Consider the following 57,671-nt stretch of genomic DNA (forward strand, 5'->3'; position numbering starts at 1 on the left):
TGCATTGCCATTTTCAAGTTTGCTGATGTCTGCTTGGTTAATGCCGGTTTTTTGTGCAAGCTCCTTTTGTGTAAGGTGACTATTTTTTCTAGCATCTATCATTGCTTGAATGATATTAAACTCTGGCTCAAGAACATTCCATTCTTTTTGAAATTCAGGATTTTTCAATTCTTGTTCTAAAAGTCTATCAAAATCATCACGCATAATTACAACTCCTTTCCACTTTTTTCTAATAATAGGTCTTCTATGATTTTTTGTCATAGAAGACCTTTAATTGTTCTATTTTCAATATTCACCCGCAAATGTCTATATCAACGCTTATTCGAACGTCTCCAAATCTTTTGTTCCTCTGCACTCTGAATCAGAGATTCACGAAAATCCGGATGTGCAATGGAAATAATCGCTTCTGCTCTTTGCCATGTTGGGCGACCAAGCAATTCGGCCACACCATATTCCGTAACCATATAAGGCGTCTGTGTACGAGGTGTTGTGATGATATCACCTTTCGTAAACTTCGAATTGATTCTGGAATGAACAATTCCTTGCTTGTCAGTAAATGTTGACGCCATCGCCAAAAAGGCCTTACCGTTCTTTGATACATGAGCACCTGTTACAAAGTCCAACTGACCGCCAGTACCACTGATATGACGAGTGCCCGAAGACTCCGAACAAACCTGTCCATACAAGTCCATGGAAACACAACCGTTAATGGAAACAAAATTATTAAACTGACGAATCGTCATAAGATTATTTACATAATACATAGGCGCCGAAAGAATGTCTTGATTTTCATCTAAGAAGTCATATAATTCTTGCGAACCAGAACAGATGGAAAACACGCCCTTGCCTCGATTAAGTTCTTTTTTACTGTTCGTAATTTTTCCAGCCTGATAGAGTTTCAAATAACCATCGCTCATCAATTCCGTATGCATGCCCAAATCCTTCAAGTCAGAATCTGCAATTAATCCGCCTAAAGCATTCGGCATACCACCGATACCAATCTGCAATGTAATTCCGTCCCTTAAATAAGGAAAAATATTTCCTGCAATTTGTTTATCAATCCCAGTTGCTGTTCCTGCCGGCGAGAAACTCATGCCTTTGCCACCCTCAACCACAAAATCAACTTGAGAAATGTGAATATGGTCATTTTCCATCCCATATACCTTTGGCATATGTTCATTTACCTCAAGGACAATATGTTCAGCAGCATCAAGCATTTCCTGCATACAGCAGTTTGTAAGGCCAAAGTTGAAATATCCATGTTTATCCATAGGTGTTACAGAAATCATTGCAACATTAACTGGAGCAAAACCCTTTGAATAATAACTGCCACAATCTCTAAATAACATAGGATTATAGTAAGCTCTGCCTTGATCTACATATTTTCTATCAATCCCTGAACAATGCCAAGCATTGTATGTAAATGCAGTTTGTTCTGGATCCTGCTCTACTACTTGAACAGGCTTCATAGCAATGGCATTACGTACTTTTACATCCTTCAGTTCACCCCTGCGACCAGCCAAAGCTGCATCAAGTGCTTCTGGGAAAGAACAGGTTTGACTGTAATCTACCCAATCTCCACTTTTTACAATCTTTACCGCTTCTTCTGGGGTACGCAGCTTGCTTTTATATAATGCGTAATTATCCATATCTCTGACCTCCATTCATGAAATTACACTGTATATTTTTGATACTAGCTAGAACGAAGTTTCCAACAGCATCTCTAATTTTAATTGAAAATAAATAAAATGGCACACCTGATTCACAAGCAAGTGTGCCATTTTAAAGCATTTTTACTTTTGACTATGACCTAAGACCAAGCCCTTTTCAAATGCTTCTTTATTTAATGGCAATAACTTTGGTTTGCTTGACAATTTATGTTTAATCGTCTCCCAAACAACCTCAGGTTCGAGAACTTCCGTATATCCCACATAAACACCAAGCATAATGACGTTCAAAACCTTTGCATTGCCCATCTCTAACGCTATTTCTGTAACAGGCGCTTTAACCAACTTCACGTCCGAACGAGAGATATCGTCACTCACGATAGAGCTATTAATGAAAAGTGTTCCGCCACTTTTTAAAATTGGCAAAAACTTTGCAAGCGATGGAGCGTTCATAACAACAAGATCATCCATCACATCTCCCAACGGTGCACCAATTTCTTCATCAGAAATAACTACATAGCAGTTTGCTGTACCACCACGTTGCTCCGCACCATAGGAAGGGAAAAACGTTACTTTTTTTTCTGTAGCATTACAAGTTGCATCTGCAAGGAATTTACCCATTGTCATTACACCTTGTCCGCCAAAGCCGGCTATGCATAAATTTGTTTCCATACTCTTTCCTCCTTAGCGGTCTCGAATAACACCCAACGGAAATTCCGGGAGCATCTTTTCCTCAATATACTCTAAACTAGCCAGTGCATCTAAGCCCCAGTTTGTTGGACAGCTTGTTACGATTTCCACCATAGAGAAACCCTTGCCGTCAAGCTGGTTTCGGAACGCTTTTTTAATGGCATTCTTTGTTTTCATTGTGTTTGCAGGATTATTACAGCTTGTACGTTCAAGATAAACTGGTGCTGTAAGTTGATTCAAAATTTCACACATATGCATTGGATAACCATGCTCATCTGCGATACGACCCTTTGGAGCTGTTGATGCCTTCATGCCAATCAAGGTTGTTGGTGCCATCTGGCCACCTGTCATACCATAAATACCATTATTTACAAAAATAACAGAAATATTTTCACCACGGTTTGCAGCAGACATAGTCTCTGCCAGACCGATAGATGCTAAATCGCCATCCCCCTGATATGTAAAAACAAGAGATTCCGGGTTAGATCTTTTAACACCTGTTGCAGTAGCGCACGCTCTACCATGTGGTGCCGTTGAATTATCATAAGCCATATAGTCCATCTGTAAACCGCAACAACCAATGCCAAGAACACAAGCTGTCCTATCGACAACATCTAGCTCCTCTAATACTTCACCAATAAGCTTTATGATTGTAGAATGCATACATCCCGGACAGAAGCCAGAAACTTTATCTTGCTGAATTGTTTTTGTTCTTGTATATATCTTTTGCATACACTCATCCCTTCATGATTTTCTTTGCCGCATCTAAAACTGCATTACGGCTAATAATGTTGCCGCCGGAGCATAGACAGTGTTCAATCGGACAACGATCCTTCACACCAACCTTTACGTCCACGCCAAACTGTGCAGGAATAGACATCTCTACATTTAACACAGCTTTACATTTGTCATAGTTAATGTGATCATATGCACCATATGGGAATGGATTTACAGTGATTGGTCTAATATAACCAGCCTTAATGCCTTCTGCTCTTAAAATACTAACTGCGGATTTCACAACACGAGCAGAAATACCATAGGATGTTAAAACAATTTCTGCATCCTCTAAGCCATATTCCTCAACACGAATATCTTTTTCCCATTCAAGATACATTGCCGCTGCATCTTCGTTTGCTTTTTGCATATCTTTCGTCTGCCAATGTCCCGGTTCAATCCAAGCACGTTTTTCTTTTTCGAAATCGTGTCCAACAAGAGCCCATTCTCTTTTCGATTCCTTGATTGCATCGATTTCTACATTTGATTTCATCGGTGGGAATTCTACAGACTCCATCATCGTTGCAATAACACCGTCAGCTAAGATACAAACTGGGTTACGATCACGGTCTGCCAAATCAAACGCTTCATAAGTTAAATCAACAGCTTCCTGCACACTCGAAGGTGCAAAAACCATCATCTGGAATCCCCCATTGCCGCTTGCCTTTGTAGCCTGGAAATAATCCTGTTGTGCAGGTTGAATCGAACCAACACCAGGGCCTCCTCGTGCAAAGTTTGAATACACCATAGGAATAAGTGCAGAAGCACAGTAGCTAATGCCTTCACTCTTTAATGCGATACCCGGGCTAGACGACGATGTCATCGAACGAGTACCTGCGGATGCTGCACCATAAACCATACTTATAGATGCAACCTCGCTTTCACCTTGAATAAACACACCGCCAACCTCAGGCATACGACGTGAAAGATATTCAGGCACCTCATTTTGTGGTGTTATAGGGTAGCCGGCAAAGAACCGGCAACCAGCACGAACAGCAGCCTCAGCTACAGCTTCCGTGCCTTTCATAAATAATCTTGCCATTTTCTTTCCCTCCCTATTTATATACATCTATTGCCCCATCAGGACACATGCGAGCACAAATTGCACAGCCAATACAGTTTTCAGCATTTACAGGTTCCACATATTCATACCCTTTCGAGTTTACATTCGTACCAATCGCTAGCACTTGCTTTGGACAGAACTTTATGCAATAGCCACAACTTTTGCATCGTTCCGCAATGATTTCCACTTTTGCCATTGTCTTACCTCCTTTCGTTTACGCCAACGTATTCTCTTCATCTGCCCATGGATAAGACATATACAAATGCATCGGCCAAATTTCCATTCCTCGTGCTTGTTCCGCATCAAGAGAAATATTCTCGTGCACACATAGTCCTACAAGCGGTTTATACGGGGTAATCATATCAACAAGTATAGATATACCACGCAAAACTTCTTCTTTACCTGTCCCCAGTCCAATATTTGGATTTCCAAGAATCTGCACCTTATCAAGTTGTATATGGGAAACAGTAAGGATCTCTCCGAATACCTTATTTACATGCTCAATATCCAAAGACCATGGTCGATATGGATTTACAATATAAAAAACTGCTGTTTTTTCCTTATTAATTGCTGGCGCATAACCACCGATTGAACGTGCTCCTATGTAATCACCGCCGACATCCATAACAACATAACAGTTATCGTCCCTCAACATACGATTCACACCACCCGAAGTTGTTGGTGCATCCATAAATTGCTCAACAAAATGTACAATAACTCCTGCATCTTTCAGCACTTGATTTAAGTCCCTACTGCGAAAAAGTGGTTTTGTCATGTCTAAATCAAAGAAATGTACTTCTTTGTCTCCCTTCGATGCCAAACGCAATGCGGTATTAATCGCAACCTCACTCTTACCACAACCTGCTTCTCCTAAGAATATGAAGTTATAACAATCAGATTTTTGCATCATAACACACCTCCTTCTTAGATATTTTTATATGAAATATCAATTTCAGTGATTTTTTCACTTCACTTTGGATCGCGGATACTAATATTTAAAACCATAGCTATACTTGCAAGCACCAATAATAAAACAAACGGTGCCACGTACCCACCACTGGAGGCTAACAATACACTGCCTAAGGCAGCAATAAAGGAAGCACACATTAAATTGAAGTTCATAACTGAGAAGTTGACAGCATAATACTTTGTACCAAAGAACTCAGAGGTAAACACTGAGGATATTGTTGGGCAAGAACCATAAGAAAATCCCGTTGCGCACAACCCCATAATACAAAGCGGAAGAGACGTAAATATAACAGCTAGTAGCGTTACGCCTGCTGCCAATATCGTCACTGCATTTGCAATCAACATCGTTTTGCGACGTCCAAACTTATCGAAGAAAGCACCCGTGGTAATACGTCCAAGACCGTTACAAACCGAAAGCAAGCCAACCAAGGTCGTAGCCAGCGATATTTCTGCGCCAACAGAGAGAACCAAATCTCTCGCGAAAGAAATTACTGTACTGCCTGCAGCCGAAAGGAAAATCAGACAAACAAACGCTCGCCAGAACGAGGATGTCCGCACCATCTCAGAAGTAGTATAATCGCGATTTGTAGACGCCGCAGCATTGTTTCCTTTTGGTGCTGCACTAGTGTTCGGTACACGTAAAATAAATGCTGAAACCAACAGAACTACACACAACGCAATACCTATTATTAGGAACGCATTTCTCCAGCCTACACTAGGAGAACTTATCATTTTTTCGGCCAAACTGCCTAAGATCAATGCTGATGCACCAAATCCCATCATGAGTACTCCGGAGCACAGACCTTTTTTGTCTGGGAACCATGCACCAATCGTGGATAAATTTACGTTATAGGCAATACCAATACCACCGCCGGCCAAAAATCCGTAACTTACATACAACTTCCCAACGCTCTCACCACCCAAGCGAGAAGTCAAAACAAAACCAGCACCAGCCAGTATAGCCGCCAAAATTAATGACAATCGTACACCAAACCGCCGATTTACCAAACCACCTGCCATGCCACCTAAACAGAAAAAGCACATAGTCAGTGTAAAACTCAAAGCAAGCTGAGGGCGCTCCCATGAAAACGCTTCTGCCAGAGGAGATTTTAAAATCGACCATGCATAAATAATACCTGCAAAAAGCATTAAAACCGTTCCTATCGCTAGATACAACCAACGAATATTGTTTTGTTGCAAAGGCTGATTCTCACCTCTTACAGGAAAACGCTCCTGTATATTTTTTTGGTTATTTTCCATTGTAATACCTCCACTGGTCTATGAAATATCACGCATCATATATCTTGCAAATTTATGTTATAAAATTAACATAGCTATTAAATTTCAAGATCCTGTCGGACTTTCTGCCTCTATTGGCAATGAGAATAACGATGAATAAAAAAAGTCCGATTCTAAAATCAAACAACTATATCAATTAAAATAACAATGAGAGAGTGCAAAACCCTACGGAAAACAAGCAACAATTTGCAAGTAACCGGCAGTATATACTCGTTTGCTAACCTCGCCTATGACCCCAACTTTATGAAAGTTGCTATTCACTTGCTCATAGACTACAAACTCTTCTTTATCAAATCTTTTATTTCATTACTTATTACAAAAAACAGCTTGATCGCATTACAACATTATTTACACTTTCTATTTGTGATAATATGTAAAATTGAACTGCGCTTCAAAAAATTCAGAAGAAGCCCTGTTCGTTATATATACATAAAACCTTAGGAACGTATTAGAATAAATCTATAAGTTCCTTCATTTGTCTAACCACTCATATGTTAATTTACCAAGAATGTCCACACCACGAACGATTTGTTCATCGCTAGGAGTGGAATAATTCAGACGGAAACCACTGCTTGGCTTGCTTTGATCTACAACAAATGCAACACCAGGAACACACGCTACGCCACGTCTAATGCCTTCTTGTACAAATTCAAAAGAGTCCATACCTTCTGGAAGGAATGCCATTACAAAAAGTCCACCTTCCGGTCTATTGAATGTAACGTCAGGATGGAATTTTTTCTCCATTTCTCCCAACATAAGGTCTGCTTTTTTACGGTATACCTCACAAGCACTAGCAATGTGAGCGGCATAATCGCATTTAGTCATATACTCATTACAAATATACTGGAAGAGTACATTGGAATGTGTATCTGCACACTGTTTAGCAACCGTCAATCTCTCTGATAAACCTTTATTGAAGACCATAAATCCTAAACGAAAAGCAGGCGCCATAACCTTCGAAAAACTACCAGTGTAAATAACTCTGCCATCAGCATCCAAAGTTTTAATTGGCGGTACATGCTCACCGGAAAAACGAATTTCACCATATGGATTGTCCTCAAAAATCATTACATCATATTTTTGTGCCAATTCATAAATTTGTTTACGTTTTTCCGCACTGGTGGTGAAGCCTGTAGGGTTCTGGAAGCAAGAAATAATATACATCAATTTTGCCTGTGGATATGACTTTAACGTTTCTTCTAGTTTTTCGATATCCATACCGTCCGGCTTAACAGGAACGCCTACAAGTTTTGCGCCGTAAGAACGGAAAGTATTTAAACATCCAACAAATGCAGGTTCTTCTGTAATAATGATATCTCCCTCGTTGATTAAAGTTTTGCTAACGAGATCGGCAGACTGCTGTCCACCTGAAACGATATACAATTCATTATCTTCAAAAGAAATTCCTTCTGTTTTTAAAAGATGCTTTTTCATTGTTTCACGCAAAGCGGGATACCCCTCAGATAAACCATACTGTAGCACAGATACCGGATTGCAAGCAAAAACTTCCGCTGCAATACGAGCGATATCATCTACGGGGAAAGTTTCAGGTGAAGGATTGCCACCACCAAAGCCGATGATGTCTGGATCGTTAGCAAGTTTAAATAACTCACGAATAATAGAACCTTGGACATGCCTAAGACGATTTGCGATTTGATATTCCATTATAAAACCTCCAATCATAGTAAATTGAGATTGTGCACGATGCACGATGCACTTTCTATACTTTAGGTTATTTTCAGAAAAATGTCAATAGAAAATCCGTACAAACAATTTCTATTCATTCTGTGCAATCTTGACAAAGTCAGTATTCTTAAGGTAATATAGATAACATAATATTGGATGCCTATGAAGTAAGATGTTTACTGAATCTAGAAAGAGAAGTGTTTCTATGCCATTAGTTCAAACAATTAAAGACCAAATCTACGAAATAATCAAGAAAAAAATTCTCATGCAGGAATACCCCCCAGGCTCAAAGATAAACATTGGTCAGGTTTCCAAGGAACTGGGCGTCAGTAATTCTCCAATTCGAGAAGCACTAAATATTTTGGAACACCAAGGTCTTGTTATCTCAACCCCTAATACAGGAGTTAGTGTTGTTTCCTTAACACAACGAGATCACTTTGAATTATCACAGATGCTGCTATTTTGGATAGTAGGTTCCTATGAGTATTTACTTGAGGTTCATCAAACCGATAAATTATACAATGATATGAAAGCTATACTTGATACGCAAAAGAAATGTTTTAAAGACAAGAATATATACGACTTCACTTATTACGCCAATATGTTTGACCGCTGCATACTTGAAAAAACGGGTAATAAACGACTTCTTGCGAAATTTGATCAAATTTTCCCTTTATACTTTCTTGGTTCAGTTTATGACCAAGCGGAAGATTATAAAAGTTGTGTACTTGGACTGGAGCAACATGAAAAGATATTGAGCGCCATTCAGGAAGAACGTCATGATGATGTCATTATAGCTTTACGAGAACATCATTATAAACCAATTTGGGATTTGCGCAACAAAGCAAACTCCTAAACTGTTCATTTTAATATTGAATGCGCTGCATATTACAAAAATGAGTCTGCGAAAATTTTTCTGTAATCAGTAAATAGAGCGAACGAAAGGCTTCTATGTTAAAATAAAATCATAGGAGTCTTTTATTATGGCGAAAAAAAACCCCTACACAAGGTACCCATAACAGAAGGTAAACGAAATATCATCCATCAGCCTCTTCAGCGGAACTGCCGGTCGACTGTGGGTAGGATACGGATGCCATTGTTTCTTATGCAAGGTCTGTGGGGATGCAGTTTCTTGTACTTTTATGATAATTTTCTGACACGGCTTTTTTATGTTGCTTTGCGATTTCTAATATTTCATTTAATGCAGAATTCGAGACAACTCTTTTTCTTGGCATATGAAAACCTCCTATTGTAGTTTTTATTCTACAACAGGAGGTTTCTTTTTATCATGTCCTTTTTACTGGTTCTGTTCCTTTCGACAATGTGCTTTTTTATAACGATATCGATGGGTTGTCCTTAGTTAGCAGTCCTGTAACAACATCACACCCAAATAGCGACTTAAGTAATTCCGCTAATTCGCTTTGTGCAGCTTTGACTGCTTCTCCGTTGCAATCTAAAAATCCATCTATAGGGAATAGAATATCCTTGCTATCTTCGTCAATTTTTCCGTTCTCACTCTGTCTCCAAATCCAACGACGTGTTTTAACCGTATTACCACTTACATATATCAGTTCATCTGCATCAGGTGTTTCTGGTTCTCCGCCACCAAACGGAACAAAAACATCCTCTGGCTTTGCAAATCGAACTTCTAATGAGTCATCCATCTTCCCAATATCATGTGCACCCATTGGCAACATATATTTGAGGGACAATGCATTTCCAAGATCAACTATCGTGTTAATCTGAGGTAAGTCATTCCCTTTCATTATTCTCTTAGATAATGCTTCTACTGAACTCATATATTTATTAGGATTTACCCCCAATGATAAAAAAGCTTCGCGATAAGGAACAACACCTGTATACTCTTTTAAATTAATACCTTCTAAACGCTGACGGATAGCCACCGTCTCCGCCTCTAAAAACTGTGCAACCTCCACAATTTTCTTCTTGTTATCTACGCCCTTTGCAATAACAACGCCGAAACAAACATTGGGCAACTTTTCAAACACTCGATTATTTATACAAAAATTCACACTTTTTCCTCTCCTTCATGTTAATTTTTAAAAATATGTTGACAAGATATTTAAGATTGTTATATTATAACACCGAGATGCACGATGCACAATGCACAATTTGCACAATTTATATTGTATAAACTTATTTTCAAGCCGAAAGGGTTGAGCAAACAGAACACAGTATAGTTAGTATCTGCCTCCAAAATCCTAGAAATCCTTTAGTTGCAAAAGTAACACTACAATCCACTTGTTTTCAAAGAAAGCTACATACAAATTTACAACGGAGAACGATACTCTTCATGGCTACAAATGTTATAAAGTCAAAGCGTCCAGTCTTAAATATCTATGTAAAAAGAGATAACATTCAATCACAATTTATATCAACAAATTAAAACCACTAGCAAAAGCAACGAGCCATAAGAAAAATTTGATTCTGAAAAACCTGTTTTGTATAGTACTTTGTCAAAATCCCTCGATAGCCCCTCCAAAAAGGATGCCCTCGACACTTTTTTGTGCACTGCACTAAAATCCAGCAATTCACCTTTCTAATGTTCTCTTATGGTACCGCGCCTAATGCAAATGGCTTTTATTTCTATTGCAAAAATTTAAATTCTCTACCGATTTTTATTGCTAAGCACTTGACAAACCTATTAATAGCTATCCTATAGGAGGTATGCTCTCATGAGTGATTTTAAAGGAAACTCGTCGACAGTAAAAGAGGTCGGCAAAAAAATGGGTATTTTTTCAGTTTTTTGTATGGCAACAGGAACAATCGTAGGCGCAGGCGTTTTCGGCACTATCCCAGTTGCAACCGGATTAGTGGGTACTGGCTTGGCGTGGGCATATGTTTTTGCATTCCTCACGGTACTTTTTCGTGATATGCCTAACGTTCTTACCACATCTGTAATCCCTGCACCATACGCTCCATATAAGCACGTTTCCAGATTAGTAAACCCATCTTCAGGCTTCTTAATGGTAGTTTACGCATTTAACTATATTTTGATTTTGTCTTCTCTTGCAACAGTTTTTGCAGAGTATATTGGCGTTTATATTCCATTAGATCCACGCATCTTAGGTATTGCTGCATTAGTTATCTTCGCTTTTATCACATGTAAAGGTGCAGCTGCCAACGCTGCTGTACAAAATGTCATGGTGGTGTTATTGATTTGCGCATTGTTAATGTTTATATATAAAGGCACTCCTAAAATGTCTTCAGAATTAGTATCCATAAGCAAAGTTGTTGCACCTGAGAATCTTTCGATTGCTGCTTTTGGCGCGGCAGTAGCTATACTTTCTCAATCGCTGCAAGGTGCTGTAGACTGTACTGCTTACACAGATGAAATTAAAAATCCTGGCAAAACAATACCTATCTGCTTTGTGTTATCAACTGGCGCAACATTGATTTTATTTATAGCGGTTGGTATTGTTTGTCTCGGAATTCTTCCAGCAGAAAAATTCTCCTCCGTAAAGGATGCAGCCGCTTTGGTTTTGAGCTCCAGCCAAATACTATACTTCATCATTGCTGGTGCTGTATTTGCTATTCTTACATCGCTTAATGGTATTTATATCGCATCTGCTCACAAGATTGCCGCAGCCGCTGAAGATAAAGTGCTTCCGGCATGGTTTGCAAATAAAAACAAAGCGAATGTATCTTCTCATTCTGTTATTGTTTTTGCAGCAGGCGCTTCCGCTATCGTTGCATTCGGATTACCAATTGGTACATTGTTCAGTGCTTTCTCATTTTTGGTTATCTTGTGTGGTATGTTCATCTTAATCCCTACTACACGTGTACATAAGGCTTATCCTCATTCCTATAAGCACTCCTACTTTAAATTAACACCCAGTATTATTAAAGTAGTATGTACTCTTGGTTTCTTTATTTCAATCTGGACACTCATTTCTTTGATTCAGACATTAGATGCTATGATTACGATTGTAATTGCAGTTTGGATAGCGTTATTCTACCTCTACTTCTTCTTGCGGAAAGCATATTTGAAGAAACAGGGCATTGACTTATATGAACTTATGAGTACTCCTTATCCAGCATGGGTAGAACAAGAAGCTAAATACGCAGCAATGGACGCAGCTGAAAAACAGCAGAAATAAGTTGAACCCAAATTGATTTGAAAATGAATCAAACAAAGCAATTTAAATTCCCTTTCATAATTGAAAAGCTAAATATATAAAAAACAAGCTCATCGTCATGTATTTATTTATGATAATGAGCCTGTTTTTTTGTATAAACAATTCTTACATAGCCCCTAAAATTCCAACAAAAATCAATTTGCTCGTGGTTCTGTTTTTGGTCGCCTTCATCTTGATGGATACTTCTGTAAAATCCTGATTTCAATATCTTTATGGTAGCAATATTTTATTCATGGGCAATTTGGGGTCAAAACACAATCCAGTAAACTGCCGAAGATGTTCATTCTCCTCCGAAACTTTGGTTTTCACGCCCTTCCAAAAACATGTCCATTTTATTGACTATAATGCATACTATCTTTTAAAATTTTTACAATTTCTTTATGAGAAATCGCTTTATATCCGCCTTCTAAAATAAAAGAGCTAGATGCAATGCCATCTAACATATTCTCCTTAATGCCCAGATCCTGGGCACTCATCACAAGGCCCAATTCTTTCATATAGGATTCCATTTGGTCAAGACCCTCTTCTGCAATTTGCTCATCTGTTTTTCCTTCTGGCTTTACATCCCAGACGTTAATTGCATAGCGTTTGAATTTTTGAAGTCCATAAGGCATAATAAATCGGTAATATGGCAAGGAGATGACTGACAGCGTCATTCCATGCGTAGCATCGGTATAGCCACCAATGGACTGACCAATCATATGTACCATCCAGTCTGTTGATTTTCCCTTTGCAACAAGGGTATTAAGCGCCCACGTCGCAGTCCACATAATATTACTTCTTGCTTCGTAGTCTGTTGGATTCTTGATTGCAATTGTGGAACTGTGAATCAAGGACTTTAATAATCCCTCCATAATGTAATCAGAAGTGTTATCATCTTCCCCAGAAAAATACTGCTCCAGGATATGGGACATGATATCAAAGAATCCGGCTACCATTTGATATTGAGGTACCGTATAGGTAAATACAGGATTCAATATCGAGAATTTCGGAAATACATTTTCACCAAAAACACGACATATTTTTTGTTTTGAAGCATAATTAGTGATAACTGAACCCCCATTCATTTCAGACCCAGTACCAACCATTGTCAAAATGCATCCAACAGGGATTATTTTGTTATCAACCCCCTCCATTCTAAGATAGTATTTTTCCCATGGATCTTCTTCACAATAAGCAGAAACAGAAACAGCTTTCGCATAATCGCATACTGATCCGCCACCCACTGCCAGAATCAAATTGATATCGTTATCTTTAGCTCTTATACAGCCTTCATAAAGCTTTTCGACTGTAGGATTAGGCATAACTCCCGCATCCTCAAAGACATCTTTGCCCTTGTCCCTAAGAATTTTAATAATTTCGTCATATAATCCAGTTGTCTTTATGGAACCACCTCCATAAACAAGTAATATATTTTTCCCATATTTAGGTAATTCCTCATTCAAAAATTTTAATGAATCCTCTCCAAAATATATTTTTGTGGGGTTTGAATAACTGAAATTTCCTAACATTTTTTCTCCTCCCGACTTCATTTTTATAAATAAAATCTTCTTAAAACCTATTCATACATCATATCTATCTTTCCTGATCCTTAAGCATATATATGTATTTGCTTTTCTTTTTTATCTCCTTGTTACTTTTTCTTGTAATGGGTTACCCTTATTTTCCAGGAAATATATTCAACCCAAATTATTGCATTTCAACAATAACAGTTGTTGCCATACCACCACCAATACAAAGAGTTGCTAAACCATATTTAGATTTAATCTTTTGCATTTCGTGGAGAAGTGTTACTAAAATTCTTGCGCCAGATGCACCAACAGGGTGCCCTAAAGCAATTGCGCCACCATTTACATTTACTTTTTCCATATCAAAACCAAGCTCTTTTGCAACAGCAACACTTTGTGCCGCAAATGCTTCATTGCTTTCAATTAAATCTAAATCTTCTACTGTCAAGTTGGCTTTTTCCAAAGCTTTTTTGCACGCATAAATGGGGGTAATACCCATTATTTGTGGGTCTGTTCCTGCCGAGGCATAAGATTTAATTTTTGCTAACGGAGTTACACCAAGCTCTTTAGCTTTTTCAGCACTCATAACAATAATCGCAGCCGCACCATCATTAATACCAGATGCATTACCTGCTGTTACCGTACCATTTTCTTTAAATACAGTTTTAAGACTTTGCAATTTTTCCAAAGTCATTCCATGTTTAGGAAATTCATCTTCAGAAATTACAGTTTCACCTTTTTTAGATTTTATAACAACTGGCACAATTTCATCATTAAAGCGTCCAGATTTTTGAGCCGCTTCGGCTCTATTTTGACTTCTTAGAGCAAACTCATCTTGCATTTGTCTAGTGATCCCATATTTTTCTGCAACATTTTCTGCCGTAATTCCCATGTGATATTTATGAAAAGCATCAGTAAGTGCATCTTTAATCATACTATCTGCAACTATACCATCGCCCATACGATAACCACTTCTTGCTTTCTCTAATAAATAAGGTGCTTGTGTCATGTTTTCTGTACCACCACAAACTACAACATCAGCATCGCCGCAAATAATAGCTTGCGCCGCCATAGCAACACTGCGTAAGCCAGAACCACAAATCATATTTATTGCAAGAGCTGGTTTTTCAACAGGAATTCCAGCATTAATCGCTACTTGACGCGCAACTCCTTGATACATACCAGATTGCAACACACAGCCAAATATCGTTTCATCTACTTCTTCTGGAGCAATGTTTGCTCTATTTAATGCTTCCTTAACTGCGATTTTCCCAAGTTCTGCAGCACTAACATTTGCAAACACACCATTAAAAGCTCCAATAGCTGTTCTTACCGCACTTGCAATAACTACTTCTCTCATATATATCCTCCTAAATCATCCAAAAGTCTTCAAAAAATCTGCCACATTCACATCTGCTTCTATTGCTGCCAAAACATCTTCTTTTGTTGTATCTTTATGTATTTCCGTTAATGTCAATCCATCTTTTGTCATTTCAAGCACAGCAAGTTCTGTCACAATCATATCAACAACCCCTCTGCCCGTTAAAGGAAGATTACATTCTTTTAAAATCTTGGGCATCCCTTTTGCTGTATGTGTCATAGCAACGATTACTTTTTTAGCACCGCTAACTAAATCCATTGCACCACCCATACCTGGAACCATTTTTCCAGGCACCATGTAGTTTGCCAAATTTCCTTTTTCGTCTACTTGCAAACCGCCTAAAACTGTAATATCTACATGACCGCCTCTTATAATTCCAAATGACATTGCGCTATCGAAAAACGCTGCATCGTCTTTTATTGTTATAGGTTGTGCACCTGCATTTACATAATATTCAACTTCTTCTTCCGGTTTTGCGACTTTATCTAAGCCTATAAAACCATTTTCCGAATGAAAGACAACATCAATATTACTAGAGACATAATCTGCCACCATAGTCGGTAAGCCAATCCCTAGATTTACAACATCACCATCTTTAATTTCTTTAGCAATTCTTCTCGCTATGATCTCTTTTTCACTCATAGTCATTCTCCTTTTACGATGTAGTCCACCAAAATGTGGGGTGTGACAATTTCACTTGGGTTTAACGCTCCAACAGGCACGATTTCTTTGGCCTCAACAAAAACTGTATCAGCCGCCATAGCCATAATTGGATTAAAATTTCTAGTTGAACCATAATAAATGAGATTTCCTTTTTCATCTGCTACTGATGCAAAAATCAAAGCTAAATCTGCTCGCAAAGGTGCTTCTAAAATGTATTCCTTGCCCTCAACTTCAACTACTGTTTTACCTTTTTGTACTTCTGTGCCAATACCTGTTGCAGTTAAAATGCCCCCTAGACCAACGCCGCCAGCACGTACTTTTTCAGCCAAAGTTCCTTGTGGCACCAAATTAACTTCAATCTCATTTGAAATCATTTGTCTGCCCGTTTCAGGATTAGTTCCGATATGTGAAACAATAGCTTTTTTAACTAAATGATGCTCAATTAACTTACCAGCACCTTTTCCGATAAATGCCGTATCGTTGCATATTAGTGTAATATTTTTATAACCTTTTTTAACAATACGACTAATTAGTTTTTCAGGTGTCCCTACACCTAAAAACCCACCAACCATAATTGTCATATCGTCTTTTAAATATTGATCCAAACTTGAAACTTGCGTTACCTTCAATTTAATTCTCCTTCCCATTAAAGCAATTTTGTATAACAAAAATTTATTTTTGTTATACCGCTGTAAAGAATTGATACCATGCAGTATTCACCGCATGGTATCTTTTTTCAACAATTTTTGGTGCTCCCAATAAGTTCATATCACCGCTTAGAAATTTCAATTATACTCGGAATTAAAATTTTCAAAGCAGAGATTATAATTGCAATTTAATAGCACTAGATTTTACAAACGTCTATATTTTGTATATACGCAAAAACGGTAGTTTTAGCGTATCAATTTAATTTTGGGCAAGTACCTTTGTGGAGGAAAAAGTATAACATTTTGTTTCAGAATAACAAAGTCAACTGCGAATATTTTTAACCATCATAATTTATACTGTTATTTCTTTTGTAGTTTCTGCAACTGAATCACTTTTCCAGATTGCAATTCCTGTAAACGCATAGAAAATTGCTATGATAGGAACTATGAATCCCAAAAAAGCAAACGGAATATAAGCCGTGCCGACACCAAGAACTGTATTAATATAAGCTGCAGATGCACTCCAAGGAACTAACGGAGATGCAATTGTACTTGTATCTTCTAAAGTTCTTGATAAAACTCGTGTTTGAATTTTTAATTCTTCGTAAGCAGATTTAAATGTACGTCCACCCATAATGATTGGCATAACCTGGTGACCTGAAATAATAAGTAAAGTATAGCTGTAAAGCATTGTTGAAAGAATTAAGCCTCTTGGTTTTTTAACTTTCTTCAATAAACCTTCGCTAACAAGTGTATTAATAACACCGCTTGATTCAAGTGATGCCCCCATTGTTCCTGAGAGAATAATAACTGCGATTGTACTAAACATTGATGTCATACCACCACGAGACAGGATTTTATCCACTAAATCAAGACCTGAATTTGAAGAAAAACCTTTCATCGCAGCATTTAAAACATCAACAACAGAAGCGCCTTGTAAACATATTGCAAACACAACACTTACTACTGTACAACCAAGCATTGCTGGAACTGCAGGTACTTTCTTAGCAGAAACAACTAATACTAATAATGCTGGTAATAATGCTAACGGACTGATATTAAATTGACCATCAAGCGTAACCAACATTAATTTTATGCTTGATAAGTCTGCGTTTGCAGCTGCGGAACGCAAACCCAAAACAGTGTATAATACAATACAGATAAGAGCAGCCGGAACTGTCGTCCAAAGCATTGAAGCAATATGGTCATATAACTTTGTTCCTGACATATCTGCGGCTACATTCGTAGTATCAGATAAAGGTGACATTTTATCACCAAAGAATGAACCTGAACAAACAGCACCCGCCATCAATGGTGCGGAAATACCCATACTAACACCAACGCCGAATAGAGCAAGCCCCATTGTTGCAATAGCACCATAAGAAGTACCTGTAAACACTGACGTAATTGCGCATAAAACAAAGGTTAATGGTACAATTATTTGTGGTGAGCATAATTTTAGACCATAATATAGTAATGATGGAACAGTACCACCAATAATCCATACTCCTACCATCATACCAACACTAATTAAAATAAGAAGTGTACTCGCAGACGATCCAACAACATGAGCTATATTGTCTTGTACGTTTGACCAACTGTTTCCTAAAATTATGCTACTTAGGATTGCAATACAACAACCAATAACAAGTCCAATGTGAATACCAACACCGAATTTAATTGCTGACACAAGGCCGCCAATTACAAGTATTAATACTAAGAGTGCTTGTGAAAACCTTAGTTTTTTCGTAGTTTCTAAATTTTTCATAATTTCTCCTACTTTCTTATTTGTATTTTAAATTGTGGAAAATTCATCGACAACTTGCCCAAATCAAGTATTTATTATTTATTTTAAACTTCATCGACATGGCAAACACGTTTAAAAATATCAATATCTCACTGACAAGTACACTATTTATTTTTTGTTTTTTATAAAGTTTTTATAACATTCGCAAAACGAGTAATCCCTTCAATAATCTTCGCTTCTGTCATCGTACCATAATTTAATCTAATATGGTTTGTATCTCCGCCATTGGGAAAGAAAGCATCCCCCGGTACAAATGCCACTTTTTGTTCAACGGTTTTATGAAAAACTTCTTCTGAATTAAGACCTTCACGAAGTTTAACCCATGTAAACATACCACCTTGCGGACGTGTGCAAGTAAAGCCTTCTGGCAATAATTCTTCCAAAGTATCAACCATTGCATTTCTACGTTTTAAATAAATATGTTTAATTGTTTCAACGTGCTTATCAAAATCATAAGATGTTAGAAACTCATAAACAAAAAGTTGGCTTAACATGCTTGTATGCAGATCTGCACCTTGTTTAATGAGAATAAATTTGCTACGAATTTCGGGATCACAGCAAACCCAACCAACTCTGAGTCCAGGACAAAAAGTTTTGGAAAAGCTGCCAAAATAAATAACCATTCCAGTTTTGTCAAAACTCTTAATTGGAGGAATCCTTTCGCCTTCAAAACGAAGTTCATAATATGGATTATCCTCAACAACTGGAATATTGTATTTTTCCGAAAGAGCAACAATTGTTTTTCTTTTTTCAATGGACATCGATCTTCCTGTTGGATTTTGGAAATCAGGAATAGTATAAATAAATTTTGCATTAGGATTAGCTTTAATGCATTCTTCTAAATGCTCCATATTCATACCATCTTCATCCATCTTAACATCAACGAATTTCGGACAGTAACCTGCAAACGCACCTAGTGCACCAATATAGCTCGGAGATTCACATAACACAACGTCGCCTTCATTTATAAATAATTTTCCAACAAAATCAAGAAGTTGCTGGGAGCCACTCGTAATCATAACGTTGTCGGCAGTTACGTCAATCCCAAATTTATTCATTCGCTTAGCAATTACCTCTAAAAGCGGACGGTAACCTTCTGTTGCACTATATTGAAGTGCTGCAGCTCCGTAATTTGCAATTACTCGTTTTGAGATTTCTTTTAACTCTTCCATGGGAAGTGATTCTGGTGCCGGCCAGCCACCAGCAAACGAAATAACACCCGGTTGTTGAACAAGATGCATAAGAGCTCTGATTGGGGATGGTTTAATCTTCTGCATACGATCTGCATACTTAATATTCATGTTTTTCCCTCCTACTAATAATTCATAAATAAATCTTCTCTTTACAAATCCAAAACTTTATTATTAGTCTGCAATTAAAACACCAAGGGCAAGAGATGCCCATTTCGACTTTTCGCTACTTGCTCTTGATGGTAGAATAATTGGAGCTTTTGCACCAACTACAATGCCTGCATTTGTAGAGGCTGCCATGTAGTTTAATGTTTTAGCAAAAACATTTGCAACTTCGATGCTTGGAGATACAATGATATCTGCTGCACCTGCAACTTCAGATTTAATACCCTTTTTCTTTGCGGAAGCTGCTGATATTATATTGTCAATAGAAAGTGGACCATCCACAATTGCATTTTTGAATACACCTCTGTCAGCCATTTTTGAAAGACAAGCCGCATCAACTGTTGCTTGCATTTTCACATTTACGTTTTCAATAGCTGCTAAAATTGCAACTTTCGGAGCTGCTACTCCAAGCTTTTGTGCAACGTTTATTGCATTTTTTACAATCGCAGCTTTTTCATTAAGGTTTGGGGCAATGTTGATTGCGCCATCTGTGCTTAATAATAACCTGCCAAACCCAGGAATATCGCAAACAATAACATGACTTAACATAGTTCCCGAATTTAAGCCATTTGCTTTATCCATAACAGGTTTCATAACATCAGGTGTTGAAATTGTGCCTTTCATTATTACTTTGTTATAGCCATTTTTAATACTTTCGATTGCCCTTTTAACAGAACCTTCAGTGTCTTTTACATCAACAATAGATACACTATTTTCTGAAATTCCAGCTTCTTTAAGTAATGGTTTAATTTTGTCGGAATCACCAAAGAGTTCAGGCTTTACAAGGCCTGATTCAATGCCGTCTTTTACAGCAGAAATAGTATCTGCATCGTGAGGACAAACAACTGCGATACCTGTTATCTCTTTTGCTTTCGCTTTTGCAATAAGCTCATCAAAATTTCTAATCTGCTCCATATTCAAAACTCCTTATACTTTTATGTATTCTTTAACTTTAATTGTATCTTTCAAAATCCCATCAGCATATTCCGCTAATGCTAACATTTCGTTTTCGCCAGGATAAACTAAAATATTTGAAATGAATCCTACTCGTTCTTTCACAATTCTTACTAATTCTTTTGAATAAGACATACCGCCTGTTAAAACGATAGCATCAACATTACCGGAAAGAACTGCGCTAAGAGAGCCAATTTCTTTTGTTACTTGATAAATAAGTGCGTTAAATACTTCACCTGATAATTTATCACCAGCATTTTTTTGATTTTCAACTGTTTTGAAATCAGTAAGATTTAAGTAAGCAATAATTCCGCCGCTTCCGTTTAACATAGAAAGAACTTCGTCCTTTTCGTATTTACCCGAAAAACAAAGATTTGCTAACTCCCATGAATTGATAGCACCAGAACGATCTATACTAAATGCACCCTCACCTCTGTTTGAGCTTGTGTCTATCATTTTGCCTTTTTCATGAGCAACGATTGAAATACCGCCACCTAAATGCGCTACTACTAAATTAACTTCATCATACGCTTTTCCAAGTTCTTCTGAGGCAAGTCGTGCAATTCTTTTTTGATTTAAAGTATGACATCTTCCCGAACGCCTAAAATTCGGATGACCAGACATTCTTGCAATTTCTTGCATTTCGTCTACAGTTATAGGGTCTGCAATATAAGCTTTTACGCCTGCATTGTCTGCAATTTCTTTGGCAATAATTGCACTTAAATTTGCAGCATGCTGACCATATTTTGCTTCTGTAAGATCATCAATCATATCTTGATTTACTTCAAAAGCGCCACTCTCCATTTTTTTCAATAAACCACCAATTGCAATTACACATTCGATATCGCTATTTTTAATTCCGTTTTCTAAAATCCAAGTGTTAATATCGTTCATTCTAAAGTCTTTTTGTAAAACTACTTTTTCGAATTTATCAAGTTCTTCTTTTGAATGTCTTACTGTTCCCGAAAAATACAATTCAGTTCCGTTAAATGCAGCCATCTTTGTAGAAGTCGACCCTGTATTAACTACGATAATCATGGTTTCACCTCCTATTTTTTAAAATCTGCTACCACTTTTTTTGCTCCACTTGCAAAATGACCTATATCAGATGAACATACAATATAATTGATACCCATATCTCGGTATTTTTTTGCTTCTTCAGTATTTCCAGCAAAAATACCAACTGTTTTATCATATTTTTTTGCCATAGAAATCACTTTATCAATAGCATGACGTACTGGTTCACTTTGTGGTTGCCCTATTGTATGATAGCTTTGGCTTAAATCCATAGGACCAATAAAAAGCACATCAATAAGAGGATTTTTGCAAAGTTTTTCAACCTCATCAACCATCTCTTTGTTTTCAATGTGAATAACAAAAATGCCTTCTCTATTGCTCTTTTCTATGTATTCATTTTTTTCAGCAAAACCATATTTTGCGGAACGTTGATTGAAAGAAAGTCCTCTATTTCCAAGCGGATAATATTTCCCATTTTTCGTAAAATTTTCAGTATCCTCTGCACTTGTAAGCCCCGGAATTTGCACTCCAATTGCACCTGAATCAAGAGTATGTAACACATGTTCCTCTCTTGCATACGGAATTCTAAGAATCACTTCAATATTTGCAACCTTCGCTGCTCTAACAAGATTTTCCGCCTCGGAAAAATCTATACTAGAATGTTCCATGTCAACAACTATAAACTCAAATCCACTAAACCCTAAAATTTCGATCAACGCTGGAGAATAAAGTTTTACAAAGGTTCCAAGCATAGCACGCTCTTTAAGCTTCTGTTTCATGTCTACATCTCCTTTTGATTAAAGATAATCTGCTCTTTTGGGCGTGAATACATCAAGGTTTAAAACTGGTTCTTTACTTGTTACGACAATATAATGTTCTACGTTTGATGGAATTACAAGTAATCCCCCTGCTTTCATTTCATGTTTAACGCCATCAACAAAGAAATCTGCTTCACCTTGTAAAATGTAAACGACTTGCTCATGGATATGTGTATGTGGTTTTGGCGTATGCCCAAATTGTAATTCATTTAAAGAAAGAGTTGCTCCTTCGCCAGTAAATACTTTTCTTTTAACACCTTCTCTTACAAATTCCCATTCCATTTCATTAAAATTATTTTGATTAAACATATAAAATCCTCCTATTCAAGTCCAAGTAATTTTGCCGGGTTAATCTTTGTCATTTTTTCTATGTCTTCATCTGTTGCTTTTGTGTTTTTCTTAATCATTTCGATGAACTTCCAAAGACCTTCACTTACATTTCCGTTTCCAAGTTGACCGTAATCAGAATCAACAATAAGATTATCAATACTAATTTTTTCAATAATTTCAGCAAGAACATCCGTTGATACAGAACAGAACTTTGAATCTTCAACAAATACCGTTGCATTTAACTCAATATATGCGCCCATTTCAGACCATTCTTTTATAATGCCAATATCAGCACCAATCATATAGAATGGGTGATTTACAAGAATTCGCTTAGTTCCAGCTTTAAAAGCAGCTCTAATTGTTGCATCAACTTCTCTTAAGCTACCATGGCCTGTTCCTAAGATTAAATCTTCTTTTTTGCCTGCATATTCGATAACTTCTAAAGCTTCATCAATTAATGTTCCATCTTCTTTAATGTAAACAATAGGTTTTTCAGCTACTGACATGCCCTTTGAGCTTGGGAATTTAATTCCATGACCGCCTGAATGTGCATCAATGTGATTTTTAGTTGAAACCGTAGGCATCCAAAATATTTTTGCACCAGCAGCATAAGCAGCATCAAGTGCTTTTACATTTAAACCACCAACCGAATTATTTAATGCAATACCACCAAAAACTTGCGTGTTTTTTGAAACATGTTTTGATAAAGTATCAGCCATCATAACTGTTGGGGCAAAGTGGTCTTTAATAACAATTGCTCTATAACCAAGTTCTTCTGCTTCTTTAAGCATCTCATAACTATCTACTTCTCTTGGCATAACTGATGGACCCGCGTGTATATGTAAATCAATAAGTCCTTTGAAAATTTCTTTATTCATAACAACAACCTCCACTTAATATTCAACTAATTTAACAGCGTTTTCAGTACAAATATGGATACACATTCCGCAACCTGTGCAAGCTTCATCATCAGCAACTACTTTGCCATTTTCAAGTCTGATTGCCGAGAAATAGCATCGACTAAGGCAAGGTTTATCCTTACATTTTTCGCATTTTGTAGTATCAACTTCAGATTTAATATTAGGAAGGTCTCCTAAGTTTTTATATGTAATGATTTTTTTCGCAAGTCTACCAACAATATCCTCTGCCTTAGCCACTTCTTTTTTAGTCATGATTTCTTGCGCATCACATATGATTTTAGCTGCAGAATCAACACCTTTGAACATTAATGTGGAACACATTTGAACTACTTTAGCTCCACACATCATATATTCAACTAAATCTTTTCCTGTATCAACACCGTTGCTACCACAAATTTCCATACCGGTTTGCCTGTAAACTTTAGCGATATTAGCAAGTGAAACAGGTTTCATCCAAGTTCCACCAATTGCTGCATATCCCCCAAGAAAAACTTCCTCATCAATCGGATCCACAACAAGGCCTTGAAACCTGTGCATCGCTGTAACTGCTCTAACGCCTACTTTTTTAAGCGCACTTGCAAGTTCAGCCATATCTGAAATTTGAGGTGTTAATTTTGCAATTACAGGAATATCAACAGCATCTAAAACTGCTTTCGTAATATCACAGCAAAGTTCAGGAATTTGTCCAATTAAAAATCCAAGTTTTCCGTCAGATGCTTCGCCGTGTGGATTACCGAAATTAAGCTCAATCGCTTGCATACCCATTTTTTCCATATGTTTAGCATATGTAACCCAGTTTTCTTTTTTACTTGCAGCAATACTCCCGATCAATAGAACATCATTTTCTTTCGCGATTTCTAAATACTCTTTTGCTGTTTCTGTAAATTCACTTAACTTTAACATGCTTCCGCCGCGTGAAAAGAATGTATATTGCTCAGGAATATCACCTCTCACTTTATTTTGCTTAACATCCATAATGTCAAATCGTGCAATACTTTTTGCCTGCAATGCTTCAGCGTCTGTAACAGATTTCAAAATGATCGCAGCTACACCAGATTTAGCTAGTCTCGTGAATGAGTCTTTTTCCCTTGAATAATCAGCTGACGCTGCGATAAGAGGATTTTTAAGCTCCAATCCACAAAATTCAACTCTCATATCGGTTTTCATTTAGTAAATCAACCTCCTTTTAATTTACTCTATTTTTTGCTATTTTTTATAATAATTTTACAATAATTTATTTTATTATAATTCTTCTCCAGCAAATTGTAAAGAGAAAAATTATAAAATTATGCACAAATAAACACACTCTTTCATCAAAAAAAACTTCACCAATCCCCTTTATTTTAGGTGTATCGCTTGCATTAGCAAGATAATTAACAACAGCTTCACCAAGAATATTTTATATAGCACACACGATTTTATTGTAATAAAATTCCAACATTTATTGTAGGTGCGTATCCTATAAACTTTTAAAAAAAATAATTACTTATGAAACAGACTAATCATCTCCTTTATCTTTTTTTCTAGTTCATGTCTATAACTAACCCATGATATAAACCTGTCTTTTTAAAATTATTTTTTTATTATATTTTTTATTTTTTAAAGTAAATTTACAACAATTTATTATTGAGCTCATAGAAAAACATTCTAAAATTTAACAAAAAAAAATGCGTGCTTATTTGTATAATAAACACACACTTTTTTACACTATGCAATTATTTCATATTGTTTTAAACATTTCCAAAAGTTTTCCTGTCCATTAAACGCACATCTCTTAGATAGTTATATAATGTAGCTTGTGACATAGAAAGTAATTCACAAACTTGCGGAACAGAGTCTTTTATAAGGAAAACACCTTTATCATTAAGTTTTTTTATAATCTCATATCTCATTTCTTTCGTACCTAAAGTTGAAGGTTTCCCAACGTCATTTATAATCTCAGAAATCACAGTTCTTGTGTAATCAACAATGTTCATGGAATTTTCTTCTGTTTTCTCATCTGTAAGGTAAGCATTCATAAATGTGTCTAAGAATTTTCTTGTTTCATTCATGTGAGTCATATCAATAGTAATGCATATCATTGCTTCCAACTCATTACTTTCATCAAAAAAAACAGTAGTAGTTGATTTTAACAGTGTTCCATCTTTCTTTTTAGTTGTTCTTATAACTGAATCGCTTTCAATTGGAGCTCTGTGCAAAATATAGTCAAGAACACTTTTCTCCATTTTTTCACCAACTTTACGATTGGTAATATGTGAATTTTCAATATATACGATCTTTGCATTACTGTCACGCACAACAGTTTCACAAATATCTCCAAAAGATTTACTCATTGCTTTTGCCATCTGAATTAAAATTTTTGTGGTATATGCCATGATGCTCCTCCTTAAAAATCACTATAATTTTTTATTATACTATATCATATTTTCCGCTTTTCCGCAAGATTACATTCTAAGTTTCGGTATTATTTTATTGTAATTTTTTTATATTTTTCACTTGACATTATAGTAATTTTATAATAGCATCATCTTATACACAATAATTATCAAATTTATAGGAGGTTATTATGAAGCAGGTTATGTTAGGAAACGAAGCTATTGCCAGAGGCGCATACGAGGCAGGATGTCATGTTGCTGCTGCTTACCCTGGTACACCAAGTACGGAAATTTTAAAAAATATATCAAAGTATAAGGAAATTTCATCCGAATGGTCGGTAAACGAAAAGGTTGCCGCGGAAGTTTGTATTGGAGCTTCTATGGCAGGCGGTCGGGCACTTGCTGCAATGAAACATTTTGGTTTAAACGTGGCTTCAGATGCTGTGTTTCCCGCAGTATATGAAGGCGCAACAGGTGGTCTGGTTATCATTTGTGCCGATGATCCTGGTATGAACAGTTCAGGAACAGAGCCAGACAGTAGAAACTTTGCTCCTCATATGAAAATACCAATGATCGAGCCTGCTGATAGTCAAGAATGCCTTGATTTTGTTAAGCTCGCTTTTGATTTAAGTGAAGAGTTTGATACACCTTTCCTTATTAGAACTTCAACACGCGTAAACCATGGTAGTACAGTTGTTACAACAGGCGAACGTAAAAATGTGCCAATCAAAACTTATGCTAAAAATATTATGAAAAACACTAACATTCCAGCTGTTGCAAGAAACAAGCATCAAGCTGTTGAGGAACGTATACTAAAACTTCGTGATTATTCTAACACTTCAGAATTAAATCGCATAGAAATGTATAACAAAAAAATCGGAATCATCTGTAACGGTATTTCTTACCAATACGCTAAAGAAGTTTTTGGCGAAGATGCTTCCTATTTGAAAATCGGTTTCTCTTACCCAATGCCTGATGAAAAAATCAAAGCATTTGCTGCAAGTGTTGAAACATTATACATAATTGAAGAACTTGATCCATACATGGAAGATTTCGTAAAATCACTTGGTATTCCTTGTGTTGGTAAAGATAAATTACCTAGATGTCTTGAACTTACTCCAGATATCGTAAGAGAAGGTTTCGGTCTTTCTGATACTAAAGAAGGATATTCTGTCGATATCAATACGCCAGTTCGTTCCGCTGTATTCTGCGCTGGTTGTCCTCATAGAGGTATCTACCATGAAGTTAGCAAATATGTAGGTAAAATTGTAGCTACGGGTGATATCGGCTGTTACGCATTAAACATTTTGCCACCATTTAGCGTTACCGATACAATGATCGACATGGGTGGTAGTATTACTGCAGGTATTGGTTTTGATAAAATCAAAAAACTATCCAATAGAGATCTTAAAACATTCTCATTTATTGGCGACTCTACATTTTTCCATTCAGGGATCACGGGTCTTATCGATGCTGTTTACAACAAAGCGGCAATTAGCTTATTCATTCTTGATAACAGCACAACAGCTATGACAGGGCATCAAGGTAACCCTGTAAATGGTAAAACTTTAATGGGTGAACAATCAACAATGGTTGATATCGAACAACTCGTAAAGGGCTGTGGTGTTGATCCAAAAAATATTAGAGTTATTGATCCTTATGATCTTATGTCAACAAGAGCTGCTGTGAAAGAAGCTTTTGAAGCAACAGAGTTATTTGTTGTAATTTCAAAACAACCTTGTGCACTTTTAAAATCTCAGCAAGAAGCACGCAAAGGTATTCACTGTCAAGTAAATCAAGAAAAATGTAAAAATTGTAAGGTTTGTATCGCAAAAACAGGTTGTCCGGCACTTGAAATTTCTAATGGAAATGTAAAAATCAATAAAGTGGATTGTAATGGTTGTACAATTTGTCAACAAATTTGCCCATTCGATGCAATTGAAAGGATTGGTGGTTAATATGAAAAAGAATTCATCTATTGCTGTTGTTGGTGTAGGCGGTCAAGGTACTGTTCTTGCTTCTGATATTCTTATTGATGGTCTTCTTGAACTTGGATATGACGTAAAAAAAACTGAACAACATGGTCTTTCTCAACGTGGTGGTACAGTAAATTGTCTTATTAAGTATGGCGAAAAAGTTTATGCTCCTGTTGTTTCTGACAACGAAGCTGATTTAGTTCTTGCTTTTGAAAAACTTGAAAGTGCACGTTGGCTTTCAAAGCTTGCAAAAGGCGGGCATGTTGTTGTAAATGATTTTGAAATTCATCCTGTTCCTGTAAAAATGGGCAAAGAAAAATATCCAGAAAATATTTTTGAAGCTCTTAAAGAAAATATTGATAATTTACATGTTATTGAAGCTACAAAACTTGCTGAACAAATAGGTACTAGCAGAGTACAAAGCATAATCATGCTTGGTGCTGCTGTTAAAATCTTAAAACTTGATATACATGATTGGAAATCAATTATTTCTAAAAAAGTTCCACAAAAATTTGTAGAACAAAATCTACAAGCTTTTGAGCTTGGATTAAAAAGTGTATAATTTTTAGTTTGTCCTCAAAATTTTTTTATCCGTTCATTACAAGACTACTAAAATTTTTACTTCACTCCTAGTAAAAGATTCAATCCATAAACTATGGGTTGAATCTTTTTTAGATAGATATCAATCTGCAAAAATGTTATATTCACTCTTTTTGCATTATCTTTAATAATTCATATTACCCCGCATCAAAAAAATATGACAGAATAGAAAGATCCAGAATCATATTTAAAAGAAATTCATTTTATGTATTGACTCTACAGTAGTTGTAGACATTATGATATACCCAAATAAAAATGAGCAAAGGACGAGAATCTGTTTATGGAAAAGAATTTAACCACAGGTAGTGTATTCAAAACCATTGTATATTTCTCACTACCGTACTTACTCTCTTATTTTCTTCAAACACTATACGGCATGGCTGACCTGTTTATTATCGGCCAATTCAATGGAATTGATGGTACCACCGCAGTTTCTATCGGAAGTCAAATTATGCATATGCTGACTGTCATGATTGTCGGTCTGGCAATGGGTACAACCGTTATCATTGGACGTGCAGTCGGTGCAAGAAATCATAATCTGGCATCCATTGCTATCGGAAATACTATTACTCTGTTTTTGACATTGTCAATCATAGTTTCAATTGTGTTGCTCGTTGCAATAAATTCAATTGTTGCCATTATGTCAACTCCTACTGAAGCTATTTCAGGAACCACTTCATATCTTACAATTTGTTTTATTGGTATACCGTTTATTACTGCATACAACATTATTAGTTCCATTTTTCGCGGGATGGGAGACTCCAAAAGCCCTATGTACTTTATTGCGATAGCTTGTGCATCTAATATCGTGCTGGACTATCTTTTTATCGGAATATTTCAACTCGGTGCAGCCGGCGCTGCTTTAGGAACAACGTTATCGCAGGCCATCAGCGTTATAGTTTCTTTGATAGTCATTATCAAACGGAAAACTGGAATAAATGTTTCCCAAAAGGATTTTAGGCCACAAAAAAAAACCATGGGGAATTTGCTGAAAGTTGGTGTCCCAATTGCATTGCAGGATGGTTTTATTCAGATTGCTTTTATTGTGATTATAGTAATTGCAAATAAACGGGGGTTAAACGATGCAGCAGCAGTAGGGATCGTTGAAAAAATTATCAGCGTTTTATTTCTTGTCCCATCGTCCATGTTGTCAACTATTTCTGCACTTACTGCACAAAATATTGGCGCAAATGAGCATGAACGTGCTCGTCAAACGCTACAGTATGCTACTTTGATAGCAGTTTCTTTTGGTACAATTTCAGCTATTTTCATGCAATTTGTAGCTGAACCTGCCGTCGGACTATTTACAGATGATCCAGCAGTAATTTTGCTTGGTGGGCAATATATGAGCGGCTACGTTTTGGATTGTATTTTTGCAGGAGTTCATTTTAGTTTTAGCGGCTATTTCTGTGCATACGGTCTATCCGGTATATCGTTTATCCATAATTTGATTTCAATTATCTTCGCCCGTATTCCACTTGCATATTTAGCATCAAAGTATTTTACGGATACACTCTTTCCAATGGGAATTGCATCTCCAGTTGGGTCAGTCATATCAGTTATCATTTGTATCAGTGTTTTTGTTTGGATGAATAAACATCCTGACAAACTAATCCATTCTATATCTATATAGGCTCTAAAAAGGAGGATTACTGAAATGAAAAAAACCGGTCTGTTTCTAATTGGTGATGTCGCAAAGATGTTTCAATTAAGTGTTAGATCCCTGCGCCACTACGAGAAAATAGGGCTTTAAAAGCACGAGATGAATCGGCTGGTTTTCTGAGACAAGAATTTGATTGTGAAGTACTAACAAGATATACAAACTGCGAAACCAATGTATTTTACTACTAAAATAATGGAGGTGGGCAGTCATATTTATGGCTGCATCCACTATCATGTCCGCAGCGAATGGCATATTGTAAAAAGTGCAGTTTACATTACCCTTGGTTTTAATATGAATGAGAAAAAAACGTTCTGGGGCTACGAAATTCGTTTCTTATAAGGATATAAAAAAGCTGATGATTGATTTGAAAAATGTATGTGCCGCCCCAACGAAAGAACCTGCTTTAAAGAGTGGGGGGGTGCGGAGCATACATTATAAATAATTTTCAATTCTTAATAGTCTATTATATTTTGCTGTTCTTTCTGTCCTGCAAGGTGCACCTGTCTTAATTTGCCCTGCATTTACTGCGACTGCAATATCAGAAATAGTAGTGTCCTCTGTTTCACCTGAGCGGTGACTAATAACAACTGCCATACCATTTTCTTTTGCCATTCTTATAGCTTCAAGGGTTTCAGTTATTGACCCTATTTGGTTCATTTTAATAAGAATAGCATTTGCACTTTTGTTTTCTATACCTCTTTTAAGTCTCTTTGTGTTTGTAACAAAAAGGTCATCTCCAACAAGCTGAACCTTATCCCCTAGCCGATCCTGAAGTTTTTTCCATCCATCCCAATCTTCTTCAAAGAGTGCGTCTTCTATTGAACAAATGGGATATTTTTCACAGAGACTTTCACAGAATTGTATCATTTCCTCTGAAGTTCTATAAATATCGCTGTTAGCCATTTTGCTTTCTCCAACAAAATAATATTTTCCTGTATTCTCGTCAAACAACTCTGATGCGGCAATATCAAGGGCAATTTTAATATCATCTCCCCACTTATAACCAGCTTTTTCCACCGCTTCACAAATTAAATCGATTACCACCTCTGCATTTTCTAAATTAGGCGCAAACCCACCTTCGTCGCCAACTGATGTGGATAACCCTTTATTTTTAAGAAGTTTCTTCAATGTATAATATATTTCGCAACACATACGAAGTCCTTCTTTAAAAGATTTTGCACCATAGGGCATTATCATAAATTCCTGAATATCCACAGTATTATCTGCGTGTTGACCTCCGTTCATAATGTTCATCATAGGTACAGGCATTACTTTTGAATTTAGGCCACCTATGTATTCGTAGAGTTCAATTCCTAATGAATTTGCTGCAGCCACTGCAACTGCAATGGAGACACTTAATATTGCATTAGCTCCAATATTGGCTTTATTATCTGTTCCATCAAGTGCAATCATAGCTTTATCAATCTCTCCCTGAGCAAAAACATTCATACCCACAATCGTATTTTTAATTGCAGTATTTACGTTATTAACAGCTTTCATTACACCATTCCCGTTAAATCTGCTGTCATTATCTCTCAGTTCAACAGCCTCAAATGTGCCTGTTGAAGCACCAGACGGTACAATTCCACGTCCCTTTATCCCATTTTCAAGTATAACTTCTGTTTCTACCGTAGGATTTCCTCTTGAATCAATTACTTCTATTGCACATAAATCTTTTATTTTTATAAACTGCCCCATTATATTCGCCCCCTTTCATTTTTACTAATCGCTTTTATCAGTCTAAAAACTTGTTCAGCCTTATCAGCCATATTTTCAGTTGCATTCTCCTTATCCATAGCCTCCTCAAGTGATACTGACTTTTTTAATATAGAGAAAAAAGCATCTATTCCATTTGCATTGCATTCGTTTGCACCTTCACCAATGCAACCAGACAACCCTATCACAACAGCACCATATTTTTTTGCCAGTTCTGCAACTCCTGCAGGTGCTTTGCCCATCGATGTTTGAAAATCAATTCTGCCTTCACCTGTCACAACATAGTCTGCATCTTTAATATCGTCCTCTATACTTATCTGCTCTAATACTATCTTTATGCCAGGCTTAAGTTCGCCATTTAAGAATGTAATAAACCCATATCCAAGTCCACCAGCGGCACCCGTACCAGCAACATTTTCGTTATCTATTCCATATGTAGCTTTTACTAAATCTGCAAAATGCTTGCAATTAACATCTAGTTCGTATCGCATTTTTTCATCTGCACCTTTTTGTTTGCCATAAATATGGCTTGCACCATTTTTGCCGCACAAAGGATTTGTAACATCACAAGCAATCACAAATTTACATTCTTTCAATTCACTTATTACGTTGGTATCATCAATAAGCAAAATATCTTTTAGGCCCCCTCCGTTTGGAGAAACACATTTTTTGTTTTTATCTATAAATTTCCACCCCAAAGCTGAAAGCATGCCTATTCCACAGTCATTTGTAACACTACCGCCGATGCCAACAATGAAATCCCTTATCCCATTATTTATTGCATCTTTTATCAACTCACCTACGCCGTAGGTTGTTGTTTTTAACGGATTTTTATCTTTATCACTTACCAGATTTATGCCAGCCGCTTGTGCGATTTCAATTACGGCGGTTTTTCCAGAATTAGTGATCCCATAGCTTGCATTGACCTTTTCCTCTAAGGGTCCGCTAACCACTACGTTTTTTATAATGCCGTTGTTACCAAAAGTAAGCGCCTCAATCGTACCTTCACCACCATCAGCAAGTGCTTTTACCACGATGTTGCAATTCGGGAAAACCCTTTTTATTCCATCCTTAATTGCATTTCCTGCCTCCTCTGATGAAAGACTTCCTTTCAAAGAATCAATGGCTATAACTGTTTTCATACATTTCCCCCTAAACTAAATGTATAATTCGCATATTATTTGTATTTCCTGATTTACGTTCTTTTTCTTTATCTTTTATTCCCGAAATAATAATGGCAAAATCTCCCTCTGCTTCTTCCACGGAATGGTTTTTACTTAAAACATCGGCAATGTAGTCCTTATATTCCTTTCCCTCTTCCTCCATTGCAGGTACAATGCCCCAATAAAGTTGCATTTGTCTTAGCGTTCTCTCATCAGGAGAAATACCCAATGTAATTTTGTCAGAACGCCATTTTGAAAGCATTTTAGCCGTGAAACCGCTTAAAGTTGGTGCAGCAATAAATTTTGCATTAATTTCTTCTGCCGCCAAAACTGAGGCGTTGCATATTATGTTTGCAACATTATAAAGGTTGTCCTCTGTTACTTTGCGTTTTCTAAAAAGTGTCTTATCCATCTGTTTTTCTGTTTCTTTGAGAATATCAGACATTAACTTTACTGCCTCAATTGGGTATTTTCCTACAGCAGTTTCACCTGAAAGCATTACTGCATCAGTTCCATCATACACTGCGTTTGCTACATCTCCAACCTCTGCACGTGTAGGCCGAGGATTTCTAATCATAGAGTCAAGCATCTGCGTTGCGGTAATAACACTTTTGCATTGTTCGCTGCACTTTCGTATAATCATTTTTTGGTAAAGGGGAACTTTTTCCTCGGGGACTTCAACTCCCAAATCTCCTCTTGCCACCATTATTCCATCGCTTTCTCTGATTATTTCATCAATATTATCTATACCCTCTTGATTTTCAATTTTTGAAATTATTTGCATATTGGAATTTTTGTTGTTAATAATTTTTTTAATTTCTCTTACTGCTTCTGCATTTCTAATAAAAGAAGCTGCAACAAAATCAAAATCATTTTCTATGCCAAAAATGATATCCTCAATATCTTTATCGGTTACTGATGGCAAAGACGTTTTTATATTTGGAATATTAACTCCCTTTCTCTCCCCTAAGTATCCGCCGTTTTTGATAATACATTTCAATGTGTCTCCTGTCTTATGTATTACTTCTAATTCTATCAAGCCATCATCTATAAGAATTTTTGTACCCACTGAACAATCCGCACATATTTTGTCATAATTAATACTGCAAATGGTCTCATTCCCAACGATTTCCTTGGTTGTGAGAATAAATTCCTTGCCTTCATCAAGATAAATTTTTTGTGAATTTTCTAGTATACCTGTCCTAATTTCAGGACCTTTTGTGTCAAGCAAGGTCGCAACCGGCACATTCATTTCTTTTCGGGCTAATTTTAACAATTTCAGTCTTTTCAAATGTTCATCATATGAACCATGAGAAAAATTAAATCTTGCAATATCCATACCATTTTCAATTAAACTACAAATTTGTTCTACACTATCCGATGCAGGCCCTAAAGTACATATAATCTTAGTTTTTTTCATTATAATGCCCCCTTTTATGAACAGTGTAACAAAATTAGTATTATGTCACTATGTTATGCAAAATAAAAAAAGGAGAAGAATTTATTTTCTTTTTGTTATTCGTACTATGTTAAATTTCATATAAACCAATATATAGCGAAACAGCATCTTTGAATTGCCGTGGGTCAAAACCTGTTTTTTCTTTTATTTGGGATAACTTATACTGAACTGTATTTTTGTGTATAAAAAGACTCTCAGAAACTAATTTCAATGAACAATTATTTTCAAAATAAAGCAGTAAAAGCTGTTTTTCCTCAGCAGTAAGAACGTTGTAAATCTTCTTTTGAAAATTTTTCATAACTTTTGTATCTACGCTTGATAGAAATATTTCTAAATCACATTCTTCTGAATATGCGTAAAAATTCTCATTCTTATCAGCATACTTCCTTGCATATTTTGAAAAATTATATGAAATATTTGCATTGTGAATATTCTCAAGCGTACCTATCCCGATCGTTGCATATTCTTTAAATGAATTTCCAAAATAATCAAGCTTTCTTTTGATATTTAAATACTCTTTTTCATTAATAAGTAGAATGTACTCATTTGGATAATTATAAATATAATATCCACTATTATTACTTTCGAAATCCCTAATAAATTCATTTTCAAACCTTATGAAAATATCTGTTGAACAGTTCTTTTTCAAAGATACGTTTATAACGGCATATTTAACTTTTTCATTTATATTCAATTCTTCAAGCATATTGTCAATATTATCTGAATTGTTATATATAAGTGCCGTAACTAGCCTTTTTGCCAGTTCTTTCCTGCTGTTTATTTTTCTTTCAATTTCATTTTCCTTTATAAAAACTTCACAAATTTTAGTAATTATAAACCCATATTTTTCTATATTATTTGGTTCTCCTGTCATACCTATAACTGCAACGACCTGATTTTCATGAAATATTGGGTAGTTTATTCCTTTTTTTACACCGTTATACCTGCCCTCATCAACCACATATTCTGCTGATTTTTTATGAACAATATCAAGGGCAACTTCATGAAAACTGCCTATTCTACCAGCATCTGTGCTTGCAATTATAATTCCATTTGTGTTTATAAAATTAATGTCAACATCTACAACCGACTTTATTGAATCAACTATCTTTTGTGATAATTCTGTTCCAATTGAATTTCTACTAAGCATATAAATCAGCCTTCCCAAAAAACTTGTATTTGTATATTTTAAGTTGAACATACAGTTGTATTATTATACTGATTTGACTTTTAATAGTTAGTCTTTCAAAAAAAGGTGTAGAAACATGACAAATATATCACTTCCACACCTCTATTATACTTATCTTCAAAAGATTTATTTATTTACCACATTTATAGGATTGCCAGATAAAAACGCTTTTAAATTATCTACTGTAATATCCATAATTCTTTGGCGTGATTCTTTTGCCGCCCAAGAAATATGAGGTGTAATAATACAGTTTTTAGCTTTTAACAATGGATTATCAGCATTGATTGGCTCCGTAGAAACAACATCTAAACCTGCTGCATAAACTTTTCCTGAATTAAGCGCGTCAGCTAAATCTTGTTCAACAACAAGTTGACCACGGCTGTTATTAATTATGATTACACCATCTTTCATCTTGGCAATATTATCTCTATTGATTATTCCTTCTGTTTCTGCAAATAACGGGCAGTGTAAGAAAATAACATCCGATTTTGCTAGAAGCTCATCAAGTGAAACGTAAACAGCAAGTTTCTTGCCTGCTTCACTTTCAAATGCATCATAAGCTAAAACATTCATTTCTAATGCATTTAACATTCTTGCTGTTGTTTGACCAATTCTGCCAAGACCGATAACACCAGCTGTTTTTCCATATAATTCAATCATTGGATAGTCCCAATAGCACCAATCAGCGTTGTTTTCCCACTTACCTTCTTTAACCGTCTTGTCGTGGTGACCATAGTGAGAACAAATTTCCAATAATAAACCAACTGCGTATTGACCAACAATTTGTGTACCATAAGTTGGTACATTTACAACTGGAATTCCTTTTTCTTTAGCGTAGTTATAATCAACTACATTATAGCCTGTTGCAAGAACAGCGATAACTTTGATGTTAGGACATTTATCAATTGTTTCTTTTGAAATAGGTGTTTTGTTTATAACAACGATTTCGGCATCACCAATTCTTTCAGCTATAATCGGAGCATCAGCATAAGAAGTTCTATCATAAACAGTAACCTCTCCAAGTTTTTCAAGTTCTTCCCATGATAAATCTCCTGGATTTTCTGTATATCCATCTAAAATTACAATTTTCATATATCCACCTTCCCTTTAGTCCTAAAAATATATTTGATATAAGCAAGAGCTACTGCAATTGTTTTTTACAGTAGCTCTAATCAAAAATGGTTACTTAATATTATGCTTCTGCATTTGCTTCGTTAATTACTTTTCTATCGTAATATACATCTTTATCAAAATCACCTTCAGAATTTGCAATCATAAGTGCAACACTTGCATCTCCTACAACATTTAAAGATGTAAGAACCATTTCTACAGGTTTATTAATTGCTAAGATGAGTGCATATGTAATCATTGCAACTTCATTTGTATATCCCATACCCGTTGCAACTGTTAAGAGTAAAACTGAACCAGCTGCCGGAATAGCTGGAGTACCAGCTGATGACATAATCGCAAGCAATGACATCATCACAAAATCTGCTGGAGAAACTTGATAGCCTGCAGCTGTAGCTATAAATGTTGCACCTAGAACATGCATCATTGCAGTACCATTCATGTTGATTGTCATACCTAAAGGCAATACAAAGTTTGCAATATCTTCTTTTACACCAAGTTCATTTATTGCTGTTTCTGTATTAAGCGGCAACGCAGGTGATGAAGCTGCCGCTGAGAAAGCTAATAAACCAACTTTTGCAATTTTTTTCATAAAAATAACTGGATTTAATTTTGTAAAAGCAAATATTATCAGAGGATATCCAATTAATAAATAGATTAACAACGCCAAAATTGTTATCCCAACATAAACAATTACCGATTTCACTTCATTGATTCCATATAACGCCATTGCTCTTGTTATCATAGCAAAAATTGCAAATGGACCTATTTTATTAATTAAGAAATCAACACAGATTCTAATCATTTCTGCAACGCTTCTAACAACATTTTTAAACGGTTCGCCACTTTCTCCCATTATATTTAGGCATAAACCGCTTGTTACTGCTATAAATACAACCGCAAGAATTCCTCCATTGTTTGAAAATGTTGCAAACATGTTGTCAGGTACCATTGCAATTAAAATCGACATTGGGTTAGGAACGCTTACTCGTGTTAAATTGGAAGTATCACGTACGATTGTTTCTGAAATAGTAAATATCCCCATTTTCATACATATTGTAGCAATAATACTTGCCACAATACATCCAATTACATAAATAAAGAAAAACCCTCCGGCTGTTTTATAAGCCATTCTTCCAAGCTTTTTCAAGTCTGTAATGCTATCCATTGCAAGCAAAAGTGATGTGAATACCAACGGAACTATAATCAATTTTAATCCATTTAAAAATAGTGTTTGAATTACAAATAATATACCAAGGCCTGACTCTTTTGTAACGTCTGCACATAAGAATGAATAAATAACGTCCCAAGTTGATTCATTTCCCCCGTTAATTAAATTTTCCTTTAACAACATGAGAGCAAATCCACTTGCAAAAGCAGCTACCAAAGCTATCAGCATTTTTCGAACTAAGTTGCTTTTTTCCATATTCAATTCCTCCTAAAAGATAACAGCTTAAAATTTTATATCACATCTTATTTTGCAGCTAATTCCGCTGTAATTTTTAAGAATCTATCGATATCTTCTGCACTGTGACAATGCATCGGAGATACACGTACTAAGCCTTTGTCTGCCCCTAAAGCGTTTACGATACGATTTGAGTAAATACTTGCTGCATCACGAGGAGCAGTTGTTACACCTCTGCGTTGGTATTCTTCAGCAAGTCCAATTATGCTATATCCATCTATACGAATACCTGCAATTAAATCTCTTTCTTCTACAGAGTCTGGATCAGCACTAATTTCAACACCTTTGATATGTCTAAGTCCCGGTACTTCTTCTGTTCCTTCTAAAATACGATATAATAAAGCTCTTTCTTGTAAGTGAATTCTTCTCATACCTTCACGGTAAAGTTCTTTTCTATCTTCACTATCGATAAATTTCTTACCAATTGATGCTACATAATCAATTACTGCCATCATTGCAGCAAAGTTGCCAGGTGTAGGTGTACCAAGTGCGAAAATCTTTTGATCTTTAGCAATAATTTTATGATGTGGCATGTTCGCAACTCTGTCTGATACATAAGCATATCCACAACCACGAATACTAAAGAATTTATATGGTGCAAAGTTCATTGCATCAAGTGCTAATGATTCTACATCCATTACCATATGTGGCGCATGTTGTACAGCATCACTAATGATATAAATTTCAGGTTTGATTGCTCTAACAGCTTTAACAATTCCTTCAATGTCCATTACGCTACCAGAAATATTGGAAGCTGACATAATACTTACAAGACACGTATCTTTATCTACTAATCTTGCCACTTCTTCAGGGTCAATTCTACCTGTTTCTTTATTTGCTTGCGCTACACGAAGTTCACGTCCATGTTTTTCACAGTGGAACTGCATAGCATCGAATGCAGATGGATGTTCTAAAACTGAAACAACTGCGTTTGTTCCTTCAGCATTTTCCATAATGATATCAACGATTTGAAACATACATTGTGAAGCTGAGAGTTCGGACATTAATGAACCACTTTTAGCATCAAATACGATATCTAGAATTTCTTCTGTACCTTTTTTAACGTAATCTAAAAGCATTAAACCTGTTTCATGAGCTCTTTCAGGGCAATCAGGATATCTTTCTAAAGCTTCTTTAATTTCTACAGCTTTTTTTAAACGAAGAGAACCACCTGAATTATCAAAGAAAAGTCTAGATCCTGATTTAGGGTCTTCATCAGGCATATAGAACTGACTTTTTAACTCTGCAATTAATTCACTATCAAACATAATCCCTTTTTCTTCATTCATAATCTTATACCTCTACTCTCCATAATAAATTATATAATAATTTCTGTATACAATAAAATCCAACTTAAAATAACTTTTACCTGTTTAAACAACAACATTTCCTTCATTTAACACTACTGTTTCATCTATTTTTAAAGTTGGTTTTGTAAAAATTAAATCTAAATGCACTGGGCAACTTACAGTTCCACCAAAGCCTAGGTTGTCACCACAGCCAAAATGTACTGTTCCACCACAGCCTTCGTCTTCAAGCATTCTACCATTTAATTCACACATCGGATTTAAGCCAATTCCGATTTCACCAACCATATATACCTTTTCATCATTGAAGGATTCCATAACTTCAGATAAAATTTTTGCTTGTTCTCCGCCTTCAATTTTTACAATCTTACTTGCTTCTATTGTAATTTTAATTTCATCATGAATTAAACCTAGTTTTGGATGGGGAATGCTTCCGTCTATGTACACAACGCCGTATCCTGTGCCTTCTACTGCACAAGTTGCACACTCAACATCAGGAGGAGAAGAACTTGTTCCTTTTTCAATACTGCGTGCATATTGCGGAACTGGATTTCTGCCTTCTACAGAGCATGTAAAATGAGAACCTTTTTCCGATGTAATTGTTACTGTTTTTGCATCTTGTTCTATATCGGCAATTCTTGAACAAACCTCTCTTGCTTCTGCAAAATTAGCATATAACCCACCTGCGTGCATCATGCCTATACTGTAGTCTGCCATATTTACGAATCTAGCACCTTTTGCAACTGCTGCTTTTCTAGCATTTGAATGGAATAATGAAAACTTAGTTGCGCCGAAAATTACATCTGCCTCTAACATTGCTGCAGCCACTAAATCAGTAGAATTTTCACCATGCATATTTCTTTCATCCATCATTATTAATGATTTATTCGGAAAATCTTTGGCTGCATCATAAACTAATCTTGCAACTTCATAACTTGTTGGGTCTGTTACAAATAAAATTTTCTCGTCTTTCTTACATTCAGAACATGTTGTAAGAAGTATATTTGCTGCTTTTGGTAAATCTTTCATACGTTTTCCTCCTTGTAATTACATCCATTACATCCACAATCGCATTTGCATTTATGTTGCACTTATGTTGCATGTAAGTTGAATTTATTTAAAGTATAGTTAACTTAAAACTTATTGTCAAGCTAATTGTTATTTATTTTTTATTTTAGGCAATTCGCTCAAAATACAAGTTGATTTTATGTTAATAGAAAAATTTTATTATTAATCATGACGAAAATATTTTTAAAACGCATCTTGCATGCAAGGCTTTGCTCTGCTATAATTAAATAAATTAATTACAAAGACATTATGTGGGAGTTGATATAAATGATATCCAAAGAAAAAGATAATCTTAGTATAAGAGCTTATGAATCAATCAAAAAAATGATTCTTAACGGAGAATTGAAACCTGGACAAGCAATCAGTATTAATGCGATGGCAGAAACACTTCAAATAAGTAGAACTCCTGTCACAAATGCTTGCCAACGATTAGAATATGAAAAATTACTTACTGTAATTCCTAAGCAAGGTGCTATTATAAATACTATTTCAATAGAGTCGGCTTGTGGTATTTATGAACTCCGTGCCGCTATCGAATCTTATAATGCAAAAAGAGTAATGGATATTTTTACAGATAAGGACATTGAAATCTTAAAAGAATCTATAAAAAAACAGCAACAAATTGCTAAAAATGAAGATGCAAAAGCATTTATGGAAGAAGATATATTTTTCCATAGATACATTTTAGATAAAAATATAAATTATGAATTGTCATCTATAACTAATCAATTGTATGATCGTGCATTTATGGTAGGTATTAAGAATATTATGTCCTCTCGCCTATCTGAATCTATAAATGAACATCTTTATATTTTAGAAAAATTGGAACAACAAGATAGACAGGGTTTTGCTGATGCAATTGAAGAAAATATTTTAAACGGTCTTCGTAGTTTAACAAGTAACTTTTTATCTAAATAGTATCATTAATTGCTTGATTAAAAAAGAAAACCCCCGTAGCTTTGACCAAATACAGTTCTTGGCTACGAGGGTTTTTATTTTTATATTCTCATGATTTTACACAATTGGATATATTATAGTATGTCTACGAATGGAAAATCATCTCTTGAGTATAATTCCTATATTATATCATCAAAATATACTTTAGATTAAAAATCTACTTCATCAGGATTTAGTCCTGATCCACCACAATATTTCATATTGTTAATTGCCACCATATCCATTTCTTCAATTTCAAAGTCGAACACCTGTGTATTCTCAATAATTCTTGACGGTGTTATGGATTTAGGCAACGGAACCACCTTATTTTGCAATGCCCATCTAATACAAATTTGTGCTACTGAACGATTATATTTTTTTGCAATTTTAATCAATACATCATTTGAAAGCATTCGCCCTGTTCCAAGTGGACTCCATGCTTCTACAACGATATTATTAGCTATACAAAAATCTACTGTTTCCTTTTGCATCATCCCAGGATGAAACTCTATTTGATTAACCATTGGCTTTATTTCAGTATCTAGAAGTGATTTTAAGTGATGTTCTAAAAAGTTTGAAACACCAATAGCTTTTATTTTTCCATCCTTATACAAATCTGTCATTGCACGCCATGTATCTAAATTTATTTCATCCCAGTTTTCAAACTGCTTTGCATTAGCTGGCCAATGAATAAGATATAAATCCAAATACTCTAATCTTAAATCTTTTAGAGTTTTTTCAAATGCTTCAATAGTTTTTTCATACCCCCTTTCTGTATTCCAAACTTTGCTTGTTATAAATAATTCTTCCCTTTTTATATTACATTCTGCTAAAGCTTCTTCAATTGCTACTCCAACACTCTTCTCATTGCCATAGCCAGCAGCATCATCAATATGACGATAACCGTTTTCTATCGCACACTTTACAGCTTTAATTGCAGTTTCTCCATCAGGTGTTTGCCATGTTCCAAAACCAAGGCAAGGTATTTTATATTTATTATTTAACAAGACAGTATCATTTATTGATTTCACTTTTATGTCCCCTTTCCATATCTTCTTCTAGTATCTTTATAATTTTTGCTGGTACTCCGGCAACAATGCAGTTATTAGGGATATTTTGGATTGTCAACAGTTATTTAGACAACTTTTTTAAGGGTACTCATCCGGCATTCTCGTGGGGCTAGATATCCCAGAGAGGAATGAATCCGATAATTGTTAAACCCCAATTCACATAGTCTGCCAACTTATACTTTAATTCATATAGATTTGAAAACGTTTGGTTACGTACAAACTCGATCTTTATAATCATAAAAGTTGCTTCTGCTCGGGACAAATCCTATATTATCATACTTGATATAGTTGAGGAATAAAGTGCCCAGGAGGAGTCGGTCGCTACGAGAAATTCTATTCCATTGGTAACCTTTAAATAAATCACGAACTAGGAAAATTTCACCTGCCTTAAGGTTTATAATTTTACTCTTTGCAATATCCAATAATTCATTAACCGACAGCACAATTATGCCTCCTAAATAGAACAACAATAAAAACAATATTGTTGGTATAATTGTATATCTTTTCCAAATAATATTCAACAGCAAATCAGTGTATTATACATAATTTTACAGAATGTTTAAAAATAATGTATATAAAATGCCAAACCCAAAACCCTCAACTATATCGAAAGCTTTAGTTTTGGCATTTCGTTCATAGGAGCAGGGAAGACACCCTACTCCTAATTTAATATCTACTTATAGTATTTTCCAACACATCAAATACTAATGTTAGACCCTCTATACAGCCGTTAAAAATGTTTGCAATAAGTATGATCGATTCCATTCATTTTTCCAAAAGAAAATATCCGAAGGAAAACATTATAATTTATACAAAAGCTTAGTCCTTACGATAAGTCGCCCTGTTCTTTTCACAATCGCAAGAATCTGAATAAAAGTAGGCTCGGTTCCACCTATCATATAATTTATTTTTCTGTTTCAATACAATATCTATTAATTAAGTCCAAAAAAAGTTTTATTACAGGATTTTTATTATCCAGATTAACTACACAAACATAAGAGTCAGAGTATTCGGAATCAAACTTTATAGAGTGATAGTGTGGACTATTTAACAATGTTGGATCATCTGGATTTGAAATAGTGAGTCCATTATCCGATAATACCTTGAAGTAAGCGATTTCTGATGAAGTTACTTCAACCTGATGAACATTTGTAAGATCAAAACGGTCTTTGAAAATTTTGTCCACCTGATATCCATTTGGTGCAGTAAGAAAAAATGTTTCTCCACAGAGATCATTATATTCTAGGGATTTTTTATTTGCTAACCTATGATGTTTAGACATAACAATTAGAGTTTCTACTTTTTTCAATGGTATGACAGTAAAACTTGATTTTTCCCAATGAGGAAAATCAAGACCAATAGCAATATCTACGCTTTCATTTTTAAGTGCTTTGATTTGCTCCCATGAAAATAATTTATTACATCGTATCTGTAGTGATGACCATGTTTCACGAAGTTCATTAATGATAGGAAAAAACATATATTCAGAATAATAACCGGATTGAAAAGAAATAGATAATGAACCGCTTTTCCCTTCCGAAGCAATTTCTGCCATATCAAGCGTATAATTTATGTCCGTAATTGCTTCCTTCACACCTTCATATAATATTTGTCCAGGCTCAGTAAGGCGGATTGGTTTACTATTTCGATTGAAAAGAGCGTAGCCTAATTCTTCCTCCAACAACTGTATCTGCCGACTTATTGTTGGTTGGGATGTATAGACTTCTTTTGCTGCGTGAGTAAAATTTCCTGTTTCAGCAACTGAAATAAAATATTTGAGCTGTAATAAAGTCATAGTAGCCTCCATAGATTTTTATTGAAAATAAATCCTTGAAACTATGTTTTTTACTATATCATATAAATTGAACGTTCACAATACGATACCCCTCTAGTTGCACTACAAAAAAACATCTCCTTCCAAATGCTTTTCCATTTCCTCATCAAGCAGCTGCTTCTTGCATTTCAACAACTTTCCACCTATCTTGGGAAGACTTACGAAAAGCCAAACCGTAGGTATTGTCATTAGCAGACCACCTATATTTAAAAGACCCTTGACGGCATTCACACCACCGGAAATAACCAGCAGGTAGGCCACTATGGAAACTACTATACCTATAATAATCTTAACCATTTTTGGCGGTTCGTCATCAATCGGCTGTTCATGTACACAAAGAGTTGCCATGGCAGAAGTGTTGGGATCTGCCAACGTTACGAACGATAGGCATACTGCTATCAAGAATACGAATTGAACGATCCTACCTCCATGCATTTCGCCCAGTACCTGATACAGAGCTGTCTGCATACCAAGTTCCTGAACATTTGCCCATACATCAACCGCACCACTGACCTGCATCTGTATTATGGTACTGGAAAAAACAGCAATGAACAGACAGCAGAAAAGAGAAGGTACAAGAATCTCCACCAGCATAAACTCGCGCACGGTCCTTCCTTTTCCCATTCTTGCCAGAAACATTCCCATAACCGGTGCGTAAATAAAGAAGGAATTCCAGAAAGTGATAGGCCACTCATTTGCCCACTGATCGTGCTCGATCAATGCATTGTTATATGTAATTTTGCCAAAAAAATTGTCCATAATATTACCAAAAGACTCCATTCCAAGTTTTCCGATAAACTGCGCATCACCGACAATGATAACATAAAGCATCAAACCAAGAAAACAGAGCATGCATGCCCATGAGACATAGGTGAGTCCCTTATTAATTCCGGTCAGACAGGATAGAATGAAAAAAGTTCCCACAAAAACTGTGATAAACAAATAAATCTGCTTGTTCTGTGGTATGCCAAAGATCGCATTAAGCCCTCCGCTGATCTGCAACAGCCCTGCTGCCATTGAATTAGATACCCCACTTGCCACCGCGTAGCCACAGCAGATGTGAAGGAGTGTTGTCAGCCATATTCTGTCTTTTCCCGTAATCTCTGTAACAAGCGCTCTGAAAGAAAGTGGTCGCTTACAATTATATGCAAGTAATGCAAAAACCACTGCCGGGATTGTATAAATAAAATACTGCACAAAAGACCAATCAAACATAGTCTGTCCTACTGCAAAAATCGCTGCTTCTCTGCTCTGTGATTGAATGCCTATAGCCGCCGGAGGATTTACGAAATGATAAATCGGCTCTCCCATGGCCCAGAATAGAAGTCCACATCCAATGCCCCCACAGATTGAAATAGAAAACCACTGCCACGTAGAATATTCTGGTTTTGCATCCTCTCCACCAATACGTATATCCCCATAGCGAAAGATAACATAACAAATCCCCAAAACAACTGCCATCACGGCACACATATCAATCCACCAGCCAAAATTATCTCCAACAAAATATATCATCTTAGACATGACTGCGCCAAATGCATCTGTAAAAAATACTCCCAATACTATTTCTATAATAAGTAAAGTGCCTACTACTCCCAAAACCTCTTTATGAATACTTCCCTTAACATATTTTCTTTTCTTCATACACTTCTCTTCCTTATTTTCGGTATAACAATCCTTCCAATCTTCATAGACTTGCTCCTTACCTGTATATTTTTCTGTTCTAGATTATTTTTATAAAATAAAACAGCATGATCAGGTATGCGAGTTTTAATCGATTACCCAATCATGCTTAACAGCTCAGTTCAATTTACACTAAATTTCCCACCGACTTATTTGTTCAAAAAGTAATTACTATCGCCGTAGATCTTTGCAGGATTGTAACCGATTCCTAATTCTTTATACATATATTCAATAGACTCACGTAACCCCTTCAGTTCTAACTCTCGACCTTCTTCAATAGTATAACCAGAAAGAGGTAATTCGATTTCAAGATCAATGGTATCCAGACCGTCTGGTGCTTCTTCTCTCAAAATGTCCATGATAGCTTTGCAGTCAACATTTCCCGCTCCGATTGCTGTACCAAGTGAATGTGTTCCATCAGGGTCTGCAAATACTCTATTATCACAGAAATGTACACAATAACAATATGGTGCCATTTTACGAACACAATCTGCAATACCTTCCATAACCATTAATGAATTAATCGTATCACAGCATGCACCTATCAGCGGATGATTCAGCTGTTCAACCAGCCAGATTACTTCATCTGCGAACAAATCACAATGGTTCTCGATTGCAATTTTCATACCATATTTATCAATAAGTGCAATATTATCATGGAACTGATTATAAACTTCAACCAGCTGTGCCATAACAGAAGGTGCTAAGCAAGAGTGAGAAGATTTCTCCGGATGCTCTACATCTGTGCTGTACTTCACAAGGTTACATCCTAATTTATGTGCAATATGTAAGGAATCTACAACATTGCAATTTACACGAGGATCAGAAGGAGCATTGAAAGAAACGTTAAGCTCAAGTTCAATACCTGCATCCTCAGCAATTTTACGGCACTCTGCCAAATGTTCGTCTGATGTGTCATTCTGGATATCTACCAAAGTGATATGAAGAACATCCAGTCCAACTTCTGATGCAATGTTTACCAAATCTTTAAATGTTGCTACCTGTTCAAATGCATGATGTTCCCCAAATTCTTGAAAGCCCCAACTCTCGCCAAAACCAGAAAGGTGCAGCGTATAACTATGCATTCCAATTTTAAATTTTCTATCGTGATTCTTAATCATGTTTTTTCTCCTTTATTTTGGAAATTTTATTTTACACTGAATCTGACTTAAGTACAACTTATGATTGGTTTATTTTTATTAATTATTGATTTCCGAGTTTCTTGCAGTGATCAACTGAAACTTTTACAAACTCTTCAAATATTACATCAAATCCCATAGATTCAATTTTTTCCAATGCTGTTACCGTAGCACCACCAGGCAATCTAAGTGCAGTTTCAAGATCTTTCAGACTGATATCGGAAGAAAGGATCATTTCCGCACTTCCCTTAACTGTCTGAGCAAATAAACGAATTGCTGAGTCAGAATTCAGGCCTAACTTTTCTGCTTCTTTTACCATTAAGTTGGAGATATGATAAATGAATCCAGGTGTCGAACCATTAAAAGGAAGTATTTCAGCCATCATACCGTCCGGAATCTCTTCCACAAGACCACATGATCTAAGAATTGCTGTAACATTCTCTACATCTTCATCCGTGCAGTTTTCATTACGTGATACCGCAAATGCACCTTCTCCTACCTGTGAACTCATGTTAGGCATGCAAATCACAACCTTGCAGTTCTTGCCAAGATGTTCTTTATACCAAGGCTGCTCAACACCAGTTACTACTGTTAACATCAGCTGTCCCGGTCTATAGCATGCTTTCAACTCATCAATGATGAATCCGACAACCTTAGGTGTTACTCCGAGAACCAGCATTTCTGAATTATCAACCAGCTCTTTCATGCTATCAAATGTTACATAACCCTTGGAGGCATAATCTTTACGTACATCTTCATTAATATCGTAAACACCAATTTCTGAAGGATTATACCCCTCTTTCAGTTCTGCTCCTCTGTGCATTGCACGAATAATATTTCCAGCAGCAATAAATCCATAACGTAACATAATTGTTCTCACCTTTCTCTTAAATTTGTTTTAGTCGCTTGGGGAATTCCGCAAGCGTTGATTTAATTAACTTTTAGCCATTAGGCTTTTATATTTTCCTCCACTATGAAATAATAAGCGTTACCGCACAAAATAATAGAACATAGGGAGGAGAATAAACATATTTTAAACAATAAAATTAAACACCTAAATATTTTTTAAGCAGGTATCTGAATCAAAACACATGACTACTAACAACCCCTAGGATTCATTGATTTTAAGCAAAGTTCAAAAGATATCCACATTTTTTAATATTCAATTTTGCAATGGTCTACTTAAATTATTGTTCTAACATATTTGTTTGTAATGCACGCACACTGCTCCATATGCTCTTTTGAAGGAGTCTCAATATCGGGAAGCTGATATGTAAGTCCCAATTTGCGGTAAGTATCCGTTCCAAGACGGTGATAGGGCAATAGTTGCAGATGATCCACACCCGGTAATTCAGCAAGGAAATTTCCAAGGAGCTCCAGATCCTTTTTGGAATCATTCACCCCTGGAATCAGCGGTCTACGAATAATCAGCTTCATACTGCTTCTCTTAGACCCAGCTTTACGAATATTGCTAAGAATGATATCATTGGGCACCCCTGTATACTTTTTATGGTTTTCTGGATCCATTAGTTTCAAATCCACAAAAGCAGTATTTGTACATCTTAGAATAGGCTCAATCTTATTCCAGTCCCCATAAAAGGATGTTTCAATGCAAGTGTCAATTCCTTCCCAGCATGCACGGCGCACTAAATGATAAGCGAACTCAGATTGAGTAAGAATTTCTCCTCCGGACACCGTCATCCCACCACCTGAATGGAAATAAAAAGGAATATCTTTTCGAACCTCCACCATAACCTCTTCAACAGTCATAATACAACCATAAGTGATACTTCCATCTATGGTTGTCTGAATGCTTTTATGATGACTTTCCGGAGTCGAACACCACTGGCAACGTAGCGGACATCCTTTCAAAAATACGACCGTCCGAAGTCCATCTCCATCGAAAATAGAACTTTTTTGAATACGAAGCACAGAACCTTGAAGGTCCATCTTTTCATAATTTTGATAGTTCATTCTATTAACCTTCCCTTAACCCCAGCTTTCAATATCAGTACGCTGAATAATATCATTCTGGATATCCTTACTAAGTTCTACAAAGAATGCTGTATAGCCTGCAACTCGCACCAAAAGATCTCTATGATCGTCCGGATTCTCCTGGGCATCCAAAAGAATTTCAGGATCGATAATATTATATTGGGTATGATAAATATCCAATGTACATTGACTCTTTAACAGAACCATCATATTATTTAGTCCACGCTCGCCTTCAAGGAGTTTAGGATCAATCTTTAAATTCATCTGTGTTCCCTGAGTGAAACGCACATGTGGGAGGTTACTGATAGATTTCAAAAGAGCAGTGGCTCCATTTACATCCGTCCCCCCTGTAGCACCGATACCATCTGCAAGAGGTGTCCACGCTTTACGTCCGGAAGGAAGTGCTCCTACGCTTTGTCCAATCGGAACGTTACCAGATACCGGAAGCATGCCTGCTGTCAGTTTACCGAATGGGGAATCATATTTCTCTATCTGATCCACAAGATAGTTATAGATCTCTCCGGCACAGAAGTCAGCCTTCGGATCATCATTGCCGTATTTTGGCGCATCCATACACATCTTATAGATGTCTTCATATCCTTTAAAATTTGCATCCAATGCCTTGCAAAGTTCATCCATAGTCACTTTCTTTTCGTCGAAAATAAGGTTTTTTACATTCGCCACAGAATTAATGATGTCTGCTTGTCCAATGATATTGATTCCATTACCCACATTAAACTCAGCTCCGCCATTCGCGTAATCTTTCCCAACCTTCATACAGTTAGGATATGTCAAAGAAAGTGCTGCAACCGGACGATAATTTTCACTGAGATAATCCAGATAAGAGTTCATGGTTGCCATAGTATGTACAAAGTAATCAATTTGTTTTTTGATTGCTACCATAAAATCATCAAATGTTTTGAAATTACGAGGATCGCCGGTCTGAATAGAAACCTGTTCACCTGTCTTACGGCTCTTTCCGTTATTCATAACCATATCTACAACGCCACCCATGCTGATTTCACCAATATCAGTATAGGATTTCAGACGGCCTTCCAAATTAGTCTCTACGCAGCCGCATGGAGTCCAGTCCCATGCCTGCGACATGGGAATACCCTTATTCAGAAGCATCTTAATACCTGCATCATCATGATAGATTGCAGGCATCGTACGTCCCATACGGATGCACTCTGCCGCTTTTCTCAAGAAGGAATCAGGATTTTTGGAGATGCTGTAACGAACAGTCATGTTTGGTTCTTTCAAGGCAGTATCTTCTGTAGCCTGAATCGTCATATAGGATAGGTCATTCACAGCATCGTTTCCATATTTGTCAATACCTCCAGCGCAAACCTGAACAGTCATATTGTAACCTGCGGAGAAAGCAGCACTTTCACCATCCTGAAACAGTCCCATTTCTGCAATCTTTATCCAGAAACAGTCCATTAGTTCCTGGGCCTCCTCTTGTGTCAGCATGCCATCTGCGATATCTTTATTATAATAATCAATAAGATACTGATCCATACGACCTAAATTGTAGGAAGACGCGTTCTGCTCCATAAAGATACAGAACTCATAAGTAAGCATACTTTGCAACGCCTCATAGAAGTTACGAGGTGGATTTGCAGGAACATTACGGTTCACTTCTGCAATTTTTAACAGTTCTGCATGACGTGTCTCATCTGTTTCCTCAACTGCCATTTTTTCAGCCAGATCTGCATGACGGTTAGCAAGTGCAATGATTCCCTCTGCTGAGATAACAAGAGATTTGTAGAAAATCATCTGTTTCAGTACATCTTCTCCATTTGCATCGTCAAGAGCAGCAAGTTTTTCTTCAGCTTCTTTCTTAATTCCAGAAATACCTTTTTCAAGAAGAGTTCTCCAGCCAGGTGTATTTTCACCATATCCGCGGACAAATTTTTTATCAACATACAGCATGCCACCGTCACGCATTGTTCTTACATCTTCGGGCATCATTGCATTCCAACGATCAAGAACGCATTTGCCTCTCCAATAAGGAGCCACTTCATCCATGAAAAGTTTCTTATTTTCTTCAGACAGATAAAAAGGATCATATTTACGTGTGCTGATGGTATCCAGCTCCTTCTCAATAACAGAGCAGGCAGAATCCGGATTGAGGATTCCCGCACGTGGTTTGAATGCTACACCACCAACTAGAAGTTCATTATCCTGAATGAAAATCGGTTTATTCTCATATACAGTCTTCATAGCAGTAGCTTTCTGAATCTGCCAAGGCTGTCCTTCTGTGGCTTTAAATCCCTGCGTCACATAGTAAGCATCCAGAATATCCATTTCAACACGATGAGACATATAATTTTCTCTCAGTGCCTGTATTCTTTGCATATAGTCTTTTGACATAATATATTTCTCCTTATAATTTTATCAATTTATTTAATTTGCACCATACTCCATAAATACTTGTTCTATTATCCTATAGCTAAGCTCTCATTCGTATCTTCCGAAGGACTATATTTTAAAGAAGTTTCTGGTGCAAACAGCTGGCAAATCACTCCGCCGATAAGCAATATAGCAAAGCAGACACCCAAAGTACCATATACGCCAATGCTTTCTACGAGAATCGGAAGAAGAAAAGTTCCGGCCGCTGCTCCAATTCGACTGAAAGCGATAACGATACCAACACCCGTACCTCGCACACGAGTATCAAACAATTCCGGCGGATATGGATTTTCCATTACAACGGCAATCGACATAGCCAGTGCATAGACACAGAACGAAACCACAGTAATAATAGGTACGTTACGGCCTACGATCATCACGCCTAGCGCAATCGCAGAGATATAAAATGTTGAAACAAGGAAGCGTCTTCGGGAAATCCTGTTACACAGATAGGTTCCAATGAACGCTCCGCTCATACAGAAAATGTCGTATAAAATACTAGATGTATTTGCATCCCCCATATTTAATTTACCAATTAATATAGGAAGAAAGATGCCTACTCCAAAGTAAGGGAACACTTGACATGCATAGAACGCTCCACCTACAAGTGTGTTTTTTCGATACTTTGAACTAAACAATTCCATCACTGATACTTTTTCATTTAGTTCATTCTTTTCTTCCACCACAACACAATATTCATCTCCAAGTTTTTTCGCAATCATCTTGTTTGCCTCATCCAACCGACCAACTGTAGCCAGCCATGTAGGAGATTCTGGAACACCTATAACAATTCTTGAAATAGCGGCAAGTGCACCCGGAATAACAGAAGTAACGAAAATAATATGGTAATCCGTAGATAAATTACCCATAATTAGTCCCGCAAAGAAGGAAGCTACATAACCAAAAGTCCAGAAAATAATAAATCGGCTCAGATAAATCGGTCCCTCCTTAGGTGGAAACCATTCTGAAATAATTGTAGTCCCTACTGTGTAATCCACAGCAATACAAAGGCCGATGCAGATACGCAAAATCATCAAAATTTCGACACTTGATGTAAAAAGTTGAAGAATAGAAAGTATAGAAAATAACGCCATATCTAACATCAACAATTTGCTTCTTCCAATTTTATCCGCAACATTACCAACAACAAGGCTCCCTGCAAGTCCGATCAGCGTTCCGGCTCCCAACAACCCAACCCAAAAAGTGCTTAACCCCAATTTATCCTGAGCTTGTGTTACTGCTGTGCCTGCAATACCCAAAGCATACCCACATGCAATCTGGCCTAGAATAGTACAGACATATAGCTTCAGATGGAATTTCGTAAATGGGGCTTCTTTGTAATTCATATTCATTTTTTTCTCCTTTATATTCATTCTTTTCTCCTTTCGTTTGATTTGTCAATATTTTAACAGTTAATTATTAAAAACGGAAATATCTAAATTAAATACTGCTATTCGAAAAATAAATAGTACATATGATATTGCTTGATGAATTTAGTTTTGCACTTAACACAGCATTTTCACTAATTTTCTCATCAATTGTTTTCATTTATACTAGCTACTTTTCCTACTGAACGGACAAAAAGCGGACGAAATTAATTCGTCCGCTCATACACTAAAGTAATGAAAAATCTAAACTCTGATATTATTAAACTCTTTCTTATTCACCGGGGTGCTTTCTGTCTTTAAAAGAAGATTCCTGAGGACCTCTTTGATCTTTCTTTGCAATATACAAACTGCCTGTTGCAGTACCACAAAGTACAGGAGGTTCACAAGCTGTTGCACGTGTATCCTGAGGATTTGTGATATCAACCATTGTAGCAACTTTCCATGCTTCAAATTTACATGTATAGGATTGGTTGCCAACTTTTTCAATCCATCCGTGGTATTCCATGAAATCACCAACATATACAGGCGCTGTGAATTCGATATCTTTGTAGCCCAAGAACAAGCTGATGTCACCATCAACATAAACCATTAATTCTGTACCAACGTCACCCCACTGATTCACGATTCTAGCGCCGTTTACTAAATTTCCGGTATAGTGAGCATCTTTTGCGCTCATCATTAAATGATGTACAACCTTTTTACCTACCATAATTACTTCCTCCTTTTCATTCTCGTCAGCAAACTAAACAATGTACCAATTTGGGTCTATGAATATGTAATAAAGAAAACTGTCTCAGAAAGGAGTTTTTTATTAATCCCGTTTTTTATTTGTTAATCTAGACATCTTTCAAATATTTTTCGGCATGACACTTTGAGAGGGAATTTGAATAATGTCTATCATTAAACCTGTCTATTCGGGTTCCTCCTATCAATTCCGCTTATCTTATAAGCTAAAAACTCTGATTTATTCATAATCCTTCTCATCACTCCGTTCTTTCATAGACCCATTAATCTAAAAAATAGGTGTTATTACTTTTTAAAAATGCCCGCAGCATCCGGTGCTTTTACATTAAGGGGCATTGCAATTTTAGATACATTAATCAGGTGGATATAGTCTACATTTCCTGCCAAAATATTATTTCCCCATGTACCACAGCCTTCAGAAACCGCAGGTGCAAGACCATTAGTTGCAGGTCCCCATGCATCCGGTGTGGGCTGGTTCACTAACAGACGTGATACAGGCAATTTTTCACCGGCATATCTGATATGTTCCTGATTATTGCTATACAGCCCAGCGGTATGGCCAATCCCCCCGGATTCTTTCATGTTTGTAACTGCAATATCCACAGCTTCTTCAAAAGTGCCATAGCTCTTCAATACTACAATAGGCCCCATGATTTCCTTATTCAGAACATCTTCCTTGCCTACCCCATCTGTTTTAACTGCAATTACTTTTGTTGTATTAGGGACAGTAAAACCGGCTTCTTTCGCAAGCACTGGTGCATCTAATCCTAATAAATTAGAATTTACTTTTCCATCTGTGAATAACGTCTCTCGGAACTTATCTACGTCAGCTTTTTTATCATATAAAGCAACATCTTCTTTTCTTAAAGCATCAAAAAACTTGTCTTCACTTTCCTGAGGATAGAGTAACAGATTATCGCCGTCGCAAAGGATACCATTATCACTGGAAACAGCCACAACGGAGAGCTTCGCTGCTGTCTCAATGTCATAATCTCTATCTAAAATTACAGGAGGGTTACCGGGGCCTACGCCATATGCCGGAGTTCCGCTTGAGTATGCAGCTTTCGTCAGTCCGGGGCCTCCAGTTGCAACAACTAAATCGCATAATTCCATCAGCTCTCTAGACTTTTCTACTGTAGTATCTTCAACCACTTGAAGTAAATCCTTTGGTGCACCGTTTTTCTCTAAAACCTCACGAATCAATTCAATCGTTCTGGTTGTTGTTCTTTCTGCACGGGGCGCAGGTGAAACGATGAGCGCATTTTTGCCCTTTAAAGCATGCATAAAATTTCCCAATGGTGTAATGGTAGGGTTGGTTGCAGGCGTAATCGCACCAACAACGCCTACTGGGTGTGCAACTTCCATGATGCCCTGCTCGGGGATTTCATTGATGATACCAACAGATTTTTTATCTTTCAGATAGTCCCAGAAAACAGCAGCTGTATCTGTGTTTTTGCAAATCTTATCTTCGTATTTGCCCAATCTTGTTTCATCAACAGCCATCTTTGCAAGAGGCTCTGCATTTTCATAAATGATCTTTGCGCTTTCATAAACCAGATGATCAACTTGTTCCTGTGTATAATCGCTGATCTCAGCGAATGCTTTTCGTGCATTATCAATCTTTGCTTGAATAGTCATATTCATTCTCCTTTTTTATTTCTTATCTGAAGTTATAAAATTAAATCCAACCGTTGTATGGTCTTTGGGTTGTTGCATTATGAAGCCAATTAATTAAGGTAATAAAATCAAATACCGGTAATTGTGTCGCTTCCTGCACCGCATAAGCATAGGGTGGCATATCACTGCATTCCAGCAAAATGGCCCCTAAATCATCATTTTCTTCCACTAATTCCCGAGCGAGTGCTACAATTTCTTCTTTCGCAATACTATTATCAAAATAGCCCCTCATATTAACAACGGTAGCAAACTCTTTTGTCTTTAAAGCATCCTTAATTATAAGATTGTCTTTGTTTACCACTCCGCAACTCTCTAAAAGCGCATCCGTCATAGAGTCTTTATTTGCAGTTAAGATTCCGATTTTCTGTCCCGGTTTAATTAATGTTTGAATCCACGGTATCTGCACTAAACTACTCATGGCAACAGGAACATCAACTGCCTCACGAACTTGCTTCTGATAATTTCCAAAGAAACCACAAGCGCTGCAAATGGCTCTTACCCCTTCGTTTTCAACCATAGATTTCGCCGCCGAAATAATGTCATCCAAAATCGTAGGATCATTATTAAAAAGGCGATCATTTGTTAAATTGGAAACGGCTTTCATTCTAACCGGAAAATTATACGTATATGCATTCACTACATTTCCCGGTAAAATTGGGTAATTAATGTTTTCTATATATACAATCCCGACTGCATACCCCGCCACTTGTTGTCCTTGTATCCCTTTGTAAAAACCTCCGTCACTGCCATGTGTTAAATAACCATAACGCCTTCCGTCCATATATTTACTCATACAAGACCTCCTCTGTCGAGAATCTTTATTTTACTTTGTAACCAAGTTTTTTAAGTTCTTCACGCATTTTTGCTCTTATTTCATCACTGGGCTGTGTAAGAGGCTTTCTTACAATACCTCCCGGTAAACCAATGGCATCCAAACCAGCCTTTACTGGACCCGGATATGGCTCTGCTTCCATTAAATCATAAAAGGGAACAAGTTTTTGATTCAATTCTGCTGCTGCTCTAAAATCATTTTTAACAACTGCCAAATCATACATCTCTCTCATTTCCTTTGGTAAAAGATTAAAAAGAATAGAAAATGCACTCTTGGAGCCCAGTGAATATGTGGGCATAAGAAGATGTTCTTCCGCCTCCATAACAGCAAAATCCGGAATATCGTTTACTGCTGCATATGTTTGGCTTGTATGACGCTCATCAATGGTTTCTTTTACAGCAACGATATTATCAATCAATGCCAATCTACGGATAAATTCAGGAGAGAGTTCAACGCAAGTTGGACCGGGATTATGATAAATTACAATGCCAATTTTAGAGCCTTCTGCGATTTCTTTGAAGAATTCATAAATGCCTTCTTCACTTGTCTGCTGATAAAATGGCGGCAGTACCAAACCCCATTTTGCTCCACAATCAGCTGCATAATTTGTCAATTCAATGGTTTCTTTTGCTGTGTATTCCCCCGTTCCTGCCATAACAGGGACTCTACCATTGGCAATCTCACAGCCTTTTTTAATAAGCTCTTTTCTTTCTTCCAACGACATCATATGATATTCGCCGGTACTTCCTCCAACCAAGATTCCATGCATTCCATTTTCGATTGTGTAATCAATAATGGTCTTATATGCATCAAAATTGATGCTTTCATCTGCATGAAATGGGGTAACCAGTGGTACAAATAATCCAATTGGTGCTTTGCTCATAATTCATTCCTCCTAATATGTAAAAAATATTTTATTTGTAACGACTAAAGCTAAAGGGTGTAACATCCATACAAGGTTCTTCGCCTGCAATCATTTCAGAAATCAATCTTCCCGTTAAAGGTGCCATGGAAATACCATCCCCTTCATGCCCTGCGGCAATATAATATCCAGGAATTTCTTTCACATGTGTAATCAAAGGCAAATGTTCTTCGATAAACGGTCTAACACCTGCGTAAGAACGGATACAGTTTATATTCT

Annotated in this window: 54 protein-coding genes (1 of these 54 running past the window's edge); 7 read left to right on the forward strand and 47 right to left on the reverse strand. The window is 36.4% G+C overall.

Going from position 1 to position 57,671, the window contains the following annotated elements; all coding sequences use genetic code 11:
* From P9Q65_RS02420 to P9Q65_RS02460, 9 genes are all read right to left on the reverse strand, one after another.
* Positions 1–204: helix-turn-helix domain-containing protein (locus P9Q65_RS02420; protein ID WP_304507543.1), on the reverse strand; the 204-nt coding region annotated here is incomplete at its 3' end.
* 107 nt (positions 205–311) lie between these two features.
* Positions 312–1,649 (reverse strand): acetyl-CoA hydrolase/transferase family protein, encoded by a 1,338-nt coding sequence (locus P9Q65_RS02425; protein ID WP_304507545.1) that lies wholly within the window; start codon positions 1,647–1,649, stop codon positions 312–314.
* 144 nt (positions 1,650–1,793) lie between these two features.
* On the reverse strand, positions 1,794–2,339 hold the full coding sequence (locus tag P9Q65_RS02430; protein WP_304507546.1) for a 2-oxoacid:acceptor oxidoreductase family protein: 546 nt from the start codon (positions 2,337–2,339) through the stop codon (positions 1,794–1,796).
* Positions 2,340–2,351: 12 nt separating this feature from the next.
* Positions 2,352–3,089, reverse strand: a complete 738-nt coding sequence (locus tag P9Q65_RS02435; protein WP_304507548.1) for a thiamine pyrophosphate-dependent enzyme — start codon at positions 3,087–3,089, stop codon at positions 2,352–2,354.
* Positions 3,090–3,093: 4 nt separating this feature from the next.
* The gene (vorB, locus tag P9Q65_RS02440; protein ID WP_304507550.1) at positions 3,094–4,173 is read right to left on the reverse strand and encodes a 3-methyl-2-oxobutanoate dehydrogenase subunit VorB; all 1,080 of its coding nucleotides are present in this window, start codon (positions 4,171–4,173) and stop codon (positions 3,094–3,096) included.
* Positions 4,174–4,186: 13 nt separating this feature from the next.
* Entirely contained in the window at positions 4,187–4,390 is a 204-nt protein-coding gene (locus tag P9Q65_RS02445) for a 4Fe-4S dicluster domain-containing protein (protein WP_304507551.1), read from the reverse strand.
* Positions 4,391–4,408: 18 nt separating this feature from the next.
* A complete protein-coding gene (locus P9Q65_RS02450; RefSeq protein WP_304507553.1) occupies positions 4,409–5,104 on the reverse strand; it encodes a hypothetical protein in 696 nt (231 codons plus the stop codon).
* Between the two features lie 59 nt (positions 5,105–5,163).
* Complete coding sequence (locus P9Q65_RS02455; RefSeq protein WP_304507554.1) at positions 5,164–6,423, reverse strand: MFS transporter; 1,260 nt, start codon at positions 6,421–6,423, stop codon at positions 5,164–5,166.
* Positions 6,424–6,933: 510 nt separating this feature from the next.
* Entirely contained in the window at positions 6,934–8,127 is a 1,194-nt protein-coding gene (locus P9Q65_RS02460) for an aminotransferase-like domain-containing protein (protein WP_304507556.1), read from the reverse strand.
* 226 nt (positions 8,128–8,353) lie between these two features.
* Here P9Q65_RS02460 and P9Q65_RS02465 point away from each other — a divergent pair, with 226 nt between their 5' ends.
* Complete coding sequence (locus tag P9Q65_RS02465; protein WP_304507558.1) at positions 8,354–9,004, forward strand: GntR family transcriptional regulator; 651 nt, start codon at positions 8,354–8,356, stop codon at positions 9,002–9,004.
* A 247-nt stretch (positions 9,005–9,251) separates the two neighbouring features.
* Here P9Q65_RS02465 and P9Q65_RS02470 read toward each other — a convergent pair whose 3' ends face one another.
* Both P9Q65_RS02470 and P9Q65_RS02475 read right to left on the reverse strand, forming a co-directional pair.
* Positions 9,252–9,383 carry a hypothetical protein gene (locus tag P9Q65_RS02470; protein ID WP_304507560.1) on the reverse strand — a complete coding sequence of 44 codons (132 nt, stop codon included), beginning with the start codon at positions 9,381–9,383 and terminating at the stop codon, positions 9,252–9,254.
* Between the two features lie 96 nt (positions 9,384–9,479).
* A complete protein-coding gene (locus P9Q65_RS02475; protein WP_304507561.1) occupies positions 9,480–10,145 on the reverse strand; it encodes a B3/B4 domain-containing protein in 666 nt (221 codons plus the stop codon).
* A gap of 699 nt (positions 10,146–10,844) precedes the next feature.
* Here P9Q65_RS02475 and P9Q65_RS02480 point away from each other — a divergent pair.
* A complete protein-coding gene (locus P9Q65_RS02480) occupies positions 10,845–12,269 on the forward strand; it encodes an APC family permease (protein WP_304507563.1) in 1,425 nt (474 codons plus the stop codon).
* A 371-nt stretch (positions 12,270–12,640) separates the two neighbouring features.
* On the opposite strand, the gene P9Q65_RS02485 is transcribed toward P9Q65_RS02480, so the two are convergent.
* The 13 genes from P9Q65_RS02485 to P9Q65_RS02545 all read right to left on the reverse strand — a co-directional run bounded on the left by P9Q65_RS02485 (position 12,641) and on the right by P9Q65_RS02545 (position 26,083).
* The gene (locus P9Q65_RS02485) at positions 12,641–13,819 is read right to left on the reverse strand and encodes an iron-containing alcohol dehydrogenase (RefSeq protein WP_304507565.1); all 1,179 of its coding nucleotides are present in this window, start codon (positions 13,817–13,819) and stop codon (positions 12,641–12,643) included.
* Between the two features lie 178 nt (positions 13,820–13,997).
* Positions 13,998–15,176 (reverse strand): acetyl-CoA C-acetyltransferase, encoded by a 1,179-nt coding sequence (locus P9Q65_RS02490; protein ID WP_304507567.1) that lies wholly within the window; start codon positions 15,174–15,176, stop codon positions 13,998–14,000.
* 15 nt (positions 15,177–15,191) lie between these two features.
* Positions 15,192–15,839: a 3-oxoacid CoA-transferase subunit B gene (locus P9Q65_RS02495; protein ID WP_330695151.1), complete on the reverse strand. Its 648-nt coding sequence runs from the start codon at positions 15,837–15,839 to the stop codon at positions 15,192–15,194.
* A 2-nt stretch (positions 15,840–15,841) separates the two neighbouring features.
* Positions 15,842–16,489 carry a 3-oxoacid CoA-transferase subunit A gene (locus tag P9Q65_RS02500; protein WP_304507569.1) on the reverse strand — a complete coding sequence of 216 codons (648 nt, stop codon included), beginning with the start codon at positions 16,487–16,489 and terminating at the stop codon, positions 15,842–15,844.
* Between the two features lie 370 nt (positions 16,490–16,859).
* Positions 16,860–18,275, reverse strand: a complete 1,416-nt coding sequence (gene nhaC / locus P9Q65_RS02505; RefSeq protein ID WP_304507571.1) for a Na+/H+ antiporter NhaC — start codon at positions 18,273–18,275, stop codon at positions 16,860–16,862.
* Positions 18,276–18,436: 161 nt separating this feature from the next.
* Positions 18,437–19,615: an aminotransferase-like domain-containing protein gene (locus tag P9Q65_RS02510; protein WP_304507572.1), complete on the reverse strand. Its 1,179-nt coding sequence runs from the start codon at positions 19,613–19,615 to the stop codon at positions 18,437–18,439.
* Positions 19,616–19,678: 63 nt separating this feature from the next.
* Positions 19,679–20,584 carry a bifunctional enoyl-CoA hydratase/phosphate acetyltransferase gene (locus P9Q65_RS02515; RefSeq protein ID WP_304507574.1) on the reverse strand — a complete coding sequence of 302 codons (906 nt, stop codon included), beginning with the start codon at positions 20,582–20,584 and terminating at the stop codon, positions 19,679–19,681.
* Positions 20,585–20,596: 12 nt separating this feature from the next.
* The gene (gene buk / locus P9Q65_RS02520) at positions 20,597–21,661 is read right to left on the reverse strand and encodes a butyrate kinase (protein WP_304507575.1); all 1,065 of its coding nucleotides are present in this window, start codon (positions 21,659–21,661) and stop codon (positions 20,597–20,599) included.
* Between the two features lie 11 nt (positions 21,662–21,672).
* Positions 21,673–22,392, reverse strand: a complete 720-nt coding sequence (locus P9Q65_RS02525) for an HpcH/HpaI aldolase family protein (RefSeq protein WP_304507577.1) — start codon at positions 22,390–22,392, stop codon at positions 21,673–21,675.
* Between the two features lie 45 nt (positions 22,393–22,437).
* Entirely contained in the window at positions 22,438–22,767 is a 330-nt protein-coding gene (locus P9Q65_RS02530) for a cupin domain-containing protein (protein ID WP_304507579.1), read from the reverse strand.
* 11 nt (positions 22,768–22,778) lie between these two features.
* Entirely contained in the window at positions 22,779–23,666 is an 888-nt protein-coding gene (locus tag P9Q65_RS02535) for a DUF6282 family protein (protein WP_304507580.1), read from the reverse strand.
* 15 nt (positions 23,667–23,681) lie between these two features.
* Complete coding sequence (locus P9Q65_RS02540; protein WP_304507581.1) at positions 23,682–24,875, reverse strand: tRNA-dihydrouridine synthase; 1,194 nt, start codon at positions 24,873–24,875, stop codon at positions 23,682–23,684.
* 563 nt (positions 24,876–25,438) lie between these two features.
* Entirely contained in the window at positions 25,439–26,083 is a 645-nt protein-coding gene (locus P9Q65_RS02545; protein WP_304507583.1) for a helix-turn-helix transcriptional regulator, read from the reverse strand.
* A gap of 191 nt (positions 26,084–26,274) precedes the next feature.
* Between P9Q65_RS02545 and iorA the strand changes: the two genes are divergently transcribed.
* The 4 genes from iorA (at position 26,275) to P9Q65_RS02565 (ending at position 30,412) form a co-directional block, all read left to right on the forward strand.
* The gene (gene iorA, locus P9Q65_RS02550) at positions 26,275–28,041 is read left to right on the forward strand and encodes an indolepyruvate ferredoxin oxidoreductase subunit alpha (RefSeq protein WP_304507585.1); all 1,767 of its coding nucleotides are present in this window, start codon (positions 26,275–26,277) and stop codon (positions 28,039–28,041) included.
* A gap of 1 nt (position 28,042) precedes the next feature.
* Complete coding sequence (locus tag P9Q65_RS02555; protein ID WP_304507587.1) at positions 28,043–28,621, forward strand: indolepyruvate oxidoreductase subunit beta; 579 nt, start codon at positions 28,043–28,045, stop codon at positions 28,619–28,621.
* 318 nt (positions 28,622–28,939) lie between these two features.
* Positions 28,940–30,292 carry an MATE family efflux transporter gene (locus P9Q65_RS02560; protein ID WP_304507589.1) on the forward strand — a complete coding sequence of 451 codons (1,353 nt, stop codon included), beginning with the start codon at positions 28,940–28,942 and terminating at the stop codon, positions 30,290–30,292.
* A 24-nt stretch (positions 30,293–30,316) separates the two neighbouring features.
* Positions 30,317–30,412, forward strand: a complete 96-nt coding sequence (locus P9Q65_RS02565; protein ID WP_304507591.1) for a MerR family transcriptional regulator — start codon at positions 30,317–30,319, stop codon at positions 30,410–30,412.
* A gap of 342 nt (positions 30,413–30,754) precedes the next feature.
* On the opposite strand, the gene eno is transcribed toward P9Q65_RS02565, so the two are convergent.
* The 8 genes from eno to P9Q65_RS02605 all read right to left on the reverse strand — a co-directional run bounded on the left by eno (position 30,755) and on the right by P9Q65_RS02605 (position 40,778).
* Complete coding sequence (eno, locus tag P9Q65_RS02570) at positions 30,755–32,020, reverse strand: phosphopyruvate hydratase (protein WP_304507593.1); 1,266 nt, start codon at positions 32,018–32,020, stop codon at positions 30,755–30,757.
* Complete coding sequence (locus tag P9Q65_RS02575; protein ID WP_304507594.1) at positions 32,020–33,180, reverse strand: glycerate kinase family protein; 1,161 nt, start codon at positions 33,178–33,180, stop codon at positions 32,020–32,022. The genes eno and P9Q65_RS02575 overlap by 1 nt, the downstream gene beginning before the upstream one ends.
* A gap of 10 nt (positions 33,181–33,190) precedes the next feature.
* Entirely contained in the window at positions 33,191–34,621 is a 1,431-nt protein-coding gene (pyk, locus tag P9Q65_RS02580) for a pyruvate kinase (RefSeq protein ID WP_304507595.1), read from the reverse strand.
* 109 nt (positions 34,622–34,730) lie between these two features.
* The gene (locus tag P9Q65_RS02585; protein ID WP_304507596.1) at positions 34,731–35,810 is read right to left on the reverse strand and encodes a CdaR family transcriptional regulator; all 1,080 of its coding nucleotides are present in this window, start codon (positions 35,808–35,810) and stop codon (positions 34,731–34,733) included.
* A 165-nt stretch (positions 35,811–35,975) separates the two neighbouring features.
* The gene (locus P9Q65_RS02590; RefSeq protein ID WP_304507598.1) at positions 35,976–36,941 is read right to left on the reverse strand and encodes a D-2-hydroxyacid dehydrogenase; all 966 of its coding nucleotides are present in this window, start codon (positions 36,939–36,941) and stop codon (positions 35,976–35,978) included.
* Between the two features lie 100 nt (positions 36,942–37,041).
* On the reverse strand, positions 37,042–38,403 hold the full coding sequence (locus tag P9Q65_RS02595) for a dicarboxylate/amino acid:cation symporter (protein WP_304507599.1): 1,362 nt from the start codon (positions 38,401–38,403) through the stop codon (positions 37,042–37,044).
* A gap of 47 nt (positions 38,404–38,450) precedes the next feature.
* Entirely contained in the window at positions 38,451–39,731 is a 1,281-nt protein-coding gene (locus P9Q65_RS02600) for an aminotransferase class V-fold PLP-dependent enzyme (RefSeq protein ID WP_304507600.1), read from the reverse strand.
* A gap of 84 nt (positions 39,732–39,815) precedes the next feature.
* A complete protein-coding gene (locus P9Q65_RS02605) occupies positions 39,816–40,778 on the reverse strand; it encodes an aminopeptidase (protein WP_304507602.1) in 963 nt (320 codons plus the stop codon).
* A gap of 306 nt (positions 40,779–41,084) precedes the next feature.
* Between P9Q65_RS02605 and P9Q65_RS02610 the strand changes: the two genes are divergently transcribed.
* Positions 41,085–41,735, forward strand: coding sequence for a GntR family transcriptional regulator (locus tag P9Q65_RS02610; RefSeq protein ID WP_304507603.1), 651 nt, complete (start codon positions 41,085–41,087; stop codon positions 41,733–41,735).
* A 188-nt stretch (positions 41,736–41,923) separates the two neighbouring features.
* On the opposite strand, the gene P9Q65_RS02615 is transcribed toward P9Q65_RS02610, so the two are convergent.
* The 15 genes from P9Q65_RS02615 to P9Q65_RS02685 all read right to left on the reverse strand — a co-directional run.
* Positions 41,924–42,784 (reverse strand): aldo/keto reductase, encoded by an 861-nt coding sequence (locus P9Q65_RS02615; RefSeq protein WP_304507605.1) that lies wholly within the window; start codon positions 42,782–42,784, stop codon positions 41,924–41,926.
* 148 nt (positions 42,785–42,932) lie between these two features.
* Positions 42,933–43,061 (reverse strand): IS3 family transposase, encoded by a 129-nt coding sequence (locus P9Q65_RS13365; protein ID WP_442870829.1) that lies wholly within the window; start codon positions 43,059–43,061, stop codon positions 42,933–42,935.
* Entirely contained in the window at positions 43,033–43,266 is a 234-nt protein-coding gene (locus P9Q65_RS02625; protein WP_304507608.1) for a single-stranded DNA-binding protein, read from the reverse strand. The genes P9Q65_RS13365 and P9Q65_RS02625 overlap by 29 nt, the downstream gene beginning before the upstream one ends.
* Positions 43,267–43,727: 461 nt before the next feature.
* A complete protein-coding gene (locus P9Q65_RS02630; RefSeq protein ID WP_304507609.1) occupies positions 43,728–44,618 on the reverse strand; it encodes a LysR family transcriptional regulator in 891 nt (296 codons plus the stop codon).
* A 102-nt stretch (positions 44,619–44,720) separates the two neighbouring features.
* Positions 44,721–46,301, reverse strand: coding sequence for a BCCT family transporter (locus P9Q65_RS02635; protein WP_304507611.1), 1,581 nt, complete (start codon positions 46,299–46,301; stop codon positions 44,721–44,723).
* A gap of 188 nt (positions 46,302–46,489) precedes the next feature.
* The gene (locus P9Q65_RS02640) at positions 46,490–47,461 is read right to left on the reverse strand and encodes a sugar phosphate isomerase/epimerase family protein (protein ID WP_304507612.1); all 972 of its coding nucleotides are present in this window, start codon (positions 47,459–47,461) and stop codon (positions 46,490–46,492) included.
* Positions 47,462–47,543: 82 nt separating this feature from the next.
* Positions 47,544–48,347, reverse strand: a complete 804-nt coding sequence (locus P9Q65_RS02645) for a pyrroline-5-carboxylate reductase family protein (RefSeq protein ID WP_304507613.1) — start codon at positions 48,345–48,347, stop codon at positions 47,544–47,546.
* Between the two features lie 314 nt (positions 48,348–48,661).
* Positions 48,662–49,453, reverse strand: a complete 792-nt coding sequence (locus tag P9Q65_RS02650) for a glycyl-radical enzyme activating protein (RefSeq protein WP_304507614.1) — start codon at positions 49,451–49,453, stop codon at positions 48,662–48,664.
* Positions 49,454–49,468: 15 nt separating this feature from the next.
* Complete coding sequence (locus P9Q65_RS02655) at positions 49,469–51,850, reverse strand: glycyl radical protein (RefSeq protein ID WP_304507616.1); 2,382 nt, start codon at positions 51,848–51,850, stop codon at positions 49,469–49,471.
* Positions 51,851–51,918: 68 nt separating this feature from the next.
* Complete coding sequence (locus P9Q65_RS02660) at positions 51,919–53,241, reverse strand: MFS transporter (RefSeq protein WP_304507618.1); 1,323 nt, start codon at positions 53,239–53,241, stop codon at positions 51,919–51,921.
* Between the two features lie 307 nt (positions 53,242–53,548).
* Positions 53,549–53,986: a hotdog fold domain-containing protein gene (locus P9Q65_RS02665; protein ID WP_304507620.1), complete on the reverse strand. Its 438-nt coding sequence runs from the start codon at positions 53,984–53,986 to the stop codon at positions 53,549–53,551.
* A gap of 320 nt (positions 53,987–54,306) precedes the next feature.
* Entirely contained in the window at positions 54,307–55,659 is a 1,353-nt protein-coding gene (locus tag P9Q65_RS02670; RefSeq protein ID WP_304507622.1) for an aldehyde dehydrogenase family protein, read from the reverse strand.
* Positions 55,660–55,699: 40 nt separating this feature from the next.
* Complete coding sequence (locus P9Q65_RS02675) at positions 55,700–56,491, reverse strand: aspartate/glutamate racemase family protein (RefSeq protein ID WP_304507623.1); 792 nt, start codon at positions 56,489–56,491, stop codon at positions 55,700–55,702.
* A 25-nt stretch (positions 56,492–56,516) separates the two neighbouring features.
* Positions 56,517–57,413, reverse strand: a complete 897-nt coding sequence (gene dapA / locus P9Q65_RS02680; protein ID WP_304507625.1) for a 4-hydroxy-tetrahydrodipicolinate synthase — start codon at positions 57,411–57,413, stop codon at positions 56,517–56,519.
* Positions 57,414–57,444: 31 nt separating this feature from the next.
* On the reverse strand, positions 57,445–57,671 hold the final stretch of the coding sequence (locus tag P9Q65_RS02685; RefSeq protein ID WP_304507626.1) for an NAD(P)/FAD-dependent oxidoreductase. Its footprint extends 940 nt past the window's final position; the window shows 227 of its 1,167 coding nt (coding positions 941–1,167); its start codon lies beyond the right edge, outside the window; it ends in the stop codon at positions 57,445–57,447.

This window comes from Anaerotignum sp., assembly GCF_030625865.1.
GTDB lineage: Bacteria > Bacillota > Clostridia > Lachnospirales > Anaerotignaceae > Chakrabartyella.

Bases quoted from the DNA above. Each gene is read 5' to 3' on its own strand.
- P9Q65_RS02425 (WP_304507545.1), bottom strand. From the start codon at position 1,649: ATGGATAATTACGCATTATATAAAAGCAAGCTGCGTACCCCAGAAGAA.
- P9Q65_RS02430 (WP_304507546.1), bottom strand. From the start codon at position 2,339: ATGGAAACAAATTTATGCATAGCCGGCTTTGGCGGACAAGGTGTAATG.
- P9Q65_RS02435 (WP_304507548.1), bottom strand. From the start codon at position 3,089: ATGCAAAAGATATATACAAGAACAAAAACAATTCAGCAAGATAAAGTT.
- vorB (WP_304507550.1), bottom strand. From the start codon at position 4,173: ATGGCAAGATTATTTATGAAAGGCACGGAAGCTGTAGCTGAGGCTGCT.
- P9Q65_RS02445 (WP_304507551.1), bottom strand. From the start codon at position 4,390: ATGGCAAAAGTGGAAATCATTGCGGAACGATGCAAAAGTTGTGGCTAT.
- P9Q65_RS02450 (WP_304507553.1), bottom strand. From the start codon at position 5,104: ATGATGCAAAAATCTGATTGTTATAACTTCATATTCTTAGGAGAAGCA.
- P9Q65_RS02455 (WP_304507554.1), bottom strand. From the start codon at position 6,423: ATGGAAAATAACCAAAAAAATATACAGGAGCGTTTTCCTGTAAGAGGT.
- P9Q65_RS02460 (WP_304507556.1), bottom strand. From the start codon at position 8,127: ATGGAATATCAAATCGCAAATCGTCTTAGGCATGTCCAAGGTTCTATT.
- P9Q65_RS02465 (WP_304507558.1), top strand. From the start codon at position 8,354: ATGCCATTAGTTCAAACAATTAAAGACCAAATCTACGAAATAATCAAG.
- P9Q65_RS02470 (WP_304507560.1), bottom strand. From the start codon at position 9,383: ATGCCAAGAAAAAGAGTTGTCTCGAATTCTGCATTAAATGAAATATTA.
- P9Q65_RS02480 (WP_304507563.1), top strand. From the start codon at position 10,845: ATGAGTGATTTTAAAGGAAACTCGTCGACAGTAAAAGAGGTCGGCAAA.
- P9Q65_RS02485 (WP_304507565.1), bottom strand. From the start codon at position 13,819: ATGTTAGGAAATTTCAGTTATTCAAACCCCACAAAAATATATTTTGGA.
- P9Q65_RS02490 (WP_304507567.1), bottom strand. From the start codon at position 15,176: ATGAGAGAAGTAGTTATTGCAAGTGCGGTAAGAACAGCTATTGGAGCT.
- P9Q65_RS02495 (WP_330695151.1), bottom strand. From the start codon at position 15,839: ATGAGTGAAAAAGAGATCATAGCGAGAAGAATTGCTAAAGAAATTAAA.
- nhaC (WP_304507571.1), bottom strand. From the start codon at position 18,275: ATGAAAAATTTAGAAACTACGAAAAAACTAAGGTTTTCACAAGCACTC.
- P9Q65_RS02510 (WP_304507572.1), bottom strand. From the start codon at position 19,615: ATGAATATTAAGTATGCAGATCGTATGCAGAAGATTAAACCATCCCCA.
- P9Q65_RS02515 (WP_304507574.1), bottom strand. From the start codon at position 20,584: ATGGAGCAGATTAGAAATTTTGATGAGCTTATTGCAAAAGCGAAAGCA.
- buk (WP_304507575.1), bottom strand. From the start codon at position 21,661: ATGATTATCGTAGTTAATACAGGGTCGACTTCTACAAAGATGGCTGCA.
- P9Q65_RS02525 (WP_304507577.1), bottom strand. From the start codon at position 22,392: ATGCTTGGAACCTTTGTAAAACTTTATTCTCCAGCGTTGATCGAAATT.
- P9Q65_RS02530 (WP_304507579.1), bottom strand. From the start codon at position 22,767: ATGTTTAATCAAAATAATTTTAATGAAATGGAATGGGAATTTGTAAGA.
- P9Q65_RS02535 (WP_304507580.1), bottom strand. From the start codon at position 23,666: ATGAATAAAGAAATTTTCAAAGGACTTATTGATTTACATATACACGCG.
- P9Q65_RS02540 (WP_304507581.1), bottom strand. From the start codon at position 24,875: ATGAAAACCGATATGAGAGTTGAATTTTGTGGATTGGAGCTTAAAAAT.
- P9Q65_RS02545 (WP_304507583.1), bottom strand. From the start codon at position 26,083: ATGGCATATACCACAAAAATTTTAATTCAGATGGCAAAAGCAATGAGT.
- iorA (WP_304507585.1), top strand. From the start codon at position 26,275: ATGAAGCAGGTTATGTTAGGAAACGAAGCTATTGCCAGAGGCGCATAC.
- P9Q65_RS02555 (WP_304507587.1), top strand. From the start codon at position 28,043: ATGAAAAAGAATTCATCTATTGCTGTTGTTGGTGTAGGCGGTCAAGGT.
- P9Q65_RS02560 (WP_304507589.1), top strand. From the start codon at position 28,940: ATGGAAAAGAATTTAACCACAGGTAGTGTATTCAAAACCATTGTATAT.
- P9Q65_RS02565 (WP_304507591.1), top strand. From the start codon at position 30,317: ATGAAAAAAACCGGTCTGTTTCTAATTGGTGATGTCGCAAAGATGTTT.
- eno (WP_304507593.1), bottom strand. From the start codon at position 32,020: ATGGGGCAGTTTATAAAAATAAAAGATTTATGTGCAATAGAAGTAATT.
- P9Q65_RS02575 (WP_304507594.1), bottom strand. From the start codon at position 33,180: ATGAAAACAGTTATAGCCATTGATTCTTTGAAAGGAAGTCTTTCATCA.
- pyk (WP_304507595.1), bottom strand. From the start codon at position 34,621: ATGAAAAAAACTAAGATTATATGTACTTTAGGGCCTGCATCGGATAGT.
- P9Q65_RS02585 (WP_304507596.1), bottom strand. From the start codon at position 35,810: ATGCTTAGTAGAAATTCAATTGGAACAGAATTATCACAAAAGATAGTT.
- P9Q65_RS02590 (WP_304507598.1), bottom strand. From the start codon at position 36,941: ATGAAAATTGTAATTTTAGATGGATATACAGAAAATCCAGGAGATTTA.
- P9Q65_RS02595 (WP_304507599.1), bottom strand. From the start codon at position 38,403: ATGGAAAAAAGCAACTTAGTTCGAAAAATGCTGATAGCTTTGGTAGCT.
- P9Q65_RS02600 (WP_304507600.1), bottom strand. From the start codon at position 39,731: ATGAATGAAGAAAAAGGGATTATGTTTGATAGTGAATTAATTGCAGAG.
- P9Q65_RS02605 (WP_304507602.1), bottom strand. From the start codon at position 40,778: ATGAAAGATTTACCAAAAGCAGCAAATATACTTCTTACAACATGTTCT.
- P9Q65_RS02610 (WP_304507603.1), top strand. From the start codon at position 41,085: ATGATATCCAAAGAAAAAGATAATCTTAGTATAAGAGCTTATGAATCA.
- P9Q65_RS13365 (WP_442870829.1), bottom strand. From the start codon at position 43,061: ATGATTATAAAGATCGAGTTTGTACGTAACCAAACGTTTTCAAATCTA.
- P9Q65_RS02630 (WP_304507609.1), bottom strand. From the start codon at position 44,618: ATGACTTTATTACAGCTCAAATATTTTATTTCAGTTGCTGAAACAGGA.
- P9Q65_RS02635 (WP_304507611.1), bottom strand. From the start codon at position 46,301: ATGAAGAAAAGAAAATATGTTAAGGGAAGTATTCATAAAGAGGTTTTG.
- P9Q65_RS02640 (WP_304507612.1), bottom strand. From the start codon at position 47,461: ATGATTAAGAATCACGATAGAAAATTTAAAATTGGAATGCATAGTTAT.
- P9Q65_RS02645 (WP_304507613.1), bottom strand. From the start codon at position 48,347: ATGTTACGTTATGGATTTATTGCTGCTGGAAATATTATTCGTGCAATG.
- P9Q65_RS02650 (WP_304507614.1), bottom strand. From the start codon at position 49,453: ATGAACTATCAAAATTATGAAAAGATGGACCTTCAAGGTTCTGTGCTT.
- P9Q65_RS02655 (WP_304507616.1), bottom strand. From the start codon at position 51,850: ATGTCAAAAGACTATATGCAAAGAATACAGGCACTGAGAGAAAATTAT.
- P9Q65_RS02660 (WP_304507618.1), bottom strand. From the start codon at position 53,241: ATGAATATGAATTACAAAGAAGCCCCATTTACGAAATTCCATCTGAAG.
- P9Q65_RS02665 (WP_304507620.1), bottom strand. From the start codon at position 53,986: ATGGTAGGTAAAAAGGTTGTACATCATTTAATGATGAGCGCAAAAGAT.
- P9Q65_RS02670 (WP_304507622.1), bottom strand. From the start codon at position 55,659: ATGACTATTCAAGCAAAGATTGATAATGCACGAAAAGCATTCGCTGAG.
- P9Q65_RS02675 (WP_304507623.1), bottom strand. From the start codon at position 56,491: ATGAGTAAATATATGGACGGAAGGCGTTATGGTTATTTAACACATGGC.
- dapA (WP_304507625.1), bottom strand. From the start codon at position 57,413: ATGAGCAAAGCACCAATTGGATTATTTGTACCACTGGTTACCCCATTT.